The following is a 57671-nucleotide window of genomic DNA, read 5'->3' as shown; positions in this document are numbered from 1 at the left end:
GTTTCGGCCAACGACGACCCGCGCGTGGTGCGGCGTGCGCTGGACCATGGCGCCGCCGGCTACCTTCCCAAAAGCGCCGGCCTGGACGAACTGCGCGAAGCGATCCGCAGCGTATTGGCCTGCGAGCAATGGCTACCGTCTTCGCTCCGCGCTTCGGTGGCGCGTGCGCAGTCCTCCCAGCACGACGCGGAACTCGCCGCCCGCCTGGCCAGCCTGTCGCCGCAGCAGTTCCGGGTGCTCACCCTGGTGGCCGAAGGCCTGTTGAACAAGCAGATCGCCGATCGCCTGGATGTGCAGGAGCGCACGGTGAAAGCGCACCTGACCGCCATCTTCGAGCGCATGGGCGTGCGCAACCGCACCCAGGCCGGTGTAGTGTTGCGCGAGCTGGAGCTGAGCGATCCCGCCCGGCAGATGGAGAGTTGAGTGTCCGAGCACAGCCACCGCCCTACCCCGCGCGCCGCCCGCATGGACGACTCGGCGGAGGTGGCGCGTCTGTGCACGGAACTGGGTTACCCCGCGACCACCGATGAAATGGCCGCGCGGCTGAGCGTGGTCATTTCCGCAGGCGATCGTCAGGTGTTCGTGGTCGAGGACGGCGACCGGCTGCTCGGCTGGATCGGGATCGAATTGCGCACCACGCTGGAAACCGGACGCAAAGCGGAGATCATCGGCCTGGTGGTGGATGCGCAGTCGCGACGCTCGGGTACAGGCAAAGCGCTGGTGGAGGCCGCGGAGAACTGGGTGCGGCAGCATGGATTGGACGCGATTACGGTGCGTTCCAATACCGTGCGGCTGGAATCGCATCCGTTCTACGAAGGGATCGGCTTCGTACGCCGCAAGAGCCAGCACGTCTACCTCAAGACGCTGGAATGAATCGACGCCGGCTCACGCCTGCGAACTCGCGCCCTGCGAGCTCATACGCGCGAGAACGCCCACGACACCATCTTGCCATCGCGGTACGGCATCACACCGTGGAAGCCGCGCGGATCGTCGTCGAACACCAGCGGTAGGAAATGCCGGTCGCCGTCCCAGAGCGGCAACCGCATGATGTCGGTCACCGGCACCCATTCCAGCGTTCCTTCCGGATTGCTGGTATGCGGGGTTCCGGAATACTCGGTGATGACGAACAGGAAGCCCAGCCAGTCCTCGCCATTCTTGCCGAAGCCCGGCCAACTGACGGTGCCGCGCAGGGTAAGCGCATCGCATTCGATGCCCGCCTCTTCGCGGATCTCGCGGCGCATGCCGGCCACTATGTCTTCATCGCGTTCGATCTTGCCGCCCAAGCCGTTGTACTTGCCCAGATGTTGGTCGTCGTGCCGCGCATTGCGGTGGACCAGCAATACCTGCGAACGATCCGGAGACAGTATGTAACCCAGGGTGGCGACGATCGGGGTATAGGGCATGAGGCGTGGCGCGTTGCGAAAGAGGCGCATTGTAAAACGATGCGATCAGCAGTCGTAGGAGCGACGTGAGTCGCGAAGGAATTCTTCGCGTTTTTCCCCTTTTGCGACTCACGTCGCTCCTACGCAGCTCCTACGCGGTTCCTACGGCGCTGCTGGTGACCATGCGGTCCAGGACGGATTTCAGGGCCAGTGGGCGCACCGGCTTGGCCAGCAGCAGCACACCGGCTTCGTGCACCGCCTCGCGCACTGCCTGGGTCTGGTCGGCACTGAGGATCAGGCACGGACTTGCGCCATGGCGTTCGCTCAACCTCTGCGCCACCGCCAGTCCGGTATCGCCATGATCCAGGTGGAAGTCGAATAGCCACAGATCGATTCGACGCTCCTGCATGATCGCTGCGGCCTGCGCGCCGTCGGCGGCCACGTGCACCGTGCAGCCCCATGCCGACAACACTTGGCGCAGACCTTCGACCGCCGCGGCGTCGTTGTCCAGCGCGAGCACGTGGCGGCCGGCCAGTCCTGATCGGCTTACCAAGCCTTGCCCAGCGGCCAGCGATTCCACTTTCGGCAAGGTCACCGCGAAACTTGCGCCGCATCCCAGCCGGCTGCGCAACGTCAGCGGAGCGTCGAGCAGGCGTGCAATGCGGTCGGCGATCGAGAGGCCCAGACCAAGGCCCTGCCCACTCACTCCCTCGCCGCGCCGGAATTCCTCGAAGATCATCCGCTGATCGGAAAGCTCGATACCCGGCCCCGTGTCGTGCACTTCGATACGGATGCCATCCTTGACCCGGCGCACGCCGAACAGGACTCCACCGGCCTGCGTATAGCGAACCGCATTGGCGAGGAAGTTCTGCAGTATCCGCCTCAGCAGTTGCGGGTCGGTGTGCACCCATGCGCGCGTGGAGACATGCGAAAACGAGAGGCCGCGCTCTCCCGCCAGCGCGCGGAATTCGGACACCAGCGGCTCCAGCACTTCCGCCAAGGGGAAATCGCGCGGCTCCGGCACCAGTCCGCCCGCCTCCAGTCGCGACATGTCCAACAACCCGGTCAGCAGGTCGGTAGTGGAATCGAGAGCGCCGCGGATCTGCTGCACCGATTCGCGCTGGCTACTCTCGGGAAGCTGTTGCGAAAGCGCGTCGGTGAACAGGTGCGCGGCGTGCAAAGGCTGCAACAGGTCGTGGCCGATCGCGGTCAGGAAGCGGCTTTTCGCGTCGTTGGCGTGCTCGGCCTCGCGCTTGGCGGTTTCCAGCAAGGCCGTACGGTCGATGACGCGCTGCTCCAGGGTTTCGTTGGCCTGTTTCAGACTGCGTTCCGCCTGGCGCGAGGCGGTGACATCGGTATAGGTGGCGACGAAGCCGCCGCCCGGCATCGGATTGCCGCGGATCTCCACGATGCTTCCGTCCGGGAACACGCGCTCGGTCAGATGCGCGGTACCGGCACGCATGAAAGCGATGCGCCGCTGCAGCGCGCCCTCGTCCGAACCGCGATGCGGCATGCGCTGCAAGGCCCAGCGCGTGAGGTCGGCGATGGGGCGGCCTACCTGCAGCAGTTCTTCCGGAAAACCGAACAGCTCCACGTAGCGCCGATTCCATGCCACCAACCGTTGCTCGCGGTCGACCACGCTGATGCCCTGGCTCATGTTCTGCAATGCGGCCTCCAGCACCTGCTGGTTGAAACGCAGGTCCTGGGAAACTTCGCCGACGATGGCGGCCACCGCATCCAATTCCCCGCTTTCGCGGCGCGCGGCATTCAATAGCAACCGTGCCGACGCCGAACCGAGCACGGCGGAGAGTTCGCGTTCCATCCGCGATTCGGTCAACGCGGGCACCGGTCCCTGCGCGGGCGCGCCTTGCAAAAGCTGCTCGACGCGTTCGCGCGCCAGGAACCGCAGACCCGCGTCGCGCAGTGCCTGCCGGTCCAGGCTGCGACCGTACTGGTGCGGCGTTTCCCGCCGCCAGGCCGTCGCGAGCAAAGTGGCGGCGATGCCGGCAAACAAGCTCACTCCCACCGCGCGGCCCAACGGACTCCATCCGGTCAGCCCGAACAGTCCCTGCGGCGACAGCCAGGCCTGTCCGAAAGGTCCGGACTGCATCCATGCCGGTTCGTTGCCCGAGAACGCCGCCATCATCGGCATCAGCATCACCCATGCCCACGCCGCGAAACCGGCGATGATGCCGATGATGGCCGCGCGCGGTGGCGTTTGCGGCCGCCAGACGGCGAAACCCAGGGCCGGCGCCAACGTACCCAGCGCCGAGAACGAAACCGCGCCGATATCGGCCAGCGCGTCGTTGCCGCTGTTGAAACGGCTGTAAGCCCAGGCCAGCAACATGATGACCAGGATGCCGCCGCGACGCAGCAACAGCAGGTCGCCACGGCGATCCCCACCCTTGCCGCGCGACCACGCACCACGCAGCAAACCCGGCGCGAACCAGTGGTTGCCGATCATCAGGCTGAGCGTCAGCGTGCTGACCACGACCATGCCGGTGGCGGCGCTCAATCCACCCAGGAAGGCGAACAGCGCCACGCCTTCATGGCCCTGCGAGAACGGCAACGCCAGCGCATACATGTCCGATGGCACGCTGTTGCCCAGCAGCACGGTGCCCGCGCGCGCCAGCGGCAAGGCCGGCAACGCGATCAGGATCAGATACAGCGGGAACTGCCAGCGCGCGGTGCGCACATCGCGATCGTCGCGGCACTCCACCACGCCCACGTGGAACTGGTGCGGGAGGATGAACATCGCCAGCGCGCCCAACAGCACCAATGGAGCGAACCCGCCCACCGGCTCCGATGGCGTGATCTGCAATGCCGCGGCAGGCATGGCCTTCAAGCCGAACCACACGAAGGCGCCCAGCGCCAGCATCGCCACCAGCTTGAACAACGACTCGAAGGCCATCGCCAGTACCAGGCCGCGATTGTGTTCGGCGGCGCTGGCGCGGCGCGTGCCGAACAGCATGGCGAACAAGGCCATCGCCAGGGCTACGTAAAGCGCGCTGTCGCGCCAGATCGGCGCCACCGCCGCAGCATCGCCGGCATCCACGGTCAAGGTGGCGAAACTCATGGCGATGGCCTTGAGCTGCAGCGCTATGTAGGGAATGAGACCCAGCGCCGCGATCAGGGTCACGGTGGCCGCCAACCACGCATCCTTGCCCAGGCGCGTGGCGATCAGGTCCGCGAGCGAAGTGGCGTTGGTCTCGCGCGCCAGCTTCACCAACCGGATCATGAAAGCCACCGCAAGCCCGTAGAACAGGATCGCGCCCAGGAAGGTCGGCGGCAGCGGCCAGCCGTAACGGGCGGCCTGGGTGACCGTGCCGTAGAACGTCCAGGAAGTGCAGTGCACGGCAAGCGACAGCGAATACACGTGCCGCCAGTGGCGTGCGAACAACGCAGGGTGGCGCTCGCCGTACAGCGCCGTGCCGAACATCAGGCCCAGCCAGGCCAGGCTGGCCAGCGCCACCACCCAGAAACTCAGCACGCGCGGTCTCGCTCGAAACGCAACTCAATTCCCCGGTTCTGGCCAGCTCTCATCCTGGCCAGTTCTCATTCTGGCCGGCTCTCTTCCGACACGCTCTGCGAACCAGCATAACGCAGCAACGGCGGGCTTTCGCCCGCCGTTGTGCTTCCCTTCCCCCAGGATGGAGTCGCGACCGGAATCCGCCGATCAGAAATCGTAGCGAGCGGTCAGCGTGTACTGGCGCGGCGGACCGTAGAAACCGGTCAGCACGCCATAGGCGGCGATGTTGTAGCCGGTGGTGCGGTATTCCTCGTCGGCCAGATTGCTGCCCTGCAGCGAGAGCTGCCAGGCATCGTTGACTTTCCAGGTCACGCCCGCGCCGAGCAAGCCATAGCCATCCTGCCGGATCGCGGGGCTGAGGTCGGTGGTCGGCCAGACTTCGCTCTGATACGAATAACCCACCCGTGCGGACAAATTGCCGCCGTTGGCCAGATCGGTACGGTATTCCACGTTGAGCGCGCCCGAGAATTCCGGCGCGTTGGTGAAGCGCTGGTTAGCGGCCACGTTGACGCCGGAGGTGATGAACTCGTCGTACTTCGCATCCAGCCAAGCGAGATTTCCGCTGATCAACCAGTGCTCGGTCGGCAGCCACTGGTATTCCAGCTCGAAGCCATTGACTGTGCCTTTGCCGGCGTTGGTGAAGTCGCCGAAGAAGCTCTGGCTGCCGTTGGGCAACGTATAGGAGGTGAACACGGACAGCTGGATGTCTTTGTACACGTTGTGGAATGCAGCCAGGTTCAAGAACAAGCGCTGGTCGAAGAACGCCATCTTGCTGCCTATCTCGTAGCTGTCCACCTGCTCGTCGTCGAACGGCTCGCCCGAGCGCGGCACCGCGGTGGTGTTGGCGCGGATGTTGTAGCCGCCGGACTTGAAGCCGCGCGAGGCCAGGCCGTAGACCATGATGTCCGGAGTGATCTGGTAATCCAGCGAGACCTTAGGCGAAACGTTCTTGAAGTTGACCGTCTTGTCGAAATTGGCCGCCGTGCCCCAGACCGTACTGTAGGTCAGGTCGGTATAGAAGCGGTTCAAAGCGATGGCGTGCTTGTCCTCGTCGGTGTAGCGCACGCCCACATCGAGTTTCAATTTGTTGGTCAGGTCGAAGGTCCAATCCGCATACAAAGCGACGCTGCTGGTGTTGACCACGCCCTGGGTGTCGCCGTACAGCGGATTGGTCAGGGTGATCGGGCCGAGTGGATTGAAGAAGTGGTTCAGCACCTGGCCGCCGGCATCGCCATCGAACGCATACAAGCCCATTACGCCGCGAGCGCGGCCGCCGCCGTCGTAGTTGGCTTGCAATTCGTGGCTGACCTGACTGTCGGAATAGAACGCGCGTACGTCCACCAAGGTCAGCGGAGTGGTGTCGAAGTCGATGTTGGTCTCGGTATCGGACTCGCGCTTGGCGACCACGTATTTGAAGGACCAGTCTTCATTGGGCCGCCAGTTGACCGTGGCCGATGCGCCCTTCATCACCGTGTCGTTGATGTTCCTCATGCCGCTGCGGATATCGTAAGGATCGTCCAGCGGCGGATAGGCCGGCGCCAGCGGGTTAGGCGCCAGCATCTTCGCGCCGCGCACGCCGGATTGGTCGTCCATCCAGTCCACCGCGAACTGCACGTCGAAATCGTCTCCGGCATACGCACCCAGTTGGAAGCGCGCCGAATTGATTTCCTTGTCGCTCACTTCCTGACCGCTGAACCGGTTCTCACCGTAGCCGTCGCGATTCATGCTTGCCACGGCCACGCGCGCGCGCAGGCCGCTGTCGGGACCGCCGATGGAACCACCGATGGCCGCCTTGGCGTCCAGCTGGTTGTAGTTACCGACGCTGATCTGGGCGAAACCCTCGGTCTCGGTCGGCAGGCCGCGCGAGATGTACTTGATCGCGCCGCCGATGGTGTTCTTGCCGTACAGCGTGCCCTGCGGACCGCGCAACACTTCGATGCGGCCGACGTCGAACACATCCAGCAACGCACCCTGCGGACGGGCGATGTACACATCGTCCAGGTAGATGCCTACGCCCGGATCCACGCCCCACAGCGGGTCGGCCTGGCCCACGCCGCGGATGTATGCGGTGGCGGTGCTGCTGGAACCGCGTGCGGCATAGATGGTCAGGTTGGGGACCTGCGCATCCAGGTCGCCGATGTCCTTGATGTTGAGTTTGTCCAGCACCTCGGGGGTGAAAGCGGTCACTGCGACCGGCACTTCTTGCAGGGTCTCTTCGCGCTTACGCGCGGTCACGGTGATCTTGTCCAGCGTGGTGGCATCGCTGCTGGCTTCAGCGGCTGGCGGCGCTTCCTGCGCCCATGCCGCTGGCGCCAGCAAGATGCAGCCTATGGCCAGACTCAGATGTTTACGCTTCATGTGATTCCCCTCTCCCGGGTACGACGTGGCGGGCCGATGCGGCCGATTCGCAGGCAAGGCTAGAGACTCGGGCGTCCCCGCAACACTTGTACCTTCGTACAGTGGGGGCGCGCGGCATAGCTGCGGATACTCGCGTCCACTTGCCGATCCGGTATGCGCCGGACGCCGGCTTGCTTTCGAGGAGTGGGGATGTCGTTCCTGATCGTGCTGGCCGCGTTGTGCTTTCTGATGTTCGTGGCCTACCGTGGCTACAGCGTGATCCTGTTCGCGCCGATCGCGGCGCTGGGCGCGGTGCTGCTGACCGATCCTTCGCTGGTCGCACCGATGTTCACCGGCCTGTTCATGGACAAGATGGTGGGCTTCCTGAAGCTGTACTTCCCCGTCTTCTTGCTGGGAGCTGTTTTCGGCAAGCTGATCGAGATCTCCGGCTTCTCGAAATCGATCGTGGCCGCCACCATCAAGGTAGTCGGCGCGCAACGCGCCATGCTGTCCATCGTGCTGGTCTGCGCGCTGCTGACCTATGGCGGAGTTTCGCTGTTCGTGGTGGTGTTCGCCGTCTATCCCTTCGCCGCGGAGCTTTTTCGCCAGAGCGACATCCCCAAGCGTCTGGTACCGGGCACCATCGCCCTGGGCGCGTTCACCTTCACCATGGATGCGCTGCCCGGCACGCCGCAGATCCAGAACATCATCCCTACGTCTTTCTTCGGCACCACCAGCTGGGCCGCGCCGGTGCTGGGCACCCTGGGCGGCGTGTTCATCCTGATCCTGGGCATGACCTATCTGGAATGGCGGCGGCGGGTGGCGTTCCGCGCAGGCGAAGGCTACGGCAGCGAGCTGCGCAACGAACCCGAAATCTTCCGCGGCGACAAACTCGCCCATCCCTTGATCGCCATCCTGCCGCTGGTCTTGGTGGGCGCGTCCAATTTCGCATTCACCAAACTGATCCCCGGCTTCTACGGCGAAAGCCAATCCTTCGTGCCCGCGGTGATCGGCAACCCGGCGCCCGTGGTGCAAGAAGTCGCCAAGGTCGCCGCGATCTGGGCGGTACAAGGCGCCCTGCTGGTAGGCATCGTCGCGGTCATCGCCTTCGCCTGGAAACCGGTGCTGGCGAGTTTCGCCGAAGGCACCAAATCGGCCATCGGCGGTGCTTTGCTGGCTTCGATGAACACGGCATCCGAGTACGGCTTCGGCGCCGTCATCGCCGCGTTGCCGGGTTTCCTGGTCGTGGCCAACACGCTGAAAGCCATCCCCAATCCGCTGGTGAACGAAGCGGTTTCGGTTACCGCGCTGGCCGGCATCACCGGCTCGGCCTCGGGCGGCATGAGCATCGCGCTGGCGGCCATGGCCGAGAGTTTCATCGCCAATGCCAACGCCGCGGGCATCCCGATGGACGTGCTGCACCGGGTGGCGTCCATGGCCTCCGGCGGCATGGATACCTTGCCCCACAACGGTGCGGTGATCACCCTGCTCGCCGTCACCGGGCTGACACATCGGCAATCCTACAAGGACATATTCGCCATCACGCTGATCAAGACCCTGGCGGTGTTCTTCGTCATCGGCATGTACTACGCCACCGGCTTGGTCTGAGCCCGTTTTTGAGCCTGTTTCCCCCGTTGTTTGGGGCTGTGCGCTGCGTCGCAGTCGCCTGCGCCGCCTGCCCTGATACTTTCCACCTGCCTATAAGTTCGGGGAATGGGGATGGCGAAACGCATTTCTTATGCGCGCATCGGCGCGCGGGCCCGCAATGGGTCGTACAGGGCCGTGCTCGACGAGCCGGCCGGAACGGCGCCGCGTAATTACGCGCCGATGCAAAGCGCATCCATGCGCCAGCTTGCGCAGGTGAAGGCGCGGCATAGCAAGCTGTACGGCTATAAAGGCCAGAAGGTCCCGCTGGCCGACAAATCGCTTCCGGCCGAAGGTGCGCCGCCCGCGCAAACGACTTCGGCGCGGACCATGTCCAATATGTCGGCACCCAGGCTGATGACCTTGGCCAAGCCGCCGTTCGCGGTGCGCGTGCTCAACAACATGAGCTACGGCGCCACCCCGACGACGATCGCCGAATTCAATGCGCTGGGCAGCACCGACGCGCAGCGCCTGGCCAACTGGGTGGATTGGCAACTGGACTGGGGCAATATCAGCGACGCTGCGGTCGACCAGCGTCTGTCCAGCAACGGCTACACCACCCTGGGTAAGAGCCTGCAACAGCTGTGGGCCGACCACGTCGTACCCGACCCGGTCCACGAGGTGCGTATGCGTCCGGCCTGGGAAGTGCAGCGCGCTTCGTATGTGCGCGCGACCTACTCCCGTCGCCAGCTGCGCGAAGTGCTGGTCAATTTCTGGCATGCCCACTTCAACGTGATGGGCACCGATTTCAGCGTCGGCCCTGTATTCGTGCACTACGATCGCGACGTGATCCGCGCCAACGCCACCGGCAATTTCCGCACCATGCTGGAAGCGGTGGCCAAGAGCACCTCGATGCTCTATTTCCTGGACAACCTCAACAACTCGCGTTCTGGGCCCAACGAGAACTACGCGCGCGAGCTGTTGGAACTGCATACGCTGGGCGCCGAGAACTACCTGGGCTTCATGGATCCGTTCCAGGTGCCGCCGTGCCCGGAAGATCCCGCCTATCCGATCGGCTACACCGACATCGATGTGTACGAGACCTCGGCCGCGTTCACCGGCTGGTCGGCCAAGAACGGGCATTGGCAATTCCCCACCGAGAACGACGGCACCTTCGTCTATCGCCAATCCTGGCACGATGCGGGGCCGAAATTCCTGCTCGGCATGATGGTCTATCCCGAGCAACCCGCGCTCAAGGACGGGCAGGACGTGCTGAACCGTCTGGCCAGCCATCCGCGCGTGGCCAAGTTCATCTGCAAAAAACTGATCCGCCGCTTCATCAACGACACCCCTTCGCAGAAACTGATCGACAGCGCCGCAGCGATCTTCCGCGCCAACTGGCAGAACCCCAAACAGATCGAAATCACCTTGCGCCACATCCTGACTTCGGACGACATGATCAACAGCTGGGGACAGAAGAACCGGCGTCCGTTCGAAGCCACGGTGGCGGCGATGCGCGCGCTTGGCCAGGACTGGACCTTGCGGCTGGATCACGACAAGAGCAACGAGTTCATGTGGCGCGCTGGCTTTACCGGCAACGTCGCCTACAGCTGGCCGGCGCCCAACGGTTATCCGGATACCGCAGTCGCCTGGTCGGGTTCCAATTCCTATGCGATGACTTGGAAGCTGATCAACTGGCTGACCGAAGCCAACGACGCCAGCGTGCCGCTGAGCCCGATCCTGGCGACGACCCGCGCCAATGTGGCCAGTTGGACCGCCAACAATCTGGTCGATTTCTGGTCCGTCCGTCTGTTGGGCTACGCGCTGCCGGCAGCGCGGCGGCAGGTGCTGGTGAAATTCATGGCCCAGAACGGCAATCCCGCCAGCGATGTGATCGCCGACACCGACGCCTGGGCCGGCACGGATCTGAAAAAGCACTACAACCAGCAACGCCTGCGCAGCATGGTGTCGTTGATCCTGCTCTCCCCCGAATTCCTGAGCCGCTGAGGACACTCCACATGAGCGACTACACCCTCACCCGCCGTGAATTCGTCAAGGGCTGCTGCAGCGTCGCCGTGGTCGGCGGCGTGGGCAGCTCGCTGATGTACGCCGACGATGCCTTCGCCGCAGCCAACGCGTACGACACGGTGGTGCATCTGTTCCTGCGCGGCGGCATGGACGGCTTGAACCTGGTGATCCCGGTCGATGGCGTGGACCGCACCTTCTACGAGGAAGCGCGGCCCAGTCTGAAGATAGACGCCACCGGCACCTATGGCGCGCTGCCGTTGACGTTGAGCACCGGCGCGGCGACCGGCTTCGGTTTGCATCCTTCCGCCACCGGTCTGCGCGATCTGTGGAACGACGGCCGGATGGCCATCGTGCACGCCTGCGGTATGGCCACCACGGTCACTCGCAGCCACTTCGACGCGCAGCTGTACATCGACCTCGGTACGCCAGGCAAATACGGTTCACCTAGCGGCTGGATGACGCGTGCGTGGCAGAGTCGCCCCACCAATACGCCGGCGGCCACCATGCCCGCACTGGGCGTTTCCGGCACGCAACCCGCGGGGCTGATGGGCGCCACCGATTCGCTGACCATGAGCAATCCTTCCGATTTCCAGCTCAATGCCGGCGCCTGGGCCTGGCAGAAGATACGCGCCGACTCGCCGGCCGGACTTCGCGGCATGAACGAAACCCTGGCCGATCTGTGGACCGGCCAGACCGGTATGGAGATCAATGGCCGTCGTGCGGACCTGGCCTTGAAGACCATCGGCCAACAATCCTTCGCTTCCCTGCCCGCCACCTGGCCCACCGGCAACTTCGCCGAGCAACTGTGGACCATCGCCCAGAGCATCCGCTTCAACCTGGGCCTGCGCTACGCCACGCTGGATCTGGGCGGCTGGGACACGCATGAGGGTCAGGGCACCGCAGGCAGCGGCTACCACTACTACCAGAACAAGATCAACGAACTGTCCGCCGCGCTCGCCGCGTTCTATAGCGAGCTCAATAGCACCGGGCAGATGTCGCGGGTCACCGTGATCGTGCAGTCGGAATTCGGCCGCCGCGTGCGCGCCAACGCCAACGGCGGCACCGATCATGGCTATGGCAATCCGATGCTGGTGCTGGGCGGCGCGGTGAACGGACGCCGGTTCTACGGCACCTGGCCCGGCCTCAATCCGGAAACGCTCTCCCCCACTTTCGGCGACGTGCCGGTGACCACAGATTACCGTCGCGTGGTTTCCGAAATCATGATCCGGCGCATGGCCAACCCCAACCTCAGCACCATCTTTCCGGGCTACGCCGGCTATTCGCCGCTGGGCATCGTGCAAGGTACCGACCTCACTCCCAAGATCGATGAGGCGGCGACGCTGGCTCCCGTTCCTCCCACGGCATCCAGCGTCGCCGGACAAGCGTCGGAGAATAGTTCGTCGACGCCGCAATCGCCGATACCGGAATGGCAGCGCCGTGGATCCGTGGACCGCATGCTGACCCGTCGCGAGCGCTGACATTTGCTGCCATAGTCGGCCCAGGAATCCGCTCAGGGCCGACGCATGACAACAACTCTGCGCAATGCCGACGACCTGCGCGGACTCGGCCGCCTGGCGATCGATGGCGTCGCCGGAGCCACCGATCTGGTCGAAGCGATGCATGCCGCAGTCACCCACCTGCCCGCCATCGTCGGCAAGCCCGCACCAGTCGTTACCACGGGCCTGACCGGTTTCGTCTATCGCAGCGTGCGCGGCGTGACCCGTCTGGTCGGCACGGGCGTGGAGAACTCGCTGTCGGCTCTGGCGCCATTGCTGGGTGGCGGTGCTGTTTCGCCGCAACGCGAAGCGGTCGTGGCCGCGATGAACGGCGTGGTCGGCGATCATCTGGAAACAAGCGGGAACCCGCTGGCGATACCGATGCGATTCCGTCGGCAGGGGCGGCCGCTGCCGCTGCTCGGCAAGGAACTCGGCACGTGTCTCCCGGATGCGACCGGAAAACTGCTGGTGCTGGTGCACGGGCTATGCATGAACGATCTGCAATGGAACTACGCAGGCCACGATCATGGCCAGGCCTTGCAGCGCGATCTCGGCTACACGCCGGTGTATCTGCACTACAACACCGGCCGACACATCTCAAGCAACGGCCAGGATCTGGCCGCTCTGTTGGAAGAACTGGCGCGGGCATGGCCGGTGCCGCTGGAGGAAATCGCGTTGCTCTGCCACAGCATGGGCGGACTGGTTGCGCGCAGCGCCCTGGACGAGGCTTTCGCCACCGGACTGGCATGGTCGAAGCTACCGATACGCATTATTTTCCTCGGCACTCCGCATCATGGCGCACCGCTGGAACGCGCCGGAAGCTGGGTCGATATGCTGATCGGCATCAGCCCCTACAGCGCGCCGTTCGTACGTCTGGGGAAGATCCGCAGCGCCGGCATCCAGGACCTGCGCCACGGCAATCTGCGCGACAGCGACTGGCAGGACGGCGATGGCGATGGTCTCGCCGATGGACGTACGCCGATGCCGTTACCGAAACAGGTGCAGGCCTATGCGATGGTGGCGTCCACGCAGAACAAAAGAAAAGACGGAGGCACCGATTCGCTGCGCGGCGATGGACTGGTGCCCATCGCCAGCGGATTGGGACAACACAAGGATCGCGATTTCGATCTCCGCATTCCCAAGAGCCGGCAATGGGTGGGATACGGCATCAACCACTTGGAACTGCTGGGCAGCGAGACCGTGTATCGGCGCCTCAAGCGCTGGCTGCGCAAGCCGATCCCTTAAGGGGCCTCGACCCGACATTGGGCCTAGATCACTGGCGATGTCGTGGACGGAACGGCGGGCCAGTCAATTCGCCCTGCAATGCTTCATCGCTCCACCAGGTCATGCACCGGCAGACCGTGCTCGCGGCAGTGGCGCTCGTATTCCGCCAGTTGCGTACTCGCCGAAGCGCGCGCCCGCACGCTGCCGCCCGGACCGACGAATTCGACCGTACCCATGACGATCACCAGCGCGACCATGGTTTCGTCGCCGACGATCTTCCACCAATCGGTGTTGCCCGGCGGTTCGTAGACGTAGTCGCCCGGACCGATGACTTCGCCCGTGCACAGCTTGCGGCTGCCTGCGAGGTTGTAGGCGTGGATCTCGCCGGTGTGCCGATGCAGCGGCATCACCACGCCCGGTTCCATACGCAGAAGTTCGACGAAGCCGCGGTCGTCGGCGAGGAAACGCAATGGCTTGGAGGACTTGCCCGGGGTCGCCGAGGGTATCCAGGGCAAGTCGGCGGTGGTGCTGAACCGCGCGGGCAGATAATCGGTCAGGACATCGAATGCGGTAGGCATGGAAAGACTCCTTCGGTTGTCGGGGCCGGCTGCGATGCCGCAGCCGATCTCATTCCCGCTTCGGTCAGCGGGAAACGGCGGTCAGATAGCGGTCGAAGGAGGCGTCCACGGCCGCACGCGCGTTGCCGACGATGTTGCGTCCCCAGGTGTAGCCGAATACATCCTCGAACTCGTATCCATTCAGACGCGAGCGCATGCCGCTCACGTCGCTGGGCTTCATCGGTATGTAGTTGGGATAGCTGTACATGAAAGTCACGTGGCGCCGGTCGAGCACGACCTGCAACGCGTCGCCAGGGAATAACGCGCCGCCAGCGCGGGGACCGTCCCTCCAGTGGAGAGCCGTACTGCCGGGGAAATGCCCGCCGCAGCGGATCAACGTGACCGCGTCGGACAGTTTGCGTTCGTCGCCGCTCCAGTATTCGATCTTCGGCGACGACCTTTGCACCCATTCCTTGTCCGCTTCATGCAACAGGATCGGTACGCCGCCCAGCGCTTCGCTCCACTCCACCATGGACGAATAGAAATGCGGATGGGAGATGACGATCCGGTCCACGCCGCCGCGCGCGTTCAAGGCAGCGACCGCCTCATCGGTCACCAGGCTGACGCACTCCCAAAGCAGGTTGCCCGCGTCGGTGGGTAACAGGATCGCCCGCTGCGGGATAGCGAAGTCCGGTGCAAGGCCGATACCCAGCAGGCCGTCGTCATTCTCCAAGCGCAGCCGATATTCATCGGCCAAGGCTTCATGGGTGGTCCAGGTCTGTCCTTTCCAGCCGACGTACTGGCGTTCGTCCTCGCATACCGGGCAGTGCGGGGGCGGCTGGGTTGTCTCGGCGTATTGGGTGCCGCAGGTCTCACAGATGAACATGGGCACGGCAGGGACCTCTTGGTTTCCAGAATTTCCTGGGGGTTTGAAGGCTTGGGCAGCGGCCTTCCTGGAGCCTTACCTTAGGAGTAATCTGGAACCTAAATTAGTCCAGTTTATTGAAAGTTTATGGAACCAGTATTCCCCTTCGCCTACCTGCCCCCTGCCCGCGGACTGGGCACGCTGGCCCAGGATCTGCACCAGCAGCTGCGCTCTGCGATTCTCGACGGTCGCCTGGCCGCGGGCTCGCCGCTGCCGGCCACGCGGCAAGTAGCCACCGCGCTCGGTGTGGCGCGCAATACGGTGATCACCGCCTACGACCTGCTGATCGCCGAGGGCTATGCGATCCCGCGCAAGGGCGCGAAGGCTTTGGTTGCCGATCTTGCGTCGCGACGTTCCTCCAAACCATCGCCCTCGTTGCAACCGCTGGAGGATCCGCGGCTCAATCCGCTATGGCGCGCACCGTTCCTGCGTCCGTCGCCGGCGCGCGATTTGCCCGAGCGCAGTTTCCGCCTGGGCATACCCGACCACCGCCACTTTCCTCACGACATCTGGCGGCGCCTGTCCGCGCAATCGCTGCGCGCGTGGTCCAGAGCGGGTTTCAGTTACCCGCCTTCGGAGGGCATTCCCGCTCTGCGCGAGGCCATCGCCCGGCATGTCGCGTTCGCGCGCGCGGTGGCCTGCTCCAGCGACGATGTGATCGTGACTTCCGGCGCGCAACAGGCCTTCGATCTGCTCGCGCGGATGCTGGTGGATCCTGGCCGGACCCGGGTGGCGGTGGAAGAACCGGGCTATCCGCCGGTGCGCGCTGCCTTCGCCGCGGCCGGCGCGCAATTGGTGCCGATAGCGGTCGATGACGAAGGTCTTTGTGTCGATCGACTGCCGGACGATGTGCGCGTGGTCAGCGTCACGCCCTCGCATCAGTCGCCGACCGGCGTAGCGTTGTCGCTGCGGCGGCGCACCGCCCTGCTGGAATTCGCCCGCAGCCGCGGCGCGGTGATCCTCGAGGACGACTACGACGGCGAGTTCCGCTTCGGCGGGCGGCCGCTGGATGCATTGCAGACGCTGGACCGCGACGATCTGGTGTTCTATATCGGCACATTCTCCAAGAGCCTGTTCCCGTCCTTGCGCAAGGGCTTCGTGGTGGCGCCGCCGTGGGCGCGCGATGCGCTCATCGCGGTCAAGCACTGCGCCGATTCGCATTGCGACACGATCACCCAGTCCGTGTTGGCAGCCTTCATCCGCGAGGGACATCTGGCGCGCCATGTGCGGCGGATGCGGCCGATCTACGCGACACGTCGCGAGGCGTTGCTCGACGGCCTGCGGCGGCAACTGGGCGCCTGGCTGGAGCCGATCCCCTCCGAAGCCGGGCTCCATCTCGCCGCCCGCATCCGCGCGCCGGAACTGGCCGCGAAAATATTCACGCAGGCGCGTCGGCATGTTCCTGGCGCGCAATCGATCGCCGAATATTCGCTGGCGCCTCCGGACCGACCCGCGCTGGCTTTCGGTTATGGGGTGATCGACGCGGACGATATCGCAACGGCCTTATCGCGTTTTCGCCGTGGGCTGGAGGAATGATCGCGACTGCTTCTGTCCGCTTCAATTCTGCGGTCCATGTGGACGTCCGATTAACGCGGAGCGTGCCTTGATGGAAGCCGCTTATCGACGACATCCAGGGAGCTCGCGATGATTCAGCAGATTATTCTTGTCTTGACCTTCATAGCCGCCATCGGCTGCGGCGTGGTTGCGGGAATCTTCTTCGCCTTTTCTTCCTTCGTCATGGCCGCACTCGGCCGCATTCCTCCCGCCCAAGGCATCGCCGCCATGCAGTCCATCAACGTCACCGTGATCAATCCGGGATTCATGCTGGCTTTCTTCGGCACGGCGCTGTTGTGCCTGGCGCTGACTGGCATGGCGTTTTTCCCATGGGAGCAGCCAGGCAGCGCACTGATCGTTGCTGCCAGTCTGCTCTATCTTCTCGGCTGTATCGGCGTGACCATGGCTCGCAATGTTCCGCTCAACGATCTGCTGGCCGTCGCCCAACCCGGTGCGCCTGAAGCGCATGCATTGTGGTCGAGATATTTGCGCGAGTGGACGCTGTGGAACCACGTACGGACCGTGGCGCCGGCCGCATCGGCGGTCTTATTCACCATGGCGTTGCTTTCGCGCTATGTCGCCCGCCACCTCGCGGCAAGCGGCTGAGCGAACGTCGGCGCGCCCGGACGAGCGCGCGATCACCAGGTGATGCGCAGGCCGACATTGCCTTCGACGGTCTTGCGGTCCCTGCCCTCATCGTCCGCGTCGGCGGTGTAATCCAGCACCACATAAACGCTGGTATGCGCGTTGAACCTTGCAGCCACGCCGGCGCCCAGCTCCACCGCATCGAAAGCCTGCTGCGTGCTGATCGCATCGGTGTTGAAACGTACGCGGTCCTCGCCGTCGAAGCCATGCCAGTAATTGAGCTTCAGATAGGGCTGCAGCAGACCTGCCGAGGTCTGGTAATCGGCGGACAAGCGCAGGCCGACGCGTCCGGTCAGCGCATTGTCGGAATCGAAAGCGACGCTGGCGAACTCGTCCTGTTGATCGTCGAAGGAGGTGCGCTGCCATACCAATTGCGCCTGCGGCTCCAGCGACCAGCGCGAATCCTCGCCCCAGCGCAGCGGATAACCGATCTCCACCGAAGCCGTCGCGCCATCGCCGTCGAGATCGATGCCGAGGCCACGCGACGAGTTCGCCTCGCCGTCGTAGCGACTGGCCACGATCACCGCGTCCAGGTACGCGCCGCTGGCTCCGATGCGCGACCAGTACAGGCCCAGATGCGTGTCGTCCAGACGCGTCTCGCCCACCGTCAGGTTGTTCCAGCCCAAAGCGAAACCGCGCACGTCGCCGTCGGCGCGCGTGCGTCCCACGAACAGGCCGAAGTGGTCGCGTCGTCCGCCCTCGGTTTCGCGGGCGAAGAGGTCCAGCCCTGCCTGCGCGCCCCACAGCGTTCCATCGAAGGTCGGCGCCACCGTGCCCGTCCAGCTCTGTTCGGTGTTCTGGCCGATGACGCGGCCCCAGGCCGAACGCACTGCGCCTTCGCCGTGCAGCAACGTCTGTTCGCCTTGGCGCTCGTGGAAGGTACCCAAGGTTGCCAACGCCAATTGGTGGACGATGGGTGGCACCACCGCATAGGTCGGCGTTTCCACGCGGTAAAGCGGAATGATCGTGCCTGTCGCCGGCGTGGCGCCCGGTGTCGGCGGTGTAGGCGGCAACGGTGACGGCTCCGGACTTGGAGTCGGCACCGGCGCGGGATCCTCGGGTACCGGCGGAAGCGACGGCGGCGGTGCCGGTGGCTCGGCAGGCGGCGGCGGTGCGGGTGGAACCGGCGGTGGCACAGGCGGCACTTCCGGATCCGGATTGTCCGGCGCCTCCGGTGGAGGTGGCGGCGGCAATGCGGGCGGCGGCGGCGCAGGCGGCTCCGGTGGCGCGGGCGGCACCGGAGGAGGTGCCGGTTCCAGCGGATCGGGTGCCGGTGCGGGCGTTGGCGGTGGCGAGGCCGGCGGCGCCACCAGCGTCGAGCGCAAGTACCAGTTTTCCGACGTGCCGTCGGAAACGCCCCCTTTGAACAGGAAATACTCGAAAGCGCCCGCGGCCACCGGTCCCATCAGCGCGAACGCGCTGTTGCTGGAACTGGCGCCGTTGATGGCCTGGATCACCATGATGCCGTCGAGCAGGGTCGAGCCGCCGCTGCCGTTGAGGTTGATGATGTCCAGGCCGGTGGTGCCGCTGGCGGTGCCGCCGGAAATGATCAGCTTGTCGGAGGGCGAACTGTCGTCGCCCAATTGCGTCTGCAGGAACAACGCCGCGTTGTCGCCGACATAATTTCCCACGATGGTGAAGGTATCGGCAGCGCTGGCCGCGCCATTGGTCAAATCGATGCGGCCTGCATTGAAAACGCTGGCCAACTGCCCGGTATTGAAGGCCAGGAGGGACGCATTGGCACCGTTGCCAGCGAACAACGTGCTGCTGGCATCGACGTCGAGCGTGCCGGTACCGCTGGCCGCGTCGCCCAATACCAGATTACCGTCGAAGGTCAGTTCGGTATCGTTGCGTGCATTGATGGTTTCCCAGTTGCCGAAGCGCACCACACCGCCGGTGGTGACGTTGTCGAAGGTCAGGCTGTCCACGCCGTTGCCGCCGCTGAGCGACGGTGTCGCGCCAAGATGGGACTGGTTCAAGCTGCGCAGCGTAGCGGTATCCGTGCCTTCGCCCAGTTCGATCGCGCCGTAGATGACGCCGCCGCCGTCCCAGGTGAAAGTATCGTTGCCCGCGCTGATGCGCACTTCGCCGCGCACCGTGCCGCCGGTGACGGTCACGTTGTCGTTGCCGCCGCTGACGCTGATGTTGCCGCCGATGTAGCCGTTGGAAAGGCGGATGGTGTCGTTGCCGAAACCGGTGACCAGATTGCCGTCGATGGTGCCGCCGGACATGTCGAAGAGGTTGTCGTCCAGCTTCATGTCCACCCGGCCGATGCGGCCGCCGGTCATCGTCGCGCGATCGCCGTCTTCGAACGCGCCGACGATGCGTCCGCCGCTCATGGCGAAAGTGTCCAGATTGTCGCCCTGCAGCAGCGCTCCGATCTGGCCGCCGGTCATCAGGAAATCGTCGACGCCGCTGCCCTGCTGCACCGTGCCAGTAACCAGGCCGTTCGCGCCGATCTCGAAGCGGTCCAGGCCATCGCCCTGGTTCACTGCATCCAGACGTCCGCCAGTCGCTATGACGGTATCGTTGCCCGCGCCCTGTGCGACCGTTCCGTTGATCTGGCCGTCCAGCATTTCCAGGCGATCGTTGCCGGCGCCGAAGACGACTCCGGTCGTCTGGCCGGTGATGGCGCCGCGATTGATCAGGGTGCCGTTCGCGCTGCCGCCGAAAAGTACGCCGTTACCGGTCTGGCTGGCGATGAGGCCGTTGTTGACGACGGTGTTGCTGGCGCCGGCAGCGCCGTCGATGCGGACGCCGGACGAACCGGCTCCGCTGACGTTGATCGTCCCGCTATTAGTCAGCACGTTGCCGCTGCCGTTGAGCGAGTACATGCCGTTGGCGTTGGCGCCTGTGGTGACGATGCTGCCGTCGACGCCGTTGGTGATCGCGTTATTGCTGCCGTTGGTCTGGAGGCCGTCCGACGCGCCGCCGGCGGTGACGATGGCGCCGGTATTGGCGACGGTATTGCCGCTGCCTTCGGCGAAGACGGCATCGAACGTGTCGGCGGCGCTCAAACCGATACTGCCGTCGTTGTTCACCTGGCTCTGGTCGCGCACCTGCACGCCTGCGCCCGCAGCGATTTGCAGAATCGCGCCGTCGACGATGTTGACGGTGACGCCGGTGCTGCCCGCCACCGCCTGCACGCCGGTCGTCTGCGGATTGGGAATGCCGGTGTCGCAGGTCACGGTCTGTCCCGAGACCGGCAGCGTTGCGTCGCAGCCCGCGTATGCGGAAAACGCGGCCGCGTATCCCAAGCCGCCGATAGCGCCGACATGCCCGTAGCGCAGTAGCAAGGCGATACAGGAAGACAAACGATGAGGCTTCGAATCAGCCATGGCGACGTCCCCAAGTCCGATGAACGAATCCCACCAGAAAGGGCGGGCATCCAGCTATACGTCTTGCATTGCCACGACGACAACCGATGGATACCTCGGAACAACCTACCGAGCCGCATCCCACTTAATGTGACTTTAGTAAACCAGAACTTATTCGAGCACAAGTGAAATGTCGGAAATAAATCAATCCATGCATAGCATCCGTACAAAATTTCACTCGGCGTTTACTTTCTTTAATGCGTGATGCGATGCTCGTTTTGTTGTGACTTCTGCAAGAGTGGATGACGACTGTTGACGTGATATCGAGAAGAAAATTCCGTAGCTCTCAATGAAAATCCCTGCTATAGCGGCGCGCGCTCTTCATGTGGACGGACCGGCATCTTCCGCTTAGCAACAGCTATGGATACCGCTACGTTCGATCCATCCCGTAACGCCTGCCTGCTTTCACATTGCAGCTGCGATCACAGGTTGGCCGATATGCCAACGGCGTCGCGTTGATTGAAAGTAAGCCTGTGATGGACGCTGGTTGGGAGGGGGAGATCCGCAGTGCAGGCATGCGGGGCGCGCGACGTGCGGGATGCGCACGGCACGCGCCCTTCCCCTCAACATGCGCGGAGACCTTCGCATGACTCATGCTCTTGGACGCGTCGTCGCCGACGGACGCACTTTTACTCACAGCAGTGGACTCGATCTAACCCCTGGTGCCGGCCCTTTGGGCGCACCACGATTCGTGTTCCTACACTTCGATTCGGTAGTGCTCAATGGCGGCGCGCGTTTGGAGGTGGCGCTGGGTTACGACACCGATGTGTTCACTTCGGCTTCCGGCAGCGAGTTCTGGTCGAGACCGGTCAACGCGATCAATACTCCGATCACGATGCGCATCGTAGGCGGCACCGGCAGCGCGCGACTGCTGGAATTCGGCAGCGGCGAGGCCACCGAAACCGCCAACCCGCCGGGCACTTCGACCGGCAGCCGATCCAATCCCGATCCGTTCTTGAACAGCAATCCGTACCAGGAACCGATCTATGAGACGCGATTGAAATGCCATCCGACCTTCGAGTGGCGCAATGCGCGCTGCACGCTGCCGACGGTGCCGGATGCGGTCCGCGACAAAGTACGCGCCGCCACCGGAATCATCGTCGAGGCGCACGACTTCGACGCCGCCGGCCATGGCGGGCATGTCAGCAGTTGCAGCGGCACGTTGATCGCGGGCGACCTGTTCCTGACCGCACGCCATTGCCTAGTCGACGCGGCCGGTCGCGACGTGCGTAGCGCGTCGGTCACCTTCGACTACGAGACCAATTGCGATGGCAGCCGGCCCGCAGGCCACAACCCGCGCTTCTTCAAGGTCGTCGAGGAAGTCGCTGCGGGCTCGGCCGCCAATGGTTCCAATCCACCCAGCAGCAGCGATTGGGTGGTGGTGCGCTTGGACGCTGCGCCCGGCGAATTGCCGGCGCCGCTGGAAATGCGCGATGCAGGGCTGATGTCCGGCGAAACCGTGTTCACCATGCACCACCCGACCGGCGCGGTGAAGAAGACCCAGGAAGGCGTGCATGGCGGCGGCACCAACATCGTCGGATTCGATTATTGCGGCGGTAGTTCGGGTTCTTCGTTGTTCGACAGCAGCGGACGCTTGGTTGGGGGGCCGCTCAGCGTCGGTCCGGTCGGCAACGCCTGCACGGTGACGTACGCGCCGCTGGCCAACGTCAAGGCCGGTTTGAACAATCCGCCGGTTCCGGCGGTGCCGCTGGATGTGATGATCGTGTTCGACCGCTCCGGCAGCATGGCCGGCAGCGCGCCACCGATCGGCCGCAGCAAGTTGGAAGAAGCGCAGGACGCGGCGTCGCTGTTCGTGCAACTGGTGCGCGAAGGCGCGGGCGATCGGCTGGGCATGGTGACCTTCAGTTCCGCCGCCGGTCTGGACCGGCCGATGGGATTAGCGGCCACGGTGAAACCGCTGCTGGTCGGTCCGGCGCCCTTCACCAGCGGCCAGATCGGTGCGATTAGCCCGGGCGGTGCGACCAGTCTCGGCGCCGGCATCGGCATCGGCCAGCTGGGTTTCGGCTCAGGCTCCACCAACACCAAGGCCATGTTGTTGTTGACCGACGGCCTGCAGAACACCGCGCCGATGGTGGAGGAAGTGGAATCGTTCCTCGGCACGACCAAGCTTAACGTGATCGGCTTCGGTTCGGACGCCGACATCAATGGACCTTTGCTCAACCGCGTCGCGCACGAGCATGGCGGCCATTTCACTCGCGCCTTGGATGGCTTGGGCCTGCGCAAGTTCTTCGGGCTGAGCTTCGGCAACATCTTCGAGAACGGCGCGCTGGTCGACCCCGAACATGTGCTCGGCAAAAACCAGGTCGAATCGCAACCGCACGTGTTCCAGGTCTGCGGAGAGGAACACATCACTGTGGTGCTGGGCTGGGACGATCTGCAGTCGCCGCTACGTGCGCGCGTCTATACGCCGTCCGGCAAGCTGGTGACGCCCGGCAAGCGCGTGCGTGAAGTGCGCGGCCGCAGCTGGGTTTTCCTGAAGATTCCGCTGCCGTACGAGGGCGAACGCGACGGCGCCTGGAAGCTGATCGTCGACCGCGTGCCACCGATCGTGATTGGCCTGAGCAAGCGCGCCGCAGCCGCGCGAGCAGCAGCTGCGCAATTCCCGGGCGACGTGCGCTATTTCTACCTGGTCACCGCCATCGGCGGACCCAAGTTGAGTTACCTGGGCTCGCCGCGACATGTGTACACGGGCGATATCCTGCATCCGCGAGTCGGTCTGCATTACCCCAACGGCACCGTGCCGGCCGATGCCGACGTGGAGTTGATCGTCGACGCGCCGACTATCGCGCTGGGGCGGCTGACCACGGAAACGGGCTTGCGTCCGCCGATCACTTCCGGCGATGCGGTGGACGGTTTCCACGCCACCCTGAAGAGCATCGCCAGCAGCAATGGCGGATCGTTGCCGGTGGGTACGACCAAGGTGCAACTGCCGATGTTCGATGACGGCGCGCACGACGACGGGGCGATGGAGCCCGACGGCATCTACAACCATCCCTTGAAGGACTTCACCCGCGCCGAAGGCACCTACACGTTCCGTGCGGTGGCCACTTACGGACAAGGATGCAGGGCGACGCGCGAGGTGCACTGGGCCGTGCATGTGGAACCGGGCATCGATCCGGACAACACCGATGTGACGCTGGTCGACGTGACCGATGTCGATGGCGGCCAACGCGGCACGCTGGTGCTGGTGCCGCACGACCGTTATGACAATCCGCTGGGACCGGGACGTGGCGACGGTTTCACCGTCGCGCCGTTGCCCGGCGTGCAGGTGGTGGGCCCGGTCAAGGATGGCGGCGACGGCAGCTATACAGTCGTCGTGGTGTGGGACCCCGATACCGCCACGCCCGGCGTGATCGTGCAGCAGCCCGATCGTCCGCCGGTGCCGGTGGTGCCAGGCGAATATCCGTCAGGCGATTGCCGCCCCGATTGCAACGACGCGGCCGGCAACTTGCTCGATTGCCTGGGCTTGCACGACCCCAACGTCAAGCGCGTGCAGGTCAAGAGCGTGTGCATCGAGGTGGATCTGGAGAATTCGGACTGCGAGCGGCCGTGCAATAAACCGGGTAGCAAACGCGGAAAGCACGACAAGCCACCACGCGGGCGCAAGGACGACAAAGGCTGCGGTTGCTAGGTGCCGATAGAAAAACGAAGGGTGGGCCTAGTCCCACCCTTCGCTGAAGAGCCGCGGGCCGTAGGAGCGACGTGAGTCGCGACTGGTTGTGTTGTATTCAAGTCGCGACTCACGTCGCTCCTACGCTCCGACACCTACATCCCGGCCGAGAGCGGAAGAACTCGTAGGGTGAGCCTTGGCCCACCATTGCCATGCATCAGATAGCGATGGTGCCGGAACGAAGAGCGGCGGGCTGAAGCCCACCCTACGGGCCTATTTGTGTCGGCTGACCCAATGAATTGAGCGCGAGAAAGCGATTCTGACGCCGTTTTTTACACGCACCTCCTCTTCAGTCGTTTTGAGATGCTTGCGAACGGCATTCTTTTCCTTCAGGGGGCAGCCCACGCGAAATACGATCGAGACATTCGTCAAATTGTTTCGAAACGATTGCGTTTGTCATGTACTTCTCACCAAGAAAGTCCACAAGGATAGTAGCGTCTGGTGATTTCACCCGGTAGGTGAATTTTCCGAGCTTCTCAAAAGCCCCATCAAACTCCAGCGCTAACGAGCAGCCGCGCTTTTCCATTAGCGAATTCTCAGACGGAGGCTCCAAGAATAAAAAATAGCGCCCACCTATATCCAAGGAAATTCTTGAGCACACTGATACTGCGGATTTAGTCCCTACCTCAGGCACGCCCTTAATTATTTTTCTTGGTTCAATCACAAGTTCGTACTGCGCTAAACAACCCTCGACCCCTTCACCATCACATTGAGCAGACAGCTTTGTCACAACCGCCTCCATAACTAAAGATGAACTGGAATAGATATCATCTATATTTCGGTCTGACAGGGACATCGCACTAGATACTGAAGAATAGAGCAGTACCCAAGCGGTTAATATTGTCAGAAAAAATCTCATCAGAACCTCCCCGTCAATGGAATGACTTTAGCCAAGACGCTGGGTTGGCGAGGCCAGCCGTTGAACAGAGGGGTTTTCGTGAGAATCGCCCCGGGTGCGCTTCACTTACCCGGGCTACGCTGGCTCTGTCATTTCATAGAGCGGACTCAAGCCCGCCACTTGAAGCCCGACCTACAGGGCTGGTCGACCCCGGTTTTGCATCTATTTCATAAATCGCTTGATTATCCTTACTGCAACCCTTTGCTCCCTTTGTTCGGCGCACTCTGTCCGTTGTTCGGAAGCTACGGAACATCTTCGTAACTAATGTATGCGCGCCTGTTCTAGATAGGCATAGCATTGCGAGACATATTTAGCGCGCCGAGTCAGTGAATCCAACCCAGCTGACAGCCCAATTGGATCATAGCAATAGGCTCCGCCCCGCGCAGGTTACGGTGAGGTTGAATTAGCTGCCTCCACCTTCTTTAGTCCTCTCGCGCCACTAGCATTGCAGGCGTCTTCGTGTTGGAGATCTGCACTCATAACATCTGCTTTAAGAATGTCTTGCCCAGAGAATCTCTGCATATATGAACACTCATCAGCGCTGCCATCGCAGCCTGGCCAGACTGTTCGATAGTAGGAGTTCGCTGACACTAGAAATGCTCCGTCAATAGGTACGTAAAACCGTACAGACTTCGGAACTTCATACGTAGTTTCATACCCGGAGCCAAGAAAAGTAATTCGACGCTGATTCGTCTTAATGTGATCAGCAAATAGCTTGTATGTCTCGCCGATCTGTATGGAGGCAGATGTTGTAAATTCTACGACCTGCCCCTTCTTCAAGCCATGAGGTATATGGTCGATCAATGTACCTTCATAAATTGAAGCGAAACATTGCCTCCCGCCACAGGCATCTCTGCCCGAGGTAATTTTTATTGTTATAACCACAGCTGTCGATGCCTTAAGTGAGCAAACACTCCTAATTTCTTGCTCCGCGGCAGCAATAGGAAAATTTACACACAACGATGCGAGCAAAACGACAATATTTGACCTTCTCATGGCGCCTCTCCAAATAACTCTTTAGCGTAATCTCTAGCATCTTTCTCGGAAGGTGATGAATAGGGGCTGTAGTTATCCTTGGGAATTAGGTAATTATCCAATTGCAGATGTCTGAATTCGTGAGCGATTCTATTGTTTTGCCTGAAATCATTCATTGATAGAAATATCTGAGGGTTGATTATCATCCCAGTTCCGTAAATTCCCTTTGCTGAGTAGGATGCACCATGAGCCCTACTCGGGTTTACTTCGATTCCGACTTTCATTTCGTTGAACGTTCGAACTTGAGCACCATCACCTCTTGACTCAAGCTTCTTACCCAGCTCATTTACACGGCCAGCAACTTTTCCTCGCGAGTCCTCTGGAAGCTTCTGTAGTTCATCTTGATGCTCAACAGTACCTGGTTCAATTTTTCGATATGCCTCTGATGAGCCGCCATTCGGAGCCGCTGTACGCTCGGTATGAACAAGGTCGACATCCTTTGCTTCAAACTTGCGCGCTTTCATGCAAATCATACTGCCCAGTTCCCGCGCGCAGCGACCATCCGGATCTACGAACTTATACGGGTTGTTGTTCGCATACCAATACCGATTGAAGTTCGCACCGGTATTCGAGTTCGCGGTTACAGGATCAACACTCAGGAACCGTCCGATACCCGGATCAAAGTAGCGCTGCTGCATATAGGTTAGCCCGGTAGCCGCATCCTGCACATGCCCCGTGAACCCCGGCCCATCCGCAAGCGGCCGGTTCAGCAGCTTCCCGTAAGGCTCGTATTCGCTGCGCTCGATCACCACTCCGGCGGTGTTGGTCACCGCCACCAGCGTGCCCAGCGCATCGGTATGAAGATATTCCACCGTCTGTGCCTGAGCGGAAACAGAGCCGACGGCCATTAGCAGGCCTGGCAGCCACTTCCAAAAACGCCGCACAAGAAATCCGTTTATCAGAGTTGACTCCTTTCGTCCGTTGCTACCTCTACCCGCCCTGCTCATGGCACCCACACAGAGCAGGTCGACGCGTTTTTATTTTTTGCCAGCCCTACTTACAACAATGCTGACAATAATAAGAAACGCCCAAAATACGATCGGCATCCAGAAGAATTCAAGAAAATGGCTCCACGCTTGTAGTCCTGAGGATTCAATTGCATCCGGACCCATGCCATCACGCAGAAACCAGACTACTATTCCCCAAATAAAGAGTGAAGCAGTCAAAAGAGTCGAAGATACGATCAGAAGAAATTTCGTCCTCCATATAAGGAAGATCACAAAAGCAGCCAAAGCAAGGGCAAGACTGCTAATTACTAAAGTTGAATCCAGCATGTTATTTTACTCCCTAACGATTTATGCAGCGACTAGTTTTGTGCATCGCTATACCTAATTCCCTGCTGGATCCAATACTGATCAACAGGATCATCGCCATTTGATCGAGTACCTATTAATCCCGGTATTCCGGGACTACCAAAAATAGCTGGGTTATCTTCGCGCGCTCGCTCATTCGCTATTCCTGCCGCTTGCAATAGCGTTGATTGCGAAAAACCAGCAGATTTCCCCGTAGCGCCATAGTTGAAATTCCCGAAATCCTGATAGTTCCCGCTTTTGTCCTGCTTATAGTCCCAACGGCCCTTGTTTTTTACTGCCTTGTAGAAAGCAGTATCCGACATGCTGGAAGCTTCACGCATATTAGAACTGACGTTGGCATTTGCAGGACCTTTTGGAACGAGAATGGGCCCAGATCGCGCTGCGGATGCTCCATCAGTTCTCCCCTCTTTGAAACCAACCTGGATATTGTTGTCTTTAGTGACACTTACGGTAGCGCCGGGTGTGTGTACGACATCTCCGGGCTTCAAGTCAGCAATCTTTATTTCACTCGGACAGCTTCCACCTTTCCTGCAGTCGTACTCCTTTCTCCCGTCAGGATCAGTGAAGCGATAAGGATTGTTTGCGGCATACTTGTACCTGTTAAAATTAGCACCAGTCTTCGGGTCAGCTATTATCGAATCGACGGACAGGAACCGACCTATACCGGGATCGTAATAGCGCTGCTGCATATAAGTCAGCCCCGTGGCCGCATCCTGCACATGCCCCGTGAACCCCGGCCCATCCGCAAGCGGCCGGTTCAGCAGCTTCCCGTAAGGCTCGTATTCGCTGCGCTCGATCACCACTCCGGCGGTGTTGGTCACCGCCACCAGCGTGCCCAGCGCATCGGTATGAAGATATTCCACCGTCTGTGCCTGAGCGGAAACTGAGCCGACGGCCATTAGCAGGCCTGGCAGCCACTTCCAAAAACGCCGCACAAGAAATCCGTTTATCAGAGTTGACTCCTTTCGTCCGTTGCTACCCCTACCCGCCCCGCTCATGGCACCCACACAGAGCAGGTCGACGCGTTGCAGGCGCGTACCTTGAGTCCCGTGGGGCATGCCGCGTCATAGCTGTAGGAGGTGGCAGGTCCGCTATAGAGCGTGAACGTCTTCTTCAGCTCGTAGTAAGTCGCACCCGCCGAAGCGTTCCACGAGATATTGCAACCCACGCCATTGGGCACGGCCTGAAGCCCGGTCGGCGCAGCAGGCGCCGGCGGCGCCGAACTGGTCACCGTGCTGACTGCCGACGTCGGGCCACAACCGACGCTGTTGCAGCCTTTCACCCGATAGTCCCAGGTGCCCGGCGTACGGTTGGTAAGCGCGCTACTGGTGCCGGTATTGCTATAAATCACGCTCCAGCTTCCGCCATTCAATCGCTCTTCCAGCGAGTAAGTGGCCGCATCGGTCACCGTGGTCCAGCTCACCGTGAAGCTGCCGGTCGTGGTACTAGCCGGCGCCGTCAGCGTGGGAGCGGCTGCGGGCGCCAGCGCCACGGCGATGGTTACCGTGGCGGAGTTGCCGCTGCAACCCGAGGCATTGCATGCGCGTCCGCGATAGGCATAACTGCCCGTTGCGCGACCAGTCGCGGCAGCGCTGGTAGCGGCACCGGTGTAGAACGCCGCCCATGCTCCACCATTCGCGCTTTGCTCGATCTGGTAACTGGTCGTAGTGCCGGGCGCCGTCCAGGAGACGGTGTAGTTCCCCGTGTTGCTGCTGGACGGTACGCTCAGCGCCGGCGTAGTCGGCGGGTACAAGACCACGACCGAAACCACAGCCGACACCGGCCCGCAACCCGCGCTGTTGCAACCCTTCACGCGGTAGCCGTAAGTGCCATTGGCGCGCCCGCTGATCGCGGTGCTGGTGCCCGCATTGGCTCCGAAAGCAGTCCAGCCGCCACCATTGACCTGCTCCTCGAGCGTATAGGTCGTGGCAGTCGCGACCGCCGTCCAACTCACGGTGTAGCTGCCGGTGCTATTGCTGGCCGGCGCGGTGACGGTCGACGTACCGCTGGGCGGCTGGATTGACTGCACGGTAGCGTTGGCCGAGTAAGCGGAACAACCCGCGCTATTGCACCCTTTGACGCGATAGGTGTAGTTGCCGGCGGGCTTGTCCACATACGGCACACTCTGCGCCGCGCCGGTGTAGGCCGTTGCCCAGGTGGACCCACCGTTGGTGCTCTGGTCGAGGGTGTAGCTTGTCGCACCGGTCGAAGCCGTCCAGGACACCGTGTAATCGCCACCTGGCGCCGTCGCCGGCACGCTGATTGTGGGTACTGAACTGGGAGGCAAGGTCACCGAAACGCTCGCTTCCGCACTCCACGCCCCACATGCGGACGGATTGCAGGCACGTGCCTGATAGCCATAGACGCCGCTGACCTTCCCCGTGAAAGCCTGACTGAGCGCCGTGCCGGAATACACCTGCGACCAGCTGCCGCTGTTGACGCGCTCCTGCAGCTCGTAACGGCTTGCGCCAGCGACCGCGGTCCAACTGACCGTATAGCTGCCGGTGCTGACGAAGCCCGGTGCGCTGACGGTGGGAACCGCGGGCGAGACGACATTGGAGACGCGCGCCACCAGGCTGCCGTTGAGCATGATGTAGTCGGTCGTCTTGCCCTGGCGTTCGTCGCGTTGGAAGCGCAGCGCGCCGTCCTGTCCGTAGAAGGAGTAGATGGACGCCTGCGAGGCATTCGTCGCTTTGACGCGCCGGCCGGCTCCGTCGTACTGGTAGGTTTCCTGGCCGGTTGCCTGGCGCAGGCGATTGCCGGTATCGAAAACGAACAACTGCCCGTTCTTGTTGTTCAGATTGCCGTGGGTATCGTAGTCCAGGGCGATCACCGTGGCCGCCCCTACCGTCACTGCCTGCAGGCGCCACTTGTTGTCGTAATTGTAGATATGGTCGCGGCCAGGCGCCTTGACCCGGGTCAGGTTGTCGAGCGCGTCGTACGTGTAGAGCGTGCCGCCTACGAACATGGGCGAGACCGTAGTCAGCAAGCGGTTCAATCCGTCGTAGGTCATGTCGCGATTGCCGCGGTTGCCCGGCAGGCCATCGCTGATCGCCGCCACATTGCCCACCTGGTCGTAGTCGTAGCTGTCGTCCAGCACGTCGCCGCTGTCCAGGCTGCGTTCGGGCAACTGGCGCGTATTCTGCGTCATCGTGTGCACGATGCCGTTGCCGTAGGTGAAACCGCTCATGCCGCCATTGGGGTGGTAGTTCACCCCAAGCGCATAGCCGCCAGCCTGCTTCGGCTGGCCCAGGGCATTGGGTGCGAAGCCGACGGAAAGCGAATCGGGATAGGTCAATGTCGCCAGATGGCCGTTGCGGTTATAGGCATAACCGAGCGACCAATCGTTGGTCCCCAGACGCAGGCGCTCGCTCGCAAGCGAACCACGACGCTTGTAGACGTAGTCCGAAGTGACCAGATCGCTGCCGCCATTGTTGACCAGCACCGAAGCGACCTGCCCTTCCGGTGTGTAACTGGTCGCCGTGTTGCCCAGGTTGTCGGGAAATACGAGCGTCTTGACGCGATTGCGGGCATCGTAGCTGCGCGTGACGATTTGCGCGACGGGAACGACGTCGGTATTGCATTCAGTGGTCGAAGGCAGATCCTGTCCGCTGGCCGACCAGTCGAGATTGCCGCCTAGGTCGTAGTGCATGACCGTGCTGGCGGTTTCGGGCTCGATGGTCTTGCACAATTCCTGATTGCCGTTATAGACGTAGCGGCGCGTCGAGGAGATCGTGTTGGCGGTGTTGCGCCGGCGCAGGTAAGTAGGCTTGCCGAATACATCCCGTCCGATCTCGGTGATCGTGTCCTCCGGCGATACGATCTTGGTGGGGGCATCGGTCGTGGGTTGATCGAATACCTGGAATTCTGTGGTGGTCTGGAAATTGCGCGGATCGGTCACTACCGTTTTGAAGCCGCTGTCATACAGCGTGGTCGTGGTCAGGGGGCCGATCTCGGAGGCCTGGGTGAACGAGGTGGCACGGCCCAGCGCGTCATAGATTGTGGTCGCACCGACCAACGAGCTAGAGGCATAGTCGCTCAGCGTGCGCAGCGGGTAACCCTGGAACGCGAGTTGGCCGCTGGTGTCGTAGCGCTTTACCACCAAGCTGCGGGTGTTGGCCGCGTCGGCAATGTCGTAGGCCTCTTCCACCAAGGGTCGCCAGAATGCGTCGAAGTACACGACCTTGCGGCCATTGCCGGTACTGATGGTCTGCTTCCAGTGGTTGGCGGGAATACCGTACTCGGAAGATGCAATCTGCTGAAACGACTGAGTGGTGATTTCCCAAGCGCTGCTATCGCAAGTATTGGCGGCCGTTTCGGACGGATAGGTGACGCTGGCGACCCTGCCCATGGTGTCGTAGGTGTAACAAGTCTTGGAGGCCGCTTCGTTGGTGACTGAGCCGATCCAGCCGTTGGCATCGACGACTGCCGATAGGCTGGTGCCGCCGGGTTGGTCGGGCGTGGCGGGGTGCTGGATGAGTTGCGGGGTACCGCGCTTCCAATTGGAAAGCGTGGTTGTGTTGTTGTTGCCGTCCTTCACTGTCGCCACAGTGCCCAGTTGGTCCGAACCAGCGGTCAGGTTATAGGTGAGCACCTGCTTGACCTTGCCGAACGATTTGGTCTGCAGCGGCAGCGCATAGGCCGAATCGTAGGTGGTCTCCGATGCGATGATTCCATCGATCGCTGTTTGCGCCACCTGCCCAAGGAGCCATTTGACTGGGTCGTGGGCATACACGGTCGTTTCGCTGCGGGTGAAGCCGAGCGAACTCGACTTGGTAACGCTGGTCGTATTGCCGTAGATATCGAAGCAATACACGGTGCTGCCGCCGGTACAGGCGGTATTGACCTGCATGGAAAAGGTGACGCCGTCCTGTTGGATGGTCTGGCTGATGACAGGCCGTACCGCGGCGGTCGAGGGATCATCGCCATTGATGATGTAGCCGTAAAGCGTAAAGAAGTTCTGGGCGGCGACCTGGGCTTCGGAGATGTATGCGGTAGATTCGGTCCGCCTGACCATGCCTCCAGCGTCGAGTACGCTGCTGCCCAGCAAGCGACCTTCGTTCAACGCATACAGAAACCCGTAGCGGTATTCGCGTCGGGTAGCGTCGGGGTTGGTGACCGTAACCAACTTTTCGGTGGCGCAAGTGGTGCAGGGATATGGAGCCGCCGTGCCGGCGCTTCCCCACAGCGCCTGATTGCTGATCCCGTAGTCGTAAGTCCAGACCATGGGCTGCGCAAGGCCGGGGCCGCTGATGGATTTGCTTTGCAGGCTCATCACGTCGAAATAGTTCGGCGTGTGCAGGATGTAGTAGGTAGTGCCCGCATTGACGCGCGGCAGACACTCGCTCGCGTGCAGACCGGCCCGATAATGTCGTTTGTTGGCGAACTGGAAATCTCCTACTGCACCGCTGGGGTGGGTGATGTTGAGACCGAAACTGGCTGCGATGGCCGGTGGCTTGAGGCTGCAGCTGGCATTTGAACCGCCGTCCCACGGCTCATAGTCGGGTTTGAGCGTGCCGATATAGGCGAACTGCCACTTGCTGCTGTCTGGCTGCACCACCGCCGTGAGCTTGCCCGCATCCACGCCCGCGCCATACTGATACTGCCAGGTACGACCGTTCGCGCTAGCCGAGGTCAGCAGCGCACCCGAATAGGCGAGCGTGATCAGGCGACCATCGCTGCCGGTGATGCTGGTGGGATGCCCATTGGCGTCGTACTGGAAGGTGACCGTGTTGCCGAAACGGTCCTGGATCTTGCTGGCCAGCAGGTAATACTTGACACGGCTGACGGTGAAAGGATTCGGAAAGCCCTCCACGTTCCTGGTCATGTATCCGAGGGAGCGCGACACGGCGATATCAAAGTAATAGCGCACGCCCGAGGTGGTCTGCATCAGGAAACCTTCCCCGGCCAGGCCGCTTTGCATGGGGATGCAGGTGAACATGTCGCGTTCGCGCGTGGTCCACTTGCGCGGTACGCCGTCGGAAGGTTGCGGCACGCCGGCTGCCATCAACAGCATCGTGCGGTCGCCACCGCCGGGAATATGGATGGAATTGCCGCGCCAGAAGTCGGTCGGTTCGAAGCCGCCCATCGAAGGCGCCCCTCCCACCGAGCAGCGGTCGGGGGCCCAGTCCGAGCTGCCCGCATAGGTGCTGCTGATCGAAGGAACTTCCACATCCCAGTTTCCCGCGCCGCCCAAACTGGAATCGAAGCCGCCGCCGTTTCCGGCGGGATTGAGTTCGATGGACAGGCGACGGCCAAGCCGCACGGGAAGCGAATCGTTACCTGGCAAGTCGATGTCGGTGGCCGAAAACTCGGTGGCGCCGTTGTACAGACTCACGCTGTCGCCCATTAGCTGATCGTTGAGCGCGGTGATGTTCTGTGCCGATTCGATCCGTTTGTTGTATTCCTGATAAGGCTCGACCGCGCCTGCCTGCAGCGAAACCAGTGCCAGGGAACCGAGCAGCAATAATCCGACTTTCATGTTCTTCCTTATCAGCCCGTTGCAGGCCGAATTCCTTGAATCCCCAAACTCGCAGCATCCAGAACCTGCGAGTACCCGGGTCCTGTATATCTCTGACCGATATCGAATTCAAGTCGTTCTAACTGAAGAGAGATATCTCACAATTTCCCACACCCTAGCGCGCGGGAAACACCAACAGCATTGCCACATAAACTTGACTAAAGAAAGCGGGCCGAAGCCCGCCTTTTTTTCCTCATCACCATCTCACGCCCTGCGCGCGCGCCAAAGCTTCAACAGCTCCGCTTCCTTCTCGTGCGTGATGCCGGCGCGCAACGTGGCCTGGCGCTCGGGCGGCTGACTGCGGAACCAGGCCATCAGATCGGTCACCGTGGTACCAAGCGGGCGGTAGGTCAGTCCCGCGGCGATCGCACGCGCATTGCTGACCTGGCCGTAGCCCGCATACGGCCCGCTCTTGGCCGATACCCAGATCGGCAGTTCCTCGACCTTCTGTTCTTCCAGGAATTCCGGAGCGACATGCGTGTAAGTCGGCTTGCCACCGGTGGCGGCCTGGCAACCCTGCAGCATCGCGTCCATGGTCAGCGTTTTCTCCGGGCCGACGGCGTTGAACACACCGTAGGTGCCGGCTTCGGCCAGCCGCACCATCCATTCGCCCAGATCGCGGCCATCGATGATCTGCACCGGATCAGAACCATCGCCCGGCACCAGCATCTCGCCGCCCTGCGCAACGCGGTGCGGCCAGTAGGTGAAACGATCGGTCTCGTCGCGCGGCCCGACGATATAGCCCGGACGCACGATCGTTACCCGTTCGCCGAACTGCTTGCGCGCTTCGGCTTCACTGAGCGCCTTCAGCGGGCCATACAGGTTCTCGATGTCGGCGCGCAGGTTTTCCTGCGTTTCGGCCATCGCGTCCTTGCCCTTGTACTGCCCCAGCGGCGCGTCTTCGCCGATGCCGGGCTTGCTGCCGTCGGCATAGACCGAAATCGTGGAGATGAAAAGATAGTGGCCGACATTGTCCTTCAGCACCGCGCCCGCATCGCGCACCCAGAACGGAAGACTGGTCGGGTTGTCGATGCACACGTCCCACTTGCGGCCTTCCAGCGCCTTCAGGTCGCCGGTATTGCGGTCGCCATGCAATTGCTCGACTTCGCCTGACCATTCCGGCGACGGCCGCTTGCCGCGATTGAACAACGTCACCTTGTGTCCACGCGCCAATGCGTAGTCGACCTGGAACGGACCGGTGAAGCCGGTTCCACCCAGGATAAGGATATTCAACGGCTTGGCGGCCCGTCCCACCGCCCCGGATTGCGCCGCCCACGCCAAAGTAGGCAAAGTCGCGGCAGCGGCAGCAAGCGCGCTGAGTTTGAGCAGGTCACGGCGGTTGGTCATGGGACGACTCCTCGGCAGACGGTGATGAAGCGAACGGCCTTCATATCACCGTGCCACGACCGGCGCCTATGGCAAAAGTATTGGGAGATCGTAGGGTGGGCATTGCCCACCATTGCCGTGCATCGGGCTGTCACGACGCAGGGACGAAGAAAACCGCAGGAAGGCCTTCTGCGGATTCGCATCAACCCAAGGATCGTCATCCCGGCGCAAGCCGGGATGACGACCCGAGGGTGGGTCGGTCCGCTTCAGCATCAGCCAAAGAAAAAGCGGGCCGAAGCCCGCTTTTTCGTAGATCGCAATAGCGCGACGGCTTACTCGACCGCGACGCCCTCGCCTTCTTCCACAGCCTTCATCGACAGGCGGATACGGCCCTGCTTGTCGACTTCCAGCACCTTGACCTTGACGATATCGCCTTCCTTCAACACGTCGCTGACCTTCTCCACACGGTCGCTGGAAATCTGCGACACGTGCACAAGACCGTCCTTGCCCGGAGCGATGGTGACGAACGCACCGAAGTCCATCAGCTTGGCGACCTTGCCCTCGTAGATGCGGCCCGGCTCGACGTCGGAGGTGATCTGCTCGATGCGCGCCTTCGCGGCCTGACCAGCGGCGCCGTTGACCGAAGCGATGGTGATGGTGCCGTCGTCCTGGATGTCGATCTGGGTGCCGGTTTCCTTGGTGATGGCCTGGATCACCGAACCGCCCTTGCCGATCACTTCGCGGATCTTGTCGGGGTGGATCTTGATGGTGATCAGGCGCGGCGCGAATTCGCTCAGCTCCTGGCGCGGCGCGGTCATGGCGTTGGCCATTTCGCCCAGGATGTGCAGGCGGCCGGCCTTGGCCTGCGACAACGCCTGCTTCATGATTTCTTCGGTGATGCCTTCGATCTTGATGTCCATCTGCAACGCGGACACGCCGTTCTGGGTACCGGCCACCTTGAAGTCCATGTCGCCCAGGTGATCTTCGTCACCCAGGATGTCGGAAAGAACGACGAAGTCGTTGCCTTCCTTGACCAGTCCCATGGCGATACCGGCGACCGGTGCGGAAATCGGCACGCCGGCATCCATCAGCGCCAGCGAGCTGCCGCAGACCGAAGCCATCGACGAGGAACCGTTCGACTCGGTGATTTCCGAGACCACGCGAATGGTGTACGGGAACGCTTCCATGGTCGGCATGACGGCGAGCACGCCGCGCTTGGCCAGACGGCCGTGGCCGATTTCGCGACGCTTCGGGCCCATCATGCGGCCGGCTTCGCCCACCGAGTACGGGGGGAAGTTGTAGTGGAACAGGAAGTGGTCCTTGTACTCGCCGGAAACGGCGTCGATGACCTGGCCGTCGCGGGCGGTGCCCAGGGTGACCGCCACGATCGCCTGCGTCTCGCCGCGGGTGAACAGCGAGGAACCATGCACGCGCGGCAGCACGCTGACCTTGGAGCTGATCGGACGCACGGTGTCCAACGCGCGGCCGTCGATGCGGACCTTGGAAGCCAGCACCGAACCACGCATGGTCTGGTATTCCAGCTCGCCGAATTCCTTCGACAGTTCGCCGGCGCTCCAGCCGTCGGCTTCGGCGCGGCCGGCCAGCGACTGCAGCACGTCTTTTTTGATCGCGGCGATGGCGTCGCGGCGCTGCAGCTTGTCGCGCACCTGGAAAGCGGAATCGAGCTGGGTGCCGACGGCTTCCTTCAGCGCGGAGATCAGTGCATCCTTCTTGGCCGGGGCCGACCATTCCCAGTTCTTGGTGCCGGCTTCGGTGACCAGCTCGTTGATGATGTTGATGACCTTCTGCATCTCGCGATGGCCGAACATCACCGCGCCCAGCATCACGTCTTCGGACAGCTCGGCGGCTTCGGATTCGACCATCAGCACGGCGTTGGAGGTGCCGGCGACGACGAGTTCCAGCTTGGAATCCTTCAGCTCGCTGACGGTCGGGTTGAGCACGTATTCGCCGTTGATGTAACCGACCTTGGCGGCGCCGATCGGGCCGTTGAACGGCGCGCCGGTCAGGGCGACGGCGGCGGAAGCGCCGATCAGGGCCGGGATGTCGCCGTCGATTTCCGGGTTCAGCGACATCACCGTGGCGATGACCTGCACTTCATTGCGGAACTCTTCCGGGAACAGCGGACGCAGCGGACGGTCGATCAGGCGCGAGATCAGGGTTTCCTTCTCGGTGGCGCGGCCTTCGCGCTTGAAGAAGCCGCCCGGGATGCGGCCACCGGCGTAGAAACGCTCCTGGTAGTCGACGGTCAGCGGGAAGAAGTCCTGGCCTTCGCGCGCGTTCTTGGCGGCGACTGCGGAAACCAGCAGCACGGTGTCGTCGAACTTGACGATGACGGCGCCGCCGGCCTGGCGGGCGATCTCGCCGGTTTCCAGGGTGACCTGGTGTTTGCCGTACTGGAAGGTCTTGGTAATTTTTGCCACGTTTGATTCCTTGGTGATGCGCTATCGGTTGAACCGGGTGCGACCCTTGCCGCACGCGGATGGCCGGGTTGGTCCGGCCGGAGTATTGCGATGTTGGAAACTTTTTTCGCCGGGACATTTTCTGTCCCGGAAATGCAAACCGCGGCGCATCACTGCGCCGCGGTCGGTATTGGGTTTAGCGACGCAGGCCGAGTTTCTCGATCAGGGTCTTGTAGCGCTCGCCGTCCTTCTTTTTCAGATAGTCGAGCAGGCTGCGGCGGCGGTTCACGAGCTGGAGCAGGCCACGGCGGCTGTGGTGGTCTTTCTTGTGGGTCTTGAAGTGGCCGCTGAGCTGTTCGATGCGGGCGGTGATCAGGGCGACCTGGACTTCCGGGGAGCCGGTGTCGGCGGGACCGCGCTTGTTGTCTTCAATGACTTTCTGGGTATCGATGGGCATTTGCTTTTTTCTCTTGAGATGCGTGGCCTGCAGGAACGCGCTGGATCCCTGGACTAGGGATGCGGTGCGCACCGCGGACTCGCCGTTTACGATGGGATGTTGCGAGTGCGATCAGTGATGATCGAGGATGCCGAAAAGGCCGCGGCATTGTAGTCGCCGAAGCCTTGCAAAACAAGGTTTTACTGCGCCGGCGCCGGATTTCCGGCCGGCTCGGGCCAGTTGAACAGGCGCTGCGGGGCCAGCACCCTGCCCTCATCCAACTGGGCCAGGCCCAGCACCCGCCCATCGGCGGCATAGACGGCGCACGGCCCCACGGAGCCAGGAATGCCCGGCAGACGCTGGCCCTGACTGAAGCGGCGGGCCGCCTCGTCGGTCAGATCGATGCGGCGGAAGCCGATCAGGCCGGCGTCCAGCGGCAGCAGGCAGGCATCCAGGCTGCGTTCGTCGCGCTGGGCCAGGGCCTGCAGCGCCTCCAGCGTCCACATGCGCGGCTCGCGGAAAGGCTCCACCCATAGGCGGCGCAGCTCCACCACGTGCGCGCCGCAGCCCAGCAGCTCGCCCAGGTCGCGCACCAGGCTGCGCACATAGGTGCCGGAGCCGCATTCCACCTGCAGGCGCAGCAGCGGCTCGCCGCCGTCCAGCAGGTCGGCAGCCGACTGCAATTCGAAACGGTGGACCTCGATCGCGCGCGGTTCCACTTCCACGATCTCGCCGCGCCGGGCCTTGGCGTACAGCGGTTCGCCGCCGCGTTTGAGGGCCGAATAGATGGGCGGGCGTTGCTGGATGCGCCCGGTCAGTTCGCGCAAGGCGGCGTCGATCTGCGGCAGAGTGTATTTGCCGACCGCACGTTCGCGCAGCGGCTGGCCTTCGGCGTCGTCGGTGTCGGTGGTGATGCCCAGGCGCGCGACCGTGTCGTAGGCCTTGCGCGCGCCCAGCAGGTTGCCGGCGATCTTGGTGGCCTCGCCGAAACACAGCGGCAGCAGGCCGGTGGCCAACGGATCCAGGCTGCCGGTATGGCCGCCCTTCTGCGCCCGGAACAGGAAACGCGCCCGCTGCAAAGCCTGGTTGGAGCTCAGCCCTTGCGGCTTGTCGAGCAGCAGGATGCCGTCTAGGCGTCGGAATTTGACCTTTGGCTGCATGACGGCGGGAAGCATAGCTTCCCTTCTCCCTCCGGGAGAAGGTGGCGCGTAGCGCCGGATGAGGGAGCGGGCGATCAGGTTGCGGGAAATTCCCGTGTGCCGGAACTCTCCCTCCCTCATCCGCCCTTCGGGCACCTTCTCCCAGTGGGAGAAGGGAACTCAATCACTTCTCTTCGGATTCGCCGTCTTCGTCCGCCGGCGGCGGCGGCAGATCGCGCAGCAGGTTCTCGATGCGCTCGCCGCGGTCCACCGAATCGTCGTAGTGGAAATGCAGCTCGGGCACATGGCGCAGCTTCATCGCCTTGCCCAGCTGGTAGCGGATCTGCGGCGAAAGCTCCTTCAGGTCCTTCACCGCTTCGGCCGACCGCTCCTGCATCAACGCGGTGACGAACACCTTGGCATGGGCCAGGTCGCGGGTGACTTCCACGTCGGACACGCTCACCGACGGCAAGCCATGTTCGCGCACGAACTCGTGCACCAGCTTGCCCAGTTCGCGGCGGAGCTGGGCGGAAACGCGGTCGCTGCGGTGGAATGATTTGATGGGCATGGGTGGTAATAGCTCAGAAGTGAGAAGCGAGGAGTGAGAAGTGAGTGAGAGCGCTCTTACTCACTACTCCACGCTCGCTCCTGGCCGTTACAGCGTGCGCTGCACTTCGATGCGCTCGAAGCACTCGATCTGGTCGCCCGGCTGCACGTCGTTGTACTGCTTCACGCCGATGCCGCACTCGGTGCCGTTGCGCACTTCGTCCACGTTCTCCTTGAAGCGGCGCAGCGATTCCAGTTCGCCTTCGAACACCACCGTGCTGTCGCGCAGCACGCGGATCGGCTTGTTGCGCTTGACCGTGCCCTCCACGACCATGCAGCCGGCGACCGCGCCGAACTTGGAACTGCGGAAAACGTCGCGGACTTCCGCTATGCCGATGATCTCTTCGCGGATCTCCACGCCCAGCAGACCGGAAGCCACTTGCTTCACCTGGTCGATCACGTCGTAGATGATCGAGAAGTAGCGCAGATCGATGCCGTTGGATTCGACGATGCGGCGCGCGGCCGCGTCGGCACGGACATTGAAGCCGATCATGGTGGCCTTGGAGGTCAGCGCCGAATTGGCGTCGGACTCGGTGATGCCGCCCACGCCGGAGTGGATGATGTTGATCCGGATCATGTCGTTGGACAACGCCACCAGCGACTGCTTCAGCGCTTCCACCGAACCCTGCACGTCGGCCTTGATGACCAAGTTCAGAACCAACTGGCCCTCGCCCTTGCCCAGCTGCGACATGATGTCTTCCATGCGGCTGCCGGCGGACTGTACCAGGCGCGACTCGCGGCGCTTGCTGTCGCGCTGCTGGGCCACGTCCTTGGCCAGGCGTTCGTCGGCGACGACGACGAAATCGTCGCCCGCATCCGGCACGCCCGACAGGCCGAGCACCTGCACCGGAATCGACGGGCCGGCTTCGGCCGGTTGGCCGCCGGTTTCGTCGAACAGCGCGCGCACGCGGCCGTACTGGGTGCCGCAGACCAGGTAATCGCCCTTCTTCAGCTGGCCCTGCTGCACGAGCACGGTGGCGACGGGGCCACGACCCTTGTCCAGCGAAGACTCGATGACCACGCCGCTGGCGCGGCCGGTAGGCGCGGCCTTGAGTTCCAGCACTTCGGCCTGCAGCAGGATCGAATCCAGCAGGTTGTCGACGCCGGCGCCGGTCTTGGCCGAGACCTCGACGAACTGGGTGTCGCCGCCGAACTCTTCGGCGACCACGTCGTGGGTCAGGAACTCGTTCTTGACGCGACCCGGATCGGCATCGCTCTTGTCCATCTTGTTGACCGCCACGATCAGCGGCACGTTGGCCGCCTTGGCCAGCTTCACCGCTTCGATGGTCTGCGGCATGACGCCGTCGTCGGCGGCTACCACCAGCACCACGATGTCGGTGAGCTTGGCGCCGCGGGCGCGCATCTGGGTGAAGGCGGCATGGCCCGGCGTATCCAGGAAGCTGATGACGCCCTTGCCGGTTTCGACGTGGTAGGCGCCGATGTGCTGGGTGATGCCGCCGGCTTCGCTATTGGCGACCTTGGTGCGGCGGATGTAATCCAGCAACGAGGTCTTGCCGTGATCGACGTGACCCATGATGGTGACCACCGGCGGACGCGGCGATTGCTCGCCCTGGTCGGTTTCGCTGTGGGCGATCAGGTGGTCCTCGACGTCGCCGCTGTCGGCGCGCACCACGTTGTGGCCGAGTTCTTCGGTCACCAGCGCGGCGGTGTCGTGGTCGATGCTCTGGGTGATGGTCGCCATGACGCCCATCTTGAACAGCGCCTTGACCACGTCGCCGCCCTTGAGCGCGAGCTTCTGCGCCAGGTCGGCCACGGTGATGGTCTCGCCGATGGCCACGTCGCGCACGACCGGTGCGGTCGGACGCTCGAAGCCATGGGTGCCGGTGCCCCCACGCGATTGTTCCTGACGGCGCGGCTTGGGCTTGCCGCGGGTGGTCGTGCGGCGGGCGCGATCGGCAGCGGAAAGATGCAGCTGTCCGGCGAAACGCTGGGTGCTGTCGTCGTCTTCCACGCCGGCGACCATCGCGTGCGAGCCGCGGGTCTTGTGCTTGCTGGCGGGCGTGGCGTTGCGGTCGTCGACGCGCGGGGGATCCTTGCGCACCGGCGGCTTGGGCACATGGTGTCCGCTGGGCTTGGCCGGACGCGCGGTAGTGGCATCGTCGTCGGTGGACGCAACGCCGGTGGCGGCGGCGACTGCTTCGGCTTCGGCCTGCAGGCGTTCGGCTTCGGCCTTGAGACGTACGGCCTCTTCTTCCAGGCGCAGACGCTCGCGCTCATCGGCGCGCTTCTTGTCGGTCTCGGCCAGACGCTGCTGTTCTTCCAGATTGCGCTGGTTGGATTCCTGCAGCTTGCGTAGCGCGTCGGCGCGCTCGTCGCTGGGCGGCGCTTCGACCTCATCGCTCTTGATGTAGGTGCGCTTCTGGCGCACCTCCACGTTGACCGTGGTCTTGGTGCGACCGGCGGCGACCGTCACTTCCTGCACCTTGCGGCGATTGAGCGTGATCTTCTTCGGCGCAGCGTCGTCCTCGGCGGGCTTGTCGGCCTTGCCATGGGTGCGACGCAGGAAGCCGAGCAGTTTCATCTTCTCGGTGCTGGTCACGGGCTGGTCGGGACCGCTGAAGCTCATGCCGGCCTCGGCCAGTTGCTCAAGCAGTTTCTCGACCGGCGTATTGACCAGTTCGGCAAGCTTGCGGATGGTGGTTTGCTGCGTCATTCGGATCCTGTGACCTTCGTATGCGTCCCCCGCCTATTGCGAAGGGAACGCGGATTCTAGCCCTGTATTCTGCAGGGCGGCGTTCATTGCCGGCTCATTGGCCGCTTTCCAGACGTACCAGCGTGGCGTTCATTCGCCACGCTCCAGACGGGCTATCTCCTCGGCGCGGGCGGCCAGGATCAGCGCCTTGGCGCGATCCTCGTCCAGCCCTTCGATGCCGAATTCGACGATCTCGTCCGTACTCAGGTCGGAAAGATCCTCGCTGGTGCGCACGCCATGCCCGGCCAGCGCATAGGCGGTTTCGTCGTCCATGCCTTCCAGGGCCAGCAAGTCTTCCGCCGGCTGGTTCTCGTCGACTTCCTCTTCTTCGGCCAGGGCCTCGTTGAGCAACGCGTCGCGGGCACGGGCGCGCAGTTCCTCGACGATATCCTCGTCGAAGCCCTCCACCGCCAGCAGCTCGCCGACCGGCACGTAGGCGATTTCCTCGACCGTGTTGAAGCCTTCGGCCACCAGGATGGCCGCGATTTCCTCGTCCACCTCCAGCTTGTCCACGAACAACTGACGGGCGACGGCCTGCTCGGCCTCGGACTTGGCCGACACCTGGTCCTGGGTCATCACGTTCAGCTGCCACCCGGTCAGACGGCTGGCCAGGCGCACGTTCTGGCCGCCCTTGCCGATGGCCTGGGCCAGGCGGTCTTCGGCCACGGCCAGGTCCATGGAGTGCTTTTCTTCATCGACGATGATGGACTGCACTTCCGCCGGCGCCATCGCGTTGATGACGAAATTGGCGGCGCTGTCGTTCCACAGCACGATGTCCACGCGCTCGCCGTTGAGTTCGTTGGACACCGCCTGCACGCGCGAGCCGCGCATGCCGATGCAGGCGCCGATGGGATCGGTGCGGGTGTCGTGCGCCAGCACCGCGATCTTGGCGCGGTCGCCCGGATCGCGCGCGCAGGCCTTGATCTCGACCAGGCCCTGGCCCACTTCCGGCACTTCCAGCTTGAACAGTTCGATCATGAATTCCGGGGCGGCACGGCTGATGAACAGCTGCGGGCCGCGCGGCTCGGTGCGCACATCGAACAGATAGCCGCGCACGCGGTCGCCGGCGCGCAGGGTGTCGCGCGGAATGCCCTTGTCCTTGGGAATGAAGGCCTCGGCGTTGCCGCCCAGGTCTACGTAGATATTGCCGCGTTCGGCGCGCTTGACGATGCCGGTGACCAGTTCGCCGATGCGATCCTTCCATGCGTCCACGACCTGGGCGCGCTCGGCCTCGCGCACGCGCTGCACGATGACCTGCTTGGCGGCCTGCGCGGCGATGCGTCCGAAATCGGGGTTTTCGATCTGCTCTTCCACGTAGTCGCCCACTTCGGCGCCATCGCTTTCGTCCAGAGCGTCCATCAGACGGATCTGGAAGTCGGGGGACTCCATGACCACGTCGTCGGCCACCACTTCCCAACGGCGGAAAGTCTCGTACTCGCCGGTCTTGTGGTCGATGGTCACGCGGGTCAGCACTTCCTGGTCCGGATAGCGCTTCTTCGCGGCCGACGCCAGCGCGGCCTCGATGGCATCGAAGATCACTTCGCGCGGCACGCCCTTTTCGTTGGCGACCGCATCCACTACCAGCAACAATTCCTTACTCATCGTTTACTCCGCGCGCGGCCGCTTGGCCGCCGGTTGGTTGGTTTTTGCCTGGCCCGGTTGCTTGGGGGCCGGTTTCTTGGAAGCCGATTTGCCGGCCGGTTTTTTCTTAATCGCTTTCTTCGCCGCTTTCTTCACTGGCGCCGTCTTCTTCGGCGCCGCCTTGGCTGCGGCCGGTTTGGCCGGGCCGGCTTTCTTGGGCTGCGGCGCGAACCCCAGCGCCACCCAGTCGGGCATGATCCTGGCCTTGTCCACATTCTCGAACGCCACCGTCATCTCGGCATTGTCGACTTGTGAATTATCAAGTTTGAACACGATGTTGCCGCCTTCGATGCGCACGATCTGGCCCTGCAGCCGGCGGCGCCCGTCCTGCGGCAATCGCAGCACCACCTTGGCCGATTCGCCCTGGTGGCGAGCGAACTGCGCCAGGGTGAACAGCGGGCGCTCAATGCCGGGTGAAGACACTTCCAGTGTGTAGTTGCCGGTGATCGGATCCTCGACATCCAACTGAGCGGACACCTCGCGGCTCACCGCTTCGCAATCCTCGATATTGACCACACGCGTGGCCAGTTCGGCCTCGGTCACGTCGATATACAGACGCAAGGTGGCGCTGCCCGGCGCGGGCAGGTACTCGGCGCCCAGCAGCTCTAGGCCCAGGGCCTGCACCGTGGGGGACAGCAGGTTCGCGATTTGTTTTGCCTTGTCGCTCACGTGATGACGATTTGCCAGAAGGAAAAGGAAAAGTGACGGTCCGGAAACAACAAAGGGCCCTGATGGGCCCCTTGTCCGATACTGCTGGATTCCGGTGTGGAGGCGGGAACATTCGCCTTCACTAGCCCAGGCCTTGGTCGGTAAAAAAGCCTCTGCAAGAGGCTTTCCATCGAACCGAAAAGCTTGGTAGCGGGGGCAGGATTTGAACCTGCGACCTTCGGGTTATGAGCCCGACGAGCTGCCAGACTGCTCCACCCCGCATCAGAAGCGGAATTATGGTGACTCGGACCTTTTATTGCAAGCCCGCATCGCCGCGAGGTTCAGCCGGCGAAGGCCTGCTGGCACCACGCCATGATCGGATTCCAGAAGATTCCCAGCACCAGCAGCGCCAGCGCATTGACGCCGAACACCACTGGAACCACACGATCCCCGCGCACCGGCGGAAGCTCGCCGACGGGTTCGTCGAAGTACATCACCTTGATCACGCGCAGGTAGTAGTAACCGCCGATCACGGCGCAGACGACGCCCAGCACGGCCAGCCACACCAGCCCTCCCTCCAGCGCTGCGCCCAGCACTACCAGCTTGGCCCAGAAGCCCAGGAAAGGCGGTACGCCGGCCAGCGAGGCCATCACGCACAGCACCAATCCGGCCTGCCATGGATTCCGCGCATTCAGGCCCTTGAAGTCGTCGATCTTGTCGGCTTCGAAACCCTGGCGCGACAACACGATGATGGCGCCGAACGCCGCGGCCGACATCACCGCATAGCTGATGCCATAGAACAGCGAGGCCGCGTAACCGCGCGCTTCGCCGCCGGCCAGACCCAGCAGCAGGAAACCGACGTGGGAGACCGTCGAATACGCCAGCATGCGCTTGAGATTGGTCTGCGCGATGGCGATCACGTTGCCGATCACCAGCGAGGCGGCGGCGAGCCCGGCGAGCATCAGCTGCCACTGCTCGGACATCGGGCCCACGCCGTTCTCCAGCAGCCGGTAGGCCATGCCGAAGGCGGCGAGCTTGGGACCGGCGCTGATGAACAAAGTGATCGGCGTCGGTGCGCCCTGATAAACGTCGGGCAACCACATATGGAAAGGAGCGGCGCCCAGTTTGAATGCCAGCCCGGCCACCAGGAACACGACGCCGGTCAGCAACAGGGCTTTGTCGGCGACCTGGCCGGACGCAGCGTGGATACCGGCGAGGTCCAGCGTGCCGGTCGCGCCATAGACCAACGACATGCCGTACAGCAGCAACCCCGAAGCGAGCGAGCCGAGCACGATGTACTTCATGCCCGCTTCGGTGGAAAGACCGTTGTCGCGGTCCAGCGCGACCAGCGCATAGGAACACAGCGCCAGCAATTCCAGACCCAGGTAGACCAGCACCATGTTGCCCGCCGACACCAGCATCATCATGCCGGCCGTGGCGAACAGGATGAGCACCGGCACTTCGCCCGGATAGAGCTTGCGCTCGCGCAGGTACGGCCAGGCATAGAGCAGCGACAGCGCGCTGACTCCCAGGATCACCACCTTGCTGACATCGGCCATCACATCGCGCACGAACATGCCGCTGAATACCGTGCCCTGCCCGCCCACGCCGCAGGCGATCATCGCCAGCACGCCGGCCAGCAAAGCCAACGCCAGCGCATGGGTGATCACGCGGCGATTGGCGTCCAGGAACAGGTCCAGCATCAGCAGCGCGAAAGCGCCACCGATCAGCACCAACTCGGGCAGCAGCGGCATCAGGTCGGCGGTGGCGGCGGATAACGTCGGCGTGGTCATCATTCTTCCTTACAGCTTGCTGTTGGCGAGCTGCATCGCCAGTTGCGCGATCGAGGGCTCCATGAGGTCGGTCAGCGGCTTCGGCCAGATGCCGATCGCCAGCACGCCCAAAGCGAACACACCGAGCACCAGTATCTCCCGACCGTTGAGGTCCTTCATTTCCGCCACGTGCGCGTTGGCCACCTCGCCGTACATCACGCGCTTGACCAGCCACAACGTGTAGGCCGCGCCGATGATCAGGGTGGAAGCCGCGGTCAGCGCGAGATAGGGATGCTTCTGGAAGCTGGCCACGATGACCATGAATTCGCCGACGAAACCGCTGGTGCCCGGCAGGCCGGCGTTGGCCATGCCGAAGAACACGAACAGCACCGCGAACCACGGCATCACGTTGGCCACGCCGCCGTAGTCGCGGATCATGCGCGTATGCATGCGGTCGTACAGCACGCCGACGCAGGAGAACATCGCGCCGGAAACGAAGCCGTGCGAGATCATCTGCACCATCGAGCCCTGCAGGGCCAGACGGGCGCCGTCCAGGTTGCCGTGGTCGCGGATGAGACCGAACGCGATGAAGATGCCCAGAGTCACGAAGCCCATATGCGAGACCGACGAATAGGCGATCAGCTTCTTCATGTCGTCCTGCACCAGCGCCACCAGGCCCACATAAACCACGCCGATCAGCGACAGCACGATCACCAGCCAGGCCCATTCGTGGCCCGCGTCGGGAAGGATGGGAAGCGTGAAACGCAGGAAGCCGTAGCCGCCGATCTTCAGCATGATCGCCGCCAGGATCACCGAACCGGCGGTAGGCGCCTCCACGTGAGCGTCGGGCAACCAAGTGTGCACCGGGAACATCGGCACCTTGACCGCGAAGGCGACCAGGAAGGCGAAGAACAGCCAGGTCTGCTCCTTGGCGTTGAGCGACAACTGGTACAGATCGGCGAACTGGAAGCTGCCGCCTTTCAGATACAAGTAGATCAAGCCCACCAGCATCAGCACCGAACCGAGGAAGGTGTACAGGAAGAACTTGACCGATGCGTAGATGCGGCGCGGCCCGCCCCAGACGCCGATGATCAGGAACATCGGGATCAGCATGGCTTCGAAGAACACGTAAAACAGCATCGCGTCGGTGGCGCAGAACACGCCGATCATCATGCCTTCCAGGAACAGGAAGGCCGCGACGTACTGGCTCACGCGCTTCTCGATCACGGTCCACGCGCCGATCAGCGCGAGCGCGGTGGTCAGCGTGGTCAGCACGATCAGGGCGATGGAGATGCCGTCGGCGCCCAGGTTGTAGCCGATGTCGTAGGCGGGAATCCAGGCATGCGCCTCGACGAACTGCATGCCCGGATCGGCCGAATTTATGCCGGTCAGCAGGCCGATGCTGGCCACGAAGGTCAGCAGCGCCACCACCAGTGCGGTCCAACGCGCCGCACTGGGGCGGGCATTGCCCAACGCCAGGATCAGCGCGCCGCCCAGCATGGGCAGCCAGATCAATACACTCAATAAAGGCCAGTTCGACACGTCTTCGTAATCCGTCAGTTCAACGCCGCGGCGTTCATTGCCAAAACCGGATGAGTACGGCCAGGAGTGCAATCAGGCCGAGGATCATCGCGAAGGCGTAGTGGTAGAGGAAACCCGATTGGGTGCGTCGCAACAGATTGGCTGCCATGTCGACCAGCTTGGCGCTGCCGTTGACCGCCACGCCATCGATCACCTTGCTGTCGATGGCGCGCGACAGATCGCCCAGGGCCACGCCGCCGCCGGCGAAACCGCCGATCCACAGCGTGTCCATCCAGTACTTCTTGTCGAGGATGTTGGCCAGGAAGGCGCCGACTTTGCTGTGGCGCATGCGCGCGGGCAGTGCAGGCGAAGCGACGAGATAAAGCAGCGTCGCAGCGATGAATCCCAACAACGTAAGTGCGAACGGCCATGCCCATACGCCATGCCAGGCGAACGCAACCGGGCCGTGGAATTCTTCCTTCAGCGCCAGCACCGTGTCCCGCGCCGGATCCATGAAATCGATCGCTCCACTGAAGAAGGTGAGCGCCTGCCCAGGGACCGAGGCCGCCGCGTGATGGCCCATCCAGTCGGTGCCGAACAGCATGGGACCGATGGTGAAGAAGCCGATCGCAACGGAAGGAATGGCCAGGAGAATCAACGGAACGGTCACGACCCACGGAGATTCATGGGGCTCATGAGCGCCATGACCATGATCATCGTGCGCGTGGTCGTCATGCGCATGCGCCGCATGGCCGTGGCCATGGTCGTCATGGGCATCGCGGAAGCGCTCCTTGCCGTGGAAAGTCAGGTACAACAGGCGGAAGCTGTAGAAGCTGGTCACGAACACGCCGCCCAGCACCGCCCAATAGCCGTAGGTGGCGATCCAGTTGTTGGCTTCGTGCGCATGGTGCGCCGCGGCTTCGATGATGGTGTCCTTCGAATAGAAGCCGGAGAAGAACGGCGTGCCCACCAGCGCCAAGGTGCCGATCCACATGGTGATGAAAGTGATCGGCATGTACTTGCGCAGGCCGCCCATCTTGCGCATGTCCTGCTCATGGTGCAGGGCGATGATCACCGAGCCCGCGCCCAGGAACAGCAGCGCCTTGAAGAACGCATGGGTCATCAGGTGGAAGATCGCGGCCGAATACGCCGACACGCCCAACGCCACGGTCATGTAGCCCAGCTGCGACAGCGTGGAATAGGCGACCACGCGCTTGATGTCGTTCTGCACGATGCCGATCAGGCCGGTGAAGAAGGCGGTGGTGGCACCGATGAACAGAACGAAGTTGAGCGCCGTCTCCGACATCTCGAACAGCGGCGACATGCGCGCCACCATGAAGATGCCGGCGGTGACCATGGTCGCGGCGTGAATCAGCGCCGAGATCGGCGTCGGGCCTTCCATCGAATCCGGCAGCCAGACATGCAGCGGCACCTGCGCCGACTTGCCCATCGCGCCGATGAACAGGCAGATGCAGATGATCGTGGCCACACTCCACGGATGTCCGGTGATCACCTGTGCGGTGACGCCTTTCAGCATCGGCGCATTGGCGAACACCGAGGCGTAATCCAGCGTGCCGAACCAGAATAGCACCGCGGCGATGCCCAGCAGGAAGCCGAAATCGCCGACGCGATTGACCAGGAAGGCCTTGAGGTTGGCGAAGATCGCGCTGGGACGCTTGAACCAGAAGCCGATCAGCAGGTAGGACACCAGACCCACTGCTTCCCAGCCGAAGAACAGCTGCAGGAAGTTGTTGCTCATCACCAGCATCAGCATGGAGAAGGTGAACAACGAGATGTAGCTGAAGAAGCGCTGGTAACCCGGATCGTCGGCCATGTAGCCGATGGTGTAGATGTGCACCAGCAGCGAGACGAAGGTCACCACCACCATCATCATCGCCGTCAGCTTGTCGATCATGAAACCGACATGCCCGGAATAGTTGCCGATCTGGAAGAAGGTGTAAACGTTCTCGTTGAACGGTGCGGCGCCTCCGACCAGTTGGTAAAGCACCCAGCCGGACAATGCGCAACTGACCGCCACACCCAGGATGGTGACCCAATGCGCGCCCGCACGGCCTACCTGCCGCCCGAACAGGCCGGCCACGACGCTTCCCAGCAATGGCGCCAGCACGATCGCCAGCAGCACGTTCTTGGAGATGATGATTTCCAGACCCGTCATCGGTGCATCAGCCTTTCAAGGTATCGACTTCGGTCACGTTGATCGTGCGCCGGGTTCGGAACAGGGTGACCAGGATGGCCAGACCGATCGCGGCTTCCGCAGCGGCCACGGTCAGGATGAAGAACACGAAGATCTGCCCGTCCGGATCGCCGAACTGGCGCGAGAAGGCGATGAAATTGATGTTCACCGCCAGCAGCATCAGCTCGATCGACATCAGCAGCACGATGATGTTCTTGCGGTTGAGGAAGATGCCGGCGACGCTGATGCAGAACAGCACCGCGCCGAGCGCGAGCAAATGGCCCAGAGCGATCATGGCTTAGCCTCCGGTTCGGCCGGCGGCGGCACGATCAGGGTCTCGCGCACCGGATTTTCCACCGCCACATCGATCATGCGCAGACGGTCGCCGGCCTTGACCCGCGACTGCTCGGCAGGGTTCTGCGTCTTGCTGCCTTCGCGCTTGCGCAGGGTCAGCATCACCGCCGCGATCACCGCCACGGTCAGGATCACCGCGGCGAATTCGAACGGCAGCAGGAACTTGGTGAACAGCGTGCGCGCCAGCCATGCGGTGTTGGAAACGTCCGCCGCTGCCGATGCCGCGTTGGCCGCGTACGGCGTGACCAGTTTGGCCTTGAATCCGATCAGGGCCAGGATCTCCAAGAGCATGACCACCGCCACCAGCAGACCGACCGGCAGGTAACGCACCCAGCCCTCGCGGATCTTGACGATGTCGATGTCCAGCATCATCACCACGAACAGGAACAGCACCATCACCGCGCCCACGTAGACCAGGATCAGCGCCACGCCCAGGAACTCGGCGCCCACCAGCAGCCAGATGCAGGCGATGGAGAAGAACGTCAGGATCAGGCACAGCACCGCATGCACCGGGTTGCGCACGCTGATCACGCCGCCGGCGGCGACTACCGCCACGGCAGCGAATACATAGAAGGAAGCGAGCAGCAGATCCATCGTGACCTCAGCGGAAGGCGGCGTCGGCGGCGCGGCGCTCGGCGATCTCGGTTTCCAGCCGGTCCCCGATCGCCAGCAGCTGCGGCTTGGTGACGATGTTCTCGCCACGGTTTTCGAAGTGGTATTCCAGGATGTGGGTCTCCACGATGGAATCCACCGGGCAGCTTTCCTCGCAGAAACCGCAGTAGATGCACTTGAACAGGTCGATGTCGTAGCGCGTGGTGCGGCGGGTGCCGTCCTCTCGCTTCTCCGAATCGATGGTGATCGCCAGCGCCGGGCACACCGCCTCGCACAGCTTGCAGGCGATGCAGCGCTCTTCGCCGTTGGGATAGCGGCGCAGTGCGTGCAGCCCGCGGAAGCGTGGCGACTGCGGGAACTTCTCCATCGGGTACATCACCGTGTACTTCGGCTTGAACGTGTACTTCAAGGTCAGCCACAGTCCCTGCATAAGTTCCAGCAGCATCAGGCTCTTGAAGTAATGGACTACTTTATTCATCACTCAGACGCCTTTCTCGAACACACCAAAGAACACCATCAACGCAGTGACCGCGATCCAGGCGATGGTCAGCGGGATGAACACCTTCCAGCCCAGACGCATGATCTGGTCGTAACGGTAGCGCGGGAAACTGGCGCGGAACCAAATGAACGCGCTGGCGAAGAAACCCACCTTCAGCAGCAGCCACGGCCAGCCGCCCTGCCAGATCCAGTTCACCCATGGCGACACGTCGCCCGGGTTCCAGCCCTGCAGCGGGCTCAGCCAGCCGCCCATGAAGAACAGCGACACCAGGAAGCTGACCAGGATCATGTTGGCGTATTCGGCCAGGAAGAACAGCGAGAACGCCGCGCCCGAATATTCGACCATGTGCCCGGCGACGATTTCCGATTCGCCTTCGGTCACGTCGAACGGCGCGCGGTTGGTCTCGGCCACCCCGGACACCCAGTACACGATGAACAACGGGAACAACGGCAGCCAGAACCATTCGAACGGACCGTTGTTGCCGGCCTGCGCCATCACGATGTCGCTGAGGTTCATGCTGCCCGCGGCGATCAGCACGCCGACCAGGGCGAAGCCCATCGCGATTTCGTAGCTAACCACCTGCGCGGCCGAACGCATCGCGCCCAGGAAGGCGTATTTCGAGTTCGACGCCCAGCCGGCGATGATGATGCCGTACACGCCCAGCGAGGTCATCGCCAGCAGATACAACAGGCCTGCGTTGGCGTTGGACAGCACGATCTTCGCGTCGAAAGGCACCACAGCCCATGCGGCGAAAGCCGGAGCCAGCGTAATCAGCGGTCCAAGGATATACATCGTCTTCTGAGCCTTGGCGGGCATCAGGACTTCCTTGAACAGCAGCTTGAACACGTCGGCGAAGGCCTGGAAGATGCCCATGCCCACGTACATCGGCCCGTGGCGCACGTGCATCCAGCCGATCAGCTTGCGCTCCCAGACCACGTAGAAAGCGACCGCGACGATCACCGGCACCGCGATCAGCAGGATCTTCAGCACGATCCACAGCACCACGCCGAAACCGCCCAGCCCGAAGAACCATTCGCGCAGAGGATCGATGGCATTCAACAGAAGCTCGTTCATGCGCGCACCACCGTCACGCGTCCGGCGCCCAGCGGTGCGGTTGCGCCATGGCCGCTTTCGATCCAGGCCGCACCGCGCGCCACGCGCGCGTCGACGAAGACCGGCAAGGTGGCCGTACCATCGGGCGCGCCGACCTTGGCGACAACTCCTTCCGTCAGGCCCGCTGCTTCGGCATCTTCGGGATTCAGGATAATCCGCGGCGAAACATTGAGCGGATGCGCCTGCAACGCCTCGGCACGACGCACGACACCGTCGGTGCGGTAGATCGCAGCGCTCGCCGCCACTTCAAATCCTTCGGAAGCCGGCGAAGGCGCAGGAGACTTCGCGATCGCAGCGGGCGTCGATGCCTTGCCTGCGGCGCGTGCGCCAGCGAGGTCGATGAACTCGAACGCAGGCAACTGCAGTTCGCCGCCGAGAGCGCGCAACACCTTCCAGCCTTCGCGCGCTTCGCCCGGCAACTTGCCGCCGGCCTGAGTGCGCTGGTCGACGCCGTCCAGGTTGGTCAAGGTCGCCTCGATTTCCGGCAACGCGCCGATCGGCAGGATCACGTCGGCCACATTGCGGGTCGACTTGCAGGCGAAATGGCTGAAGGCCACGACCTTAGCCGCCTTCAATGCCTTCTGCGCATTCGCGCCGTCGGCGAAATCCAGACCCGGCTCGATACCGTAGATCACATAGGCCGCACGCGGCTCGGCGAACATGCCGACGACATCGCGTTTGGCCGGCAACACGCCGTTGCGTGCCAAACCCACCGCATTGGCGCCCTGCGGAATACGGCACAGCGAAGCACCGGTGGCGGCGGCGAATGCCTTGGCGGCGGCGCGGATAGAGGCGGCCTGCGGATGGTTTTCGACCAACGCGCCGACGATCAATACCGGGCGGCTGGCGCCCTTCACCGCATCCAGCAACGCGGAGTCGTTCAACGCGTCGACGAATTTCGACGGCGGTACGATGCGCTTGCCGGCGAGCGGGAACGCGAAATCGAAGTCGACCGGATTGACCGCGTAGACCTTGGCCTTGCGCTGCGTGTTGGCCTTGCGGATACGCTGATGCAATAGCGGCAGTTCATGGCGAATGTTGGTGCCGAGCAGAACGATAGCGTCGGCTTGCTCGATTTCCGCCAGTGGCGTGGCGAACGGTTCGGCCACGGCGCCATCGGAGAAATCGCGGTTGAAGATGCGGTGATCCAGATTGCCGCTACCCAGGCCTTCGGCCAGTCGGGCCAGCAGACTGCCTTCGTCGTTAGGAGTCGCCGGATGCGCGAGCACGCCCAGATCGTCGCCCTTGTGGGCGCGCAGGATTTCGGCGGCGGCGGCCAGGCCTTCGGCCCAGGACACTTCCTTCCAGTCGTTATCGGTACCGCTGTCGCCGACTTTCAGCAGCGGCCTGACCGCGCGGTCTTCGGCGTACAGGCCCTGGTGCGAATAGCGGTCGCGGTCGGACAGCCAGCATTCGTTGACCGCTTCGTTGTCGCGCGGCACGGTGCGCAGCACTTCGCCGCGGCGCACGTGCAGGAACAGGTTGGAACCCATCGCATCGTGATAGCCGATCGATTCGCGCGCGATCAGCTCCCAAGGACGCGCGCGGAACTGGAATACCTTGTTGGTCAGCGCGCCGACCGGGCACACGTCCACGACGTTGCCGGAAAGTTCGGTGGTCAGCGGCTTGCCGTCGTAGGTGCCGATCTGCAGGTTTTCGCCGCGGTACATGCCGCCCAGCTCGTAGGTGCCGGCGATGTCGGCGGTGAAGCGCACGCAGCGCGTGCACTGGATGCAGCGGGTCATCTCGGTGGCGACCAGCGGGCCGATGTCTTCGTCCGGCACCACGCGCTTGCGTTCCTGGAAACGGCTGACCGAACGGCCGTAACCCAGCGACAGGTCCTGCAGTTCGCATTCGCCGCCCTGGTCGCAGATCGGGCAGTCCAGCGGATGGTTGATGAGCAGGAATTCCATCACGTTGCGCTGCGACTTCAACGCCTTGTCGCTGCGCGTGGCGATCTTCATGCCGTCCATCACCGGGGTAGCGCAGGCCGGTGCGGGCTTGGGCATCTTCTCCACTTCCACCAAGCACATGCGGCAGTTGGCGGCGATGGCCAGTTTGTCGTGGTAGCAGAAACGCGGGATCGGAATGCCCGCCTTGTCGGCGGCCTGGATGATCATCGAGCCCTTGGGCGCGGCCAGTTCCACACCGTCGATGAAGACGGTGACATGGTCGGGCGCAAGGTTCGGATTGACGGGCTGGGCGCTCATGCGGCGCGCTCCTCGGCAACGCGATCGTACTTCTCATCGACGATGGAACGGCCGTTGAGGATGAAGTACTCGAATTCGTTCCAGTAGTGGCGCAGCATGCCCTGCACCGGCCACGCAGCCGCTTCGCCGAAGGCGCAGATGGTGTGGCCTTCGATCTGGCCCGCCGAAGCCTTCAGCGTATTCAAGTCTTCCAGCGTGGCCTTGCCTTCCACTACGCGGGTGATCATGCGGTACATCCAGCCGGTGCCTTCGCGGCACGGCGTACACTGGCCGCAGGACTCGGCGTAATAGAAACGCGCGATGCGCTGGCAGGCGCGGACCATGCAGGTGGTCTCGTCCATGACGATGACCGCTCCCGAACCCAGCCCGGAACCGGCCTTCTGGATGCTGTCGTAGTCCATGGTCAGGCCCATCATGGTTTCGCCCGGCAATACCGGCATCGACGAGCCGCCGGGAATCACCGCCTTCAGCTTGTGCCCATTGCGAATGCCGCCGGCCATTTCAAGCAATTCGGAGAACGGCGTGCCTAGACGGATCTCATAATTGCCCGGGCGCGCGACATGGCCGGAGACCGAAAAAATCTTCGGGCCGCCGTTGTTCGGCTTGCCCAGATTGAGGAACCACTCGGCGCCATTGCGGATGATCGCCGGCACAGAAGCGTAGGTTTCGGTGTTGTTGATGGTGGTCGGCTTGCCGTACAGGCCGAAGTTGGCCGGGAACGGCGGCTTGAAACGCGGCTGGCCCTTCTTGCCTTCCAGCGATTCCATCAATGCGGTTTCTTCGCCGCAGATGTAAGCACCCGCGCCCAGGGCGTTATAGATCTCGATGTCGATGCCCGATCCGAGCACGTTCTTGCCAAGCCAACCGTGCTTGTAGGCCTCGGCAGTGGCTTCTTCCAGGTGTTCGAAAGGCTCGTGGTGGAACTCGCCGCGGAGGTAGTTGTAGGCGGCGCTAGAACCGGTCGCGTAGCAGGCGATGGCCATGCCCTCGATCACCGAATGCGGGTTGTAGCGCAGGATGTCGCGGTCCTTGGCGGTGCCCGGCTCGGATTCGTCGGAATTGCAGAGAATGTACTTCTGCATGTCGCCCTTGGGCATGAAGCTCCACTTCAGGCCGGTGGGAAAGCCCGCGCCACCACGGCCGCGCAGGCCGGACTGCTTGACCATTTCGACCACGTCGGCCGGCGCGATCTTCTCTTCGATGATCTTGCGCAGCGCGCTGTAACCGCCGGTCTTCAAATAGTTGTCGTACGACCACGGCTTGTCGAAATGCAGCGTGGTGTAGACCACCTGGTGCTCTTTCGGTGCGGGGCCGACCGGGCCGTAGCCCTCGGAGGCGTGTGGGTGATGTGCCATGCGCTTATTCCAACCCGTCCAGCAGTTCGTCCACCTTCGCGGGCGTGAGCTTCTCGTGGTAGTGGCCGTTGATGACGACCACCGGCGCGCCGCAACAGGCGGCCACGCACTCTTCTTCGCGTTTGAGGTAGACGCGGCCGTCGGCGGTCGATCCGCCGAGCTTGCAGCCGAGCTTCTTCTCCGCATGCGCGACCAGGTCTTCGGCGCCGTTCAACCAGCAGCTGATGTTGGTGCAGAAGGCGACGTTGTTGCGGCCGACCTTCTCGGTTTCGAACATCGAGTAGAAGCTGGCAACCTCGTAAGCCCAGACCGGCGGCAATTCCAGGTATTTGGCGACGGCGACGATCAACTCGTCGCTGAGCCAGCCTTGGTTCTGTTCCTGCGCCGCGTGCAGGCCCTGCAGAACCGCCGAACGCTTGCGGTCCGGCGGGAACTTGGCCAGCCAGTGGTCGATATGCGCGCGCGTCTTGTCGTTCAACGCCAGCAGCGGATCGACGTTGCGCGCCGCTTCGAAATTACCGGTCGCCCTCATGAGCGAAGCTCCAAGGAAAATGCGTTCCGCGCATGGTGAGCCTGTCGAACCCTCATCGGTCCACCTCACCAAAAACGAGATCGTAGGTGCCGATCATCGCCACGACGTCCGGCAGCATGTGCCCGCTGACGACATGGTCCATCGACGAAAGATGGGCGAAGCCCGGCGCGCGCAAGTGCACGCGGAACGGCTTGTTGGCGCCATCGGAGACGAGATAGCAGCCGAATTCGCCCTTGGGCGCTTCGACCGCGGCATAGGTTTCGCCAGCAGGCACGCAATAGCCTTCGCTGAATAATTTGAAGTGGTGGATCAGCGCTTCCATGTCGTCCTTCATTTCCTCGCGGGACGGCGGCGCCACCTTGAAGTTCTGCACCATCACCGGGCCCGGATTGGCCTTCAGCCACTTCACGCACTGGGCGATGATGCGGTTGGACTGGCGCATTTCGGCCACGCGCACCAGGTAACGGTCGTAGCAGTCGCCGTTG

At 62.9% G+C, this 57671-nt stretch carries 39 protein-coding genes and 1 tRNA gene (2 of these 40 only partly in view); 9 read left to right on the top strand and 31 right to left on the bottom strand.

Annotation, left to right across the window (positions count from 1 at the left end; translation table 11 throughout):
- On the top strand, nt 1-423 hold the 3' portion of the coding sequence (locus J2W94_RS03605) for a response regulator transcription factor (RefSeq protein ID WP_310090326.1). 243 nt of this gene lie to the left of the window's left edge; the window shows 423 of its 666 coding nt (coding positions 244-666); its start codon lies beyond the left edge, outside the window; it ends in the stop codon at nt 421-423.
- Entirely contained in the window at nt 424-873 is a 450-nt protein-coding gene (locus tag J2W94_RS03600) for a GNAT family N-acetyltransferase (protein ID WP_310090325.1), read from the top strand.
- Nucleotides 874-914: 41 nt separating this feature from the next.
- On the opposite strand, the gene J2W94_RS03595 is transcribed toward J2W94_RS03600, so the two are convergent.
- The 3 genes from J2W94_RS03595 to J2W94_RS03585 form a co-directional block, all read right to left on the bottom strand.
- A complete protein-coding gene (locus tag J2W94_RS03595; protein WP_310090324.1) occupies nt 915-1403 on the bottom strand; it encodes an NUDIX hydrolase in 489 nt (162 codons plus the stop codon).
- 130 nt (nt 1404-1533) lie between these two features.
- A complete protein-coding gene (locus tag J2W94_RS03590) occupies nt 1534-4872 on the bottom strand; it encodes a hybrid sensor histidine kinase/response regulator (protein WP_310090323.1) in 3339 nt (1112 codons plus the stop codon).
- Nucleotides 4873-5058: 186 nt separating this feature from the next.
- On the bottom strand, nt 5059-7269 hold the full coding sequence (locus J2W94_RS03585; protein WP_310090322.1) for a TonB-dependent receptor: 2211 nt from the start codon (nt 7267-7269) through the stop codon (nt 5059-5061).
- A gap of 189 nt (nt 7270-7458) precedes the next feature.
- On the opposite strand from J2W94_RS03585, the gene J2W94_RS03580 reads away from it, so the two are divergent.
- The 4 genes from J2W94_RS03580 to J2W94_RS03565 all read left to right on the top strand — a co-directional run bounded on the left by J2W94_RS03580 (nt 7459) and on the right by J2W94_RS03565 (nt 13601).
- Nucleotides 7459-8856 carry a GntP family permease gene (locus J2W94_RS03580; RefSeq protein ID WP_310090321.1) on the top strand — a complete coding sequence of 466 codons (1398 nt, stop codon included), beginning with the start codon at nt 7459-7461 and terminating at the stop codon, nt 8854-8856.
- Nucleotides 8857-8967: 111 nt separating this feature from the next.
- The gene (locus tag J2W94_RS03575; protein WP_310090320.1) at nt 8968-10839 is read left to right on the top strand and encodes a DUF1800 domain-containing protein; all 1872 of its coding nucleotides are present in this window, start codon (nt 8968-8970) and stop codon (nt 10837-10839) included.
- A gap of 11 nt (nt 10840-10850) precedes the next feature.
- Complete coding sequence (locus tag J2W94_RS03570; protein WP_310090319.1) at nt 10851-12338, top strand: DUF1501 domain-containing protein; 1488 nt, start codon at nt 10851-10853, stop codon at nt 12336-12338.
- A gap of 45 nt (nt 12339-12383) precedes the next feature.
- Complete coding sequence (locus J2W94_RS03565) at nt 12384-13601, top strand: esterase/lipase family protein (RefSeq protein WP_310090318.1); 1218 nt, start codon at nt 12384-12386, stop codon at nt 13599-13601.
- A gap of 83 nt (nt 13602-13684) precedes the next feature.
- Here J2W94_RS03565 and J2W94_RS03560 read toward each other — a convergent pair whose 3' ends face one another.
- The gene (locus J2W94_RS03560) at nt 13685-14158 is read right to left on the bottom strand and encodes a cupin domain-containing protein (protein ID WP_310090317.1); all 474 of its coding nucleotides are present in this window, start codon (nt 14156-14158) and stop codon (nt 13685-13687) included.
- A gap of 64 nt (nt 14159-14222) precedes the next feature.
- Entirely contained in the window at nt 14223-15023 is an 801-nt protein-coding gene (locus tag J2W94_RS03555) for an MBL fold metallo-hydrolase (protein ID WP_310090316.1), read from the bottom strand.
- 126 nt (nt 15024-15149) lie between these two features.
- Here J2W94_RS03555 and J2W94_RS03550 point away from each other — a divergent pair, with 126 nt between their 5' ends.
- Together J2W94_RS03550 and J2W94_RS03545 are read left to right on the top strand one after the other, a co-directional pair.
- A complete protein-coding gene (locus tag J2W94_RS03550; RefSeq protein ID WP_310090315.1) occupies nt 15150-16598 on the top strand; it encodes a PLP-dependent aminotransferase family protein in 1449 nt (482 codons plus the stop codon).
- A gap of 108 nt (nt 16599-16706) precedes the next feature.
- Entirely contained in the window at nt 16707-17222 is a 516-nt protein-coding gene (locus J2W94_RS03545) for a DUF1772 domain-containing protein (RefSeq protein ID WP_310090314.1), read from the top strand.
- Nucleotides 17223-17254: 32 nt separating this feature from the next.
- On the opposite strand, the gene J2W94_RS03540 is transcribed toward J2W94_RS03545, so the two are convergent.
- Nucleotides 17255-20599, bottom strand: a complete 3345-nt coding sequence (locus J2W94_RS03540) for an autotransporter outer membrane beta-barrel domain-containing protein (protein ID WP_310090313.1) — start codon at nt 20597-20599, stop codon at nt 17255-17257.
- Between the two features lie 625 nt (nt 20600-21224).
- Between J2W94_RS03540 and J2W94_RS03535 the strand changes: the two genes are divergently transcribed.
- Nucleotides 21225-24290 (top strand): trypsin-like peptidase domain-containing protein, encoded by a 3066-nt coding sequence (locus J2W94_RS03535; protein ID WP_310090312.1) that lies wholly within the window; start codon nt 21225-21227, stop codon nt 24288-24290.
- Between the two features lie 328 nt (nt 24291-24618).
- Here the strand turns inward: J2W94_RS03535 and J2W94_RS03530 are convergent, their stop codons facing one another.
- The 25 genes from J2W94_RS03530 to J2W94_RS03410 all read right to left on the bottom strand — a co-directional run.
- Nucleotides 24619-25188, bottom strand: coding sequence for a hypothetical protein (locus J2W94_RS03530; protein ID WP_310090311.1), 570 nt, complete (start codon nt 25186-25188; stop codon nt 24619-24621).
- Nucleotides 25189-26219: 1031 nt separating this feature from the next.
- Nucleotides 26220-27110 (bottom strand): RHS repeat domain-containing protein, encoded by an 891-nt coding sequence (locus tag J2W94_RS03525; protein ID WP_310090310.1) that lies wholly within the window; start codon nt 27108-27110, stop codon nt 26220-26222.
- 129 nt (nt 27111-27239) lie between these two features.
- Nucleotides 27240-27536, bottom strand: coding sequence for a hypothetical protein (locus J2W94_RS03520; RefSeq protein ID WP_310090309.1), 297 nt, complete (start codon nt 27534-27536; stop codon nt 27240-27242).
- Nucleotides 27537-27568: 32 nt separating this feature from the next.
- Complete coding sequence (locus J2W94_RS03515) at nt 27569-28474, bottom strand: RHS repeat-associated core domain-containing protein (protein ID WP_310090308.1); 906 nt, start codon at nt 28472-28474, stop codon at nt 27569-27571.
- 95 nt (nt 28475-28569) lie between these two features.
- Nucleotides 28570-34056, bottom strand: a complete 5487-nt coding sequence (locus tag J2W94_RS03510; protein WP_310090307.1) for a hypothetical protein — start codon at nt 34054-34056, stop codon at nt 28570-28572.
- Nucleotides 34057-34299: 243 nt separating this feature from the next.
- Nucleotides 34300-35442 carry an NAD-dependent epimerase/dehydratase family protein gene (locus J2W94_RS03505; protein ID WP_310090306.1) on the bottom strand — a complete coding sequence of 381 codons (1143 nt, stop codon included), beginning with the start codon at nt 35440-35442 and terminating at the stop codon, nt 34300-34302.
- A 311-nt stretch (nt 35443-35753) separates the two neighbouring features.
- Complete coding sequence (pnp, locus tag J2W94_RS03500; RefSeq protein WP_310090305.1) at nt 35754-37862, bottom strand: polyribonucleotide nucleotidyltransferase; 2109 nt, start codon at nt 37860-37862, stop codon at nt 35754-35756.
- Between the two features lie 175 nt (nt 37863-38037).
- Nucleotides 38038-38298 carry a 30S ribosomal protein S15 gene (gene rpsO / locus J2W94_RS03495; protein ID WP_093280407.1) on the bottom strand — a complete coding sequence of 87 codons (261 nt, stop codon included), beginning with the start codon at nt 38296-38298 and terminating at the stop codon, nt 38038-38040.
- A gap of 179 nt (nt 38299-38477) precedes the next feature.
- Nucleotides 38478-39437, bottom strand: a complete 960-nt coding sequence (truB, locus tag J2W94_RS03490; RefSeq protein ID WP_310091566.1) for a tRNA pseudouridine(55) synthase TruB — start codon at nt 39435-39437, stop codon at nt 38478-38480.
- A gap of 163 nt (nt 39438-39600) precedes the next feature.
- A complete protein-coding gene (gene rbfA / locus J2W94_RS03485) occupies nt 39601-39984 on the bottom strand; it encodes a 30S ribosome-binding factor RbfA (RefSeq protein ID WP_310090304.1) in 384 nt (127 codons plus the stop codon).
- A gap of 87 nt (nt 39985-40071) precedes the next feature.
- The gene (gene infB, locus J2W94_RS03480) at nt 40072-42696 is read right to left on the bottom strand and encodes a translation initiation factor IF-2 (protein ID WP_310090303.1); all 2625 of its coding nucleotides are present in this window, start codon (nt 42694-42696) and stop codon (nt 40072-40074) included.
- 129 nt (nt 42697-42825) lie between these two features.
- Nucleotides 42826-44337, bottom strand: coding sequence for a transcription termination factor NusA (gene nusA, locus J2W94_RS03475; protein WP_310090302.1), 1512 nt, complete (start codon nt 44335-44337; stop codon nt 42826-42828).
- A 3-nt stretch (nt 44338-44340) separates the two neighbouring features.
- Nucleotides 44341-45045, bottom strand: coding sequence for a ribosome maturation factor RimP (gene rimP / locus J2W94_RS03470; protein WP_430540537.1), 705 nt, complete (start codon nt 45043-45045; stop codon nt 44341-44343).
- A 184-nt stretch (nt 45046-45229) separates the two neighbouring features.
- A tRNA-Met gene (locus J2W94_RS03465) sits at nt 45230-45306 on the bottom strand.
- Nucleotides 45307-45365: 59 nt separating this feature from the next.
- Entirely contained in the window at nt 45366-46817 is a 1452-nt protein-coding gene (gene nuoN / locus J2W94_RS03460) for an NADH-quinone oxidoreductase subunit NuoN (protein WP_310090301.1), read from the bottom strand.
- 9 nt (nt 46818-46826) lie between these two features.
- Nucleotides 46827-48338, bottom strand: coding sequence for an NADH-quinone oxidoreductase subunit M (locus J2W94_RS03455; RefSeq protein WP_310090300.1), 1512 nt, complete (start codon nt 48336-48338; stop codon nt 46827-46829).
- A 34-nt stretch (nt 48339-48372) separates the two neighbouring features.
- Entirely contained in the window at nt 48373-50484 is a 2112-nt protein-coding gene (gene nuoL, locus J2W94_RS03450; protein ID WP_310091564.1) for an NADH-quinone oxidoreductase subunit L, read from the bottom strand.
- A 16-nt stretch (nt 50485-50500) separates the two neighbouring features.
- On the bottom strand, nt 50501-50806 hold the full coding sequence (gene nuoK, locus J2W94_RS03445) for an NADH-quinone oxidoreductase subunit NuoK (RefSeq protein ID WP_310090299.1): 306 nt from the start codon (nt 50804-50806) through the stop codon (nt 50501-50503).
- Entirely contained in the window at nt 50803-51459 is a 657-nt protein-coding gene (locus J2W94_RS03440; protein WP_310090298.1) for an NADH-quinone oxidoreductase subunit J, read from the bottom strand. Before J2W94_RS03440 ends, nuoK begins: the two co-directional genes overlap by 4 nt.
- Nucleotides 51460-51466: 7 nt before the next feature.
- On the bottom strand, nt 51467-51955 hold the full coding sequence (gene nuoI / locus J2W94_RS03435) for an NADH-quinone oxidoreductase subunit NuoI (protein WP_310090297.1): 489 nt from the start codon (nt 51953-51955) through the stop codon (nt 51467-51469).
- Nucleotides 51956-51958: 3 nt separating this feature from the next.
- Nucleotides 51959-53050 (bottom strand): NADH-quinone oxidoreductase subunit NuoH, encoded by a 1092-nt coding sequence (gene nuoH / locus J2W94_RS03430; RefSeq protein WP_310090296.1) that lies wholly within the window; start codon nt 53048-53050, stop codon nt 51959-51961.
- Complete coding sequence (gene nuoG, locus J2W94_RS03425) at nt 53047-55299, bottom strand: NADH-quinone oxidoreductase subunit NuoG (protein WP_310090295.1); 2253 nt, start codon at nt 55297-55299, stop codon at nt 53047-53049. Before nuoG ends, nuoH begins: the two co-directional genes overlap by 4 nt.
- Complete coding sequence (gene nuoF, locus J2W94_RS03420; RefSeq protein WP_310090294.1) at nt 55296-56654, bottom strand: NADH-quinone oxidoreductase subunit NuoF; 1359 nt, start codon at nt 56652-56654, stop codon at nt 55296-55298. Before nuoF ends, nuoG begins: the two co-directional genes overlap by 4 nt.
- Nucleotides 56655-56658: 4 nt before the next feature.
- A complete protein-coding gene (gene nuoE, locus J2W94_RS03415; protein ID WP_310090293.1) occupies nt 56659-57186 on the bottom strand; it encodes an NADH-quinone oxidoreductase subunit NuoE in 528 nt (175 codons plus the stop codon).
- Between the two features lie 52 nt (nt 57187-57238).
- A protein-coding gene (locus J2W94_RS03410) for an NADH-quinone oxidoreductase subunit D (RefSeq protein WP_310090291.1) crosses the window boundary here: on the bottom strand, nt 57239-57671 show its end. Its footprint extends 872 nt past the window's final position; 433 of the gene's 1305 nt are visible here — the last part of the coding sequence; the start codon falls outside the window, past its right edge; its stop codon occupies nt 57239-57241.

Origin of the sequence: Pseudoxanthomonas sacheonensis (assembly GCF_031455975.1) — a bacterium.
In the GTDB taxonomy this organism is placed as follows: Bacteria; Pseudomonadota; Gammaproteobacteria; order Xanthomonadales; family Xanthomonadaceae; genus Pseudoxanthomonas_A; species Pseudoxanthomonas_A sacheonensis_A.
This window is presented reverse-complemented; position numbering and strand designations above follow the sequence as displayed.

What these genes read in the sequence shown, in the direction of transcription:
- J2W94_RS03595 (WP_310090324.1), bottom strand. Translation starts at nt 1,403, where the DNA reads ATGCCCTATACCCCGATCGTCGCCACCCTGGGTTACATACTGTCTCCG.
- J2W94_RS03585 (WP_310090322.1), bottom strand. Translation starts at nt 7,269, where the DNA reads ATGAAGCGTAAACATCTGAGTCTGGCCATAGGCTGCATCTTGCTGGCG.
- J2W94_RS03580 (WP_310090321.1), top strand. Translation starts at nt 7,459, where the DNA reads ATGTCGTTCCTGATCGTGCTGGCCGCGTTGTGCTTTCTGATGTTCGTG.
- J2W94_RS03575 (WP_310090320.1), top strand. Translation starts at nt 8,968, where the DNA reads ATGGCGAAACGCATTTCTTATGCGCGCATCGGCGCGCGGGCCCGCAAT.
- J2W94_RS03570 (WP_310090319.1), top strand. Translation starts at nt 10,851, where the DNA reads ATGAGCGACTACACCCTCACCCGCCGTGAATTCGTCAAGGGCTGCTGC.
- J2W94_RS03565 (WP_310090318.1), top strand. Translation starts at nt 12,384, where the DNA reads ATGACAACAACTCTGCGCAATGCCGACGACCTGCGCGGACTCGGCCGC.
- J2W94_RS03560 (WP_310090317.1), bottom strand. Translation starts at nt 14,158, where the DNA reads ATGCCTACCGCATTCGATGTCCTGACCGATTATCTGCCCGCGCGGTTC.
- J2W94_RS03555 (WP_310090316.1), bottom strand. Translation starts at nt 15,023, where the DNA reads ATGTTCATCTGTGAGACCTGCGGCACCCAATACGCCGAGACAACCCAG.
- J2W94_RS03550 (WP_310090315.1), top strand. Translation starts at nt 15,150, where the DNA reads ATGGAACCAGTATTCCCCTTCGCCTACCTGCCCCCTGCCCGCGGACTG.
- J2W94_RS03545 (WP_310090314.1), top strand. Translation starts at nt 16,707, where the DNA reads ATGATTCAGCAGATTATTCTTGTCTTGACCTTCATAGCCGCCATCGGC.
- J2W94_RS03540 (WP_310090313.1), bottom strand. Translation starts at nt 20,599, where the DNA reads ATGGCTGATTCGAAGCCTCATCGTTTGTCTTCCTGTATCGCCTTGCTA.
- J2W94_RS03535 (WP_310090312.1), top strand. Translation starts at nt 21,225, where the DNA reads ATGACTCATGCTCTTGGACGCGTCGTCGCCGACGGACGCACTTTTACT.
- J2W94_RS03530 (WP_310090311.1), bottom strand. Translation starts at nt 25,188, where the DNA reads ATGAGATTTTTTCTGACAATATTAACCGCTTGGGTACTGCTCTATTCT.
- J2W94_RS03525 (WP_310090310.1), bottom strand. Translation starts at nt 27,110, where the DNA reads ATGGCCGTCGGCTCTGTTTCCGCTCAGGCACAGACGGTGGAATATCTT.
- J2W94_RS03520 (WP_310090309.1), bottom strand. Translation starts at nt 27,536, where the DNA reads ATGCTGGATTCAACTTTAGTAATTAGCAGTCTTGCCCTTGCTTTGGCT.
- J2W94_RS03515 (WP_310090308.1), bottom strand. Translation starts at nt 28,474, where the DNA reads ATGGCCGTCGGCTCAGTTTCCGCTCAGGCACAGACGGTGGAATATCTT.
- J2W94_RS03510 (WP_310090307.1), bottom strand. Translation starts at nt 34,056, where the DNA reads ATGAAAGTCGGATTATTGCTGCTCGGTTCCCTGGCACTGGTTTCGCTG.
- J2W94_RS03505 (WP_310090306.1), bottom strand. Translation starts at nt 35,442, where the DNA reads ATGACCAACCGCCGTGACCTGCTCAAACTCAGCGCGCTTGCTGCCGCT.
- rpsO (WP_093280407.1), bottom strand. Translation starts at nt 38,298, where the DNA reads ATGCCCATCGATACCCAGAAAGTCATTGAAGACAACAAGCGCGGTCCC.
- truB (WP_310091566.1), bottom strand. Translation starts at nt 39,437, where the DNA reads ATGCAGCCAAAGGTCAAATTCCGACGCCTAGACGGCATCCTGCTGCTC.
- rbfA (WP_310090304.1), bottom strand. Translation starts at nt 39,984, where the DNA reads ATGCCCATCAAATCATTCCACCGCAGCGACCGCGTTTCCGCCCAGCTC.
- infB (WP_310090303.1), bottom strand. Translation starts at nt 42,696, where the DNA reads ATGACGCAGCAAACCACCATCCGCAAGCTTGCCGAACTGGTCAATACG.
- nusA (WP_310090302.1), bottom strand. Translation starts at nt 44,337, where the DNA reads ATGAGTAAGGAATTGTTGCTGGTAGTGGATGCGGTCGCCAACGAAAAG.
- nuoN (WP_310090301.1), bottom strand. Translation starts at nt 46,817, where the DNA reads ATGACCACGCCGACGTTATCCGCCGCCACCGCCGACCTGATGCCGCTG.
- nuoK (WP_310090299.1), bottom strand. Translation starts at nt 50,806, where the DNA reads ATGATCGCTCTGGGCCATTTGCTCGCGCTCGGCGCGGTGCTGTTCTGC.
- J2W94_RS03440 (WP_310090298.1), bottom strand. Translation starts at nt 51,459, where the DNA reads ATGGATCTGCTGCTCGCTTCCTTCTATGTATTCGCTGCCGTGGCGGTA.
- nuoI (WP_310090297.1), bottom strand. Translation starts at nt 51,955, where the DNA reads ATGAATAAAGTAGTCCATTACTTCAAGAGCCTGATGCTGCTGGAACTT.
- nuoH (WP_310090296.1), bottom strand. Translation starts at nt 53,050, where the DNA reads ATGAACGAGCTTCTGTTGAATGCCATCGATCCTCTGCGCGAATGGTTC.
- nuoG (WP_310090295.1), bottom strand. Translation starts at nt 55,299, where the DNA reads ATGAGCGCCCAGCCCGTCAATCCGAACCTTGCGCCCGACCATGTCACC.
- nuoF (WP_310090294.1), bottom strand. Translation starts at nt 56,654, where the DNA reads ATGGCACATCACCCACACGCCTCCGAGGGCTACGGCCCGGTCGGCCCC.
- nuoE (WP_310090293.1), bottom strand. Translation starts at nt 57,186, where the DNA reads ATGAGGGCGACCGGTAATTTCGAAGCGGCGCGCAACGTCGATCCGCTG.